The sequence below is a fragment of the Segatella maculosa OT 289 genome, assembly GCF_000243015.1.
GTDB classification, from domain to species: Bacteria; Bacteroidota; Bacteroidia; order Bacteroidales; family Bacteroidaceae; genus Prevotella; species Prevotella maculosa.
Genome location: NZ_JH594501.1, coordinates 288,358 through 346,028 on the forward strand (window position 1 = coordinate 288,358; position 57,671 = coordinate 346,028).

Consider the following 57,671-nt stretch of genomic DNA (forward strand, 5'->3'; position numbering starts at 1 on the left):
CGGGCCGTGGCAGCCAAAACCACCTTTTCACAAATCTTTTTTGCCTCAATCGGGTGCTCTTCCAGATAGTTTGAAAGGGCCTCACCCACGGCTTGTTGAACTGCTCCGGAGACTTCGCTGTTACCTAATTTGGTCTTTGTCTGCCCCTCAAACTGCGGCTCTGCCACCTTAATAGAGATGACTGCGGTGAGTCCTTCGCGGAAGTCTTCGCCCGCAATCTCTATCTTTGCCTTCTCAATCTGCTTGGCAATGGTAGGCTCTGCATCGGCATAAGTCTTCAAAGTACGGGTCAGTGCGGCACGGAAACCCGTGAGATGGGTTCCTCCTTCAATGGTGTTGATGTTGTTCACATAGCTATGTATGTTCTCCGAATAGTCGGTGTTATACATGATAGCCACCTCGATAGGAATGCCTTGCTTCTCGGTTTTCAGGTAAATCACATCGTCGAAGAGATGCGTGCGATGCCGGTCTACGTAGCGAACGAACTCTTTCAGTCCGTCTTTCGCATGGAAAACCTCTTGCCGGGTCTTGCCTTCTTCGTTGGGACGGAGGTCGGTCAGCGTGATACGGATACCCGCATTGAGATACGCCAGCTCGCGCATTCGACTGGCAACGATGTCCCATTTAAAGGTTGTTGTGGTGAAAATGGCGGGGTCGGGCCAGAATTGTTGCCGCGTACCTCGCTTGTCTGTCTCGCCAATCACCTTGACCGGATAGAGCGGTTTGCCCTTTTCATACTCCTGTTGGTAAATCTTTCCGTCGCGGAACACTTGGGAAAGCATGTGCGAAGAGAGTGCGTTCACGCAGCTCACACCTACACCATGCAAGCCACCGCTCACCTTATAAGAACCCTTATCGAACTTTCCTCCGGCATGAAGTACGGTCATCACGACCTCAAGAGCCGACTTATGGAGCTTCTTATGCTCGTCCACAGGGATACCACGGCCGTTATCTTCGACCGTAACCGAGCCGTCTTCGTTGAGCGTAACCGCCACATCTGTGCAGTAACCTGCCATGGCTTCGTCGATAGAGTTATCCACTGTCTCGTTGATAAGATGGTGAAGTCCCTTCTCACTGATGTCACCTATGTACATAGCCGGACGCTTACGCACAGCTTCAAGCCCCTCAAGAACCTGAATATTCGAGGCAGAATAATTTGCCTCGGTGTTTAGATTTTCTGCCATTTCTTTCAATAGTGTGATTGAATTGCAAAGATACTAAAAAATAAACAGACTGCGAAACTTTTCTACGCTAAATTACATTAACGTGCATGGGCACAGCGGTTGAAATCTAAGATGCGTCGCCCTGCAAAATCATTTCAGCCATTTTACCGCGCAATATCAGCCTTATTGCACGCTAATGTCAGCCTTATTGCACGGTAAAATGGCTGAGATTGAAACGCAAGGCCCAAGTCGTTGATTATCAACGGGCCTGACACTATGAGCCGCTCGACTCTATGTAGGGACGCACGACCTGTGCGTCCGCTCCAACAATCGTGTATTTGCGTTTCTTTCGCCTTGAGTGGACGCACGAGCCGTGCGTCCCTACATTCTCCGCCCTGTCACATTGCGCGCTGATATTCCCCTCTCAATGTGCTGAGAGCGGGCTGTTTGTGGAGTGACTGCCTTATTCGGCTCCGAAATAAGCCTTGAGTTCGGTCATTGCACTGCCCTCTTCATTGGGCAAATCTTTGATGAGTAGGCCCCTTTCGAGCAGCAAAATGCGTGATGAAATGTCTGAAACAAAGTTCAGATTGTGGCTCGACAAGACGACAGTCGTGCCCATTTCCTTGTTCACTTGATGGATGGTTTTGGCGATTTGTATCTGTGACGACGGGTCAAGATAGTTGAAAGGCTCGTCTAAGATGAGCACTTCGGGGTTGATAATCATGGCACCGAGAATGCCAATCTTCTGTCGGTTGCCTTCCGAAAAGTCGCGGATATACTTCTTGGTGCCGAGGATTTCGTCGTGCATCAAGGGCGCATAGCTGGCCAATCGCTCGTCGATGGTCTCCTTCGATAGGCCGTACACGTTGCCGATAAAGGTGAAATATTCCTCCGGGGTGTAGAAATCTATCAGGAAACGGCCGTCGATAAACGAGCCTGTATAGTGCTTCCAAGCCTCGTTTTCGTTCACTTTCATGCCGTTGCTTAGCACATATCCGTCGTCAGCTTTAATCAAATCGAGCATCAATCGCATGAGGGTCGTCTTGCCGGCCCCGTTGTTTCCCACGAGACCGATGAGCTCTCCGGCGTGTATGGTCAGCTCCGGAATGTCGATAACCGTCTTGTCTCCGTAGACTTTCTTGAGGTTCTTAATGTTTAATTCGCAGTTCATCATTCACAATTCTTCATTTATAATTCACGATAATGATTGGTTCTCTATCTCAGTCTCCCCTCCATTGGAGGGGTAGGGGGAGGCTTTTGTGACTTTATTTCATAAAATCCTCCATTCGTTTGTACCTTTTCGCCATGAACTTATGGGCAACCAAGCGCAGCACTCCCTTAGACGTGCCCAGCAAAAGCAGGCCGAGCACGGCCGTGATGGCGTAAACCACCAAGGCATTGTCTATGAAAATGGCCAACAACGCGTAGGCCGCCACCGGGATAAGGACAACAAATCCATAGACATTCACGCCCATGTTAGCCCCTTGGTAATTGAAGAATGCCGACGAAAACAGGTCGATGCGCTTGGAGAAAAGGCAGGTGGGCAACAGCAATACGTTGGAACCTGCACCCAAAAGAAGGGTGGAAAGCCACGCCATCGTCGTCCAATAACCAAGGAAAATGCCCGGAATAAGCAACACAGCTGTAATGGAATCGAGCAGCAAAAAGAATAGGAATTTGCGCTCAAGCATGCCATATACCGACACAGGTTTGGTCATCAAGCCATGGAAGAAGTTGCCTTCAATGCCGAAGATCCATTGACCCAGCATCATCGAAGAGAACATAACGGCCAGCAAAAGGAATATTCCCGCCATGGCACTCTCGCCGATTTCGTCGCTCATCGTGCGATTTTGGAGATAGGCTTGCAGCGTCATAACGACGACAAGTGTCAGGTATCCCGTGCGCAAACGCTTGGAACGGAGCAGCGAAATGTACTCCATACTGAAGAGCGATGAGCCACCTATGCGCCCAGCCTTGGCTTGTTGGCCGCGCTGTTCATTGTAATGTTTGACGTAACAAAGGTAGGCATAGACGGTTGCCCCAAAGCCCAAGGTGGCAAGGAACCATGCCACAACGCTGCCAAAGGGCCCGAACCAGCTCATAAAGAAAATCATGAAAGGTATCGCCAGACAGTAGTAGAAGAGCAACATCAGCCACAACGGCAGTTTATATTCCCAGCCTTGGGCCTTCCGTAGCCCTGTGATTAGCAGGCCATCTGCAATGTTTAGCGTCAGCGAAAGACCGAAAGCGAGCAGTGCATAGCCTGCAGACATGAGCAAACATGACAGTCCGAAGACCATGATAGGAATGAACCAATTGAGGTAATCCAGCAAGTTGAGCACCAAAAGAAAGCGATTCCACGTGGCTTGCGGGACGGGTTTAGACCGCAAGTAATCGTCCATTCCGGCGGCATCTGTCTTCAAAAGGAACTTCATCAACAGTTCCATGGGAGAGAACATGACCACAAGTGGGACGATAATGAGCTCTAAATTGTCGCTTCGAATGGCCTCGAAAGGATTGCTTCCTCCCTGCCAATGGCCGACAACAAGGCCGACAACCACGCACAGCACCATATAGATGAAGATGCCCATGCGCTTCCAATCAAACGTTCTTCGCTTCTGTGTCCACCACAGTTGCAGCAATATTTTCAGCATAAAAAGATGATTTTATCGTTCATAATCTACCATGTGCGACGCTTCATTCAGCGTTCTTCTACATTCCCCTTGCCTTCATTAATGCCGAAACATCAGGCGTTTTCAGGCCAGTGAAGTCGGTAAAGGTTTGCATAAGGTCCTTTGTATTGCCACGACTGAGCACTTTTTTGCGGAAATCCTGGCCTACTTCGGGGTTCAATGCGCCGCGTTTGGCGAAGCAAGAAGCGATGTTGTCGGCCAAAACCTCAGTCCACAGGTAGCTATAATAGCCCGCTGCGTAGCCTCCACCCCATACATGATTGAAGTAAGATGTGGCATATCGGGGCGGAACCTGCACGTCCAAGAGACCGATTTCACGAAGCGCTTCACGGTCGAATGCCGCTGCTTGGCCGGCTGTCGGCACGTTCTTGGCCGGCAACATGGCCCATGCCATGTCCAAACATGTGGCAGCCAAGTTCTCTCCCAAGGCGTAAGCGGGTTGGAAATTGATGGCTTTGAGCATCTTTTCCTTGAGGTCTTCGGGCATTGGTTGGCCCGTTTTCGTATGCCTTGCATAGTGATTAAAGACCTCAGGAACAGTGGCAAAGAACTCGTTAAACTGTGAGGGCATCTCCACAAAGTCGCGTGCTACGGCCGTTCCGCTAAGCATATTGTACTTACAATCGGACAATATTCCGTGCAAGGCGTGGCCGAATTCATGGAACATCGTAGTCACTTCGTCCCACGTCAGCAGCGTGGGTTGCCCCTCAGGTGCCTTGGCATAGTTGCATACATTATAGATAATGGGCTGTTGTTTGCGCCATTTACTCTGCTTGGAAAAGCTGCTCATCCATGCTCCCCCACGCTTTGTTGGCCGGCGAAAGTAGTCACAATACCACAAAGCAAGGGGGCGTTTGTCTTTGTCGAAGACCTCGAACACACGCATATCTTTGTGATATGTCGGGATATCTTTGCGTTCCTTGAAGGTCAATCCGTAAGCTCTTTGGGCGGCATAGAACACACCATTGACGAGCACACTGTCGATATTGAAGTAGGGTTTCACGTCGTCTTCGGCGAAACGATACTGTGCTTGCTTCATCTTGGCCGAGTAATAGAAGCGGTCGTAGGGCTGAAGTCGGAAGTCTTGTCCCTCACTTCGGCGGGCAAAGTCCTCGATAGCGCGTGTCTCGGCCTCGGCTTTCGGCCTGTAGGCCGCAATGAGTTGCTTCAAGAAAGCATAGACATTGTCGGGCGTTTTGGCCATGGTACGCTCCAAGGAGTAGGCCGCATAGTTCTTATGGCCCATGAGTTCGGCCTTCTCGGCCCGCAGTTTTGCTATCTCCACCACGATAGGATAGGTGTTGAACGCGCCCGTTCCGTCGGCCCGATGCAGCGAGGCTTCGAACACGCGGCGGCGCAAATCGCGGTTTTCGAGGTGAGTCAAGATGGCTTGTTGGGTGGTGTTGACAATCACAATGCAATAAGGTGCCTTTCCACCGCGGCGCTCTGCGTCTTTTCGGCACTGGGCAATGTCGGCCTCGCTCAGCCCTTTCAGCTCGTCTTTGTTGTCAACCCACACCGCTGCATGGTTGGTAGCGTCGGGCAACATGGTGCCCCATTGCTGCTGAAGCTCGGCAATCCGCTTGTTGATTTGCTCCATGCGGGCCTTCTTGTCGGCTGAAAGCAGGGCACCGGAACGTACAAACTGCTTGTAGATTTCATCTAACAGCTTGCGGTCTTCGCCTTTCAATGTGGCGCGTTCGCGGTCATATACGTATTTGATGCGGCTGAACAGTTTGGCGTTGAACGTGATTTCGTTCTCCAAATCGGTCAGTTGCGGAATGATTTCTTTCTCGGTTTTGGCAATGACATCGGTCTTGTCGGCACCCGTCAGACAGAAGAATACGCTCGAAACATGATCGAGTAGTCGCCCACTTTCCTCATATGCCACGATGGTATTGGCGAAAGTGGGTCGCTGTTTGTTGTCCACAATGCGTTTGATAGCCTTGCGTTGCGCTTGAATAGCCGCTTTCAGTGCCGGCAGATAGTCGGTTTCATGGATACAACTGAAGTCGGGTGCTGCGAAAAGCAAGGCACTATGGGTCAGCAATGGATTGTTTTTGACCCCTTCTTTGGGCTGTTCTACTGCGTTTAATAGTGCGACAGACGATGCCAAACCGGCCGTAACCAGCGTTCGTTTGATGCGGGTGTTGATTTTATTCATGCTTTGTTTGTTTTGTGTTTGCGCTTTTTAGCGGTACAAATATAAGCATTTTTCGCCGAAAAAACCATGGTTTTGTCGATAAAAGCATGCAGATGGGCCGTAGACCCAAACCAAATGAAAAAGCAACGGAGTTCGGAATAATATCCAAAATCACCCATTTCATCGTGCAATCTCACCCATTTCACCCATCAATCAGCCATGATGGAAATGTAGGGACGCACGGCTCGTGCGTCCGCTCAAGTGGAACTGAAAAGCAAATACATACGGTTGTTGAAACGGACGCACGGACCGTGCGTCCCTACATGCCTTTTGCCTGCAAATCACCTTCATAATAAAACTAATCCTAAAGGTTAAAGTTCAATGTTCAAAGTTCAAAATCAAAGTCCCGACATGCGCTCAAACCATTCTCGGTTTCAACCTTATTGACAATCAATAACTTATACCTTACGTTCCAATCTCAGCCATTTTAGCGTGCAAAATGGCCCATTTCATCGTGTAAAATGGGTGAGATTGCGCGGTAAAATGGCTGAGATTGAAACGCAATAGAATCGGGATTAGAAACCGGCTTTATTTATTTGGTGCCGGCTTTGAGGTAACGATAGTATTCACAGGCGGCAAGAAGGAAACCGCCGACACCGAAGTTCGTCTCGGAATTGCGGTCGACGATTTGGTCGGGAATAGCCTTTTCGCCAATGGGTTGCACGTAGCCTACGCGCCCATCGGGCTGGAGTGCTGTGTTTTGTAGGTAGTTCCATGCGCGTTCGACCGTCTTTTTGTACGATTTCATCGGCAGAATTCCGTTGTTAATTCCCCAAAGTAAGCCGTAAGTCAACAGTTCCGTTCCGCTGGTTTCGGGTCCGGGAGCCTGACGAGGATCCATCATTGAGCGCGTCCAATAGCCTCCGCGCTGTTGCAATTTGGCTGCGGCTGCGGCCAAGCGACGGTATTTTTCGACGAAGAAATCGTAGTGTTGATAGTCTTTGGGCAGGTCTTGCAGCACCTTTGCCAGCCCTGCAAGCACCCAACCGTCGGCTCTTGCCCAGAAATCTTTCTTGCCGAAATTGGTCTTATGCTTGGGATAAACATATTTGGCATCGCGGAAATAGAGGCCGGTTTCATGGTCGTACATGAGGCTATCGGTGAAAAGTATGCAGGAATACATCTTGTTCAGATACTTTTGTTCGCCGGTTAGCTTGTACATCTTGGTCATTACGGGCATTGACATAAAGAGTGCATCGGCCCACCACCAATAATCTGACTCGGGTGCATCGGCCATATAGCTCATCACTTCCTTGGTCCGTGTAATCTTATCCTTTGTCGGTGAGATTTTATAAAGGTCGATATAGGTCTGAAAACAGGTCTGCCAATCGCCGAACAAGACGTGGAATTGATATTCGCCATAGTGTTGATACTTCCATTTCTTTGGGTCTTTCTCGGTTGCTCCCTGCCATCGATTGTGGATAGCCCATCGCATTGAATAGCCAGTAAAGTCGGATTTGGGGAAAAGTTGCACCACTTCCATGTTTCCGATGTGGTAAACTGCGTCGTCCCAAAAGGCGCGAGTCTTGTAAGTGTGGTTACTTTGCCAGTTGTTGTTGACGCGTTGGATGATTTCTGCAACGCTTTCGGGTGTCTGTTGCTTGGCCCACAGCGGCAGAACGCCCAGCCATAAGGCCCAAAGAATGATTGATTTTTTCATTGTTTTTCAATAGTTATTATAAATGAATGTTTGAGATTATCGAGAAACTGCGTGCTTTCCAGTGTCCAATGTGCAAAGGTTGGCACGTCATAACAGCTCCAAGCCGCTCCGAAGTAATAGGTGAAAGGCTCGCCACGGTAGCCGTTTTTGATGCCCAAAGCATGGTTGAGATGTTCAAAACGTGCGATTTCATCGATTCCATCGGGGTAAAGAACGCCTGTGAAAATCAGTGCCCCCCACGTCTCAGGTCTATCGGTTGGGTCGGCATAACAGATGAAACGGTCGCCCAAAGTGAGGTCGCTCTCACCGTGAAGTACTATGCCCGAAGCCAGTTGTATGGGCGATTTGATGCCGTCATACCACACGGTCATGCGGTTGAAATGTGAGCCTTTGTCGAGCGAAATCAGCCGATGTTCGGTGATACCTTCGGCATTTGGGGCGAAATCAAGGCGCAAAGTGAACCGCAACGGACCGTTATCCAAGATGCGAAAATCACTGTAACAATAAGGGAAAATCAGCCCTTTTGGCCCCATCAAAGCAGGCGCTCCGCAACCCAAAGTGGGCCCAACACCGTAGGCATCCATGCCATTTCCGTGGTCAAGATGAAAGGAAGTGGCGCGGTTGATGGAGTCGGCTTGGGCGTTAAGTCCGGCTTTTCGCAGCGAATCTTCCTGCATATTGCCTCGCCAATCGTCCAAATATCGTTTGGAAAACACGGGGGTTGGCGTGTTTTTCGTCCATACATCGATGCCGAATGAGCGTTCGCCTGTCTGCTGAAGTGCAGGCCCATAGACGCGGAAACCGATGCGGTCGTTCTCCCAAGCAATGTCATCTTTGCGAATAGGATACTGCATTCCGAAGACCCATAACGGCTGTTTTGCGGGTGCTTTTGGCTGAATAAGGTAAGTCATCTTGCCCTTTGGAGGCACGCAGACCTCAAAAATCAGTTTGCCATCATGGGTGAGTTGGCTGGGTTGTTCCAGCCCGATTTGATTGAGAACACGCAACGGTGTGGTCTCACTTACGGCCAGTTTGGCTCTTAACGGTGCGGCATCAAGGCTCGCCAACTCATGGCGGGCGTGCGCTAAAGTGTTGGTAACACTGACGCGAATGTCTTTTGCTTGCGACGGAAGAAAGCCGGCGAGAAAGGCCAAAAACAAAGTGATATAGTTCTTTTTATTCATCTTTCGAGCGTGTTTACCATTTGTCACGTGTCTGAATGTCGTCAGCCCAGCGGTGATCCTTGGGGAAAGGTTGTCCGTTCCAAGCCTTTACCTGCGTCCATGGCTGTGGTGCTTCTGTCCAAAACGGGTGATCAGCTGGCAGTCCGAGGGGCATAAAGACCAATGAAGTCATGTAGAGTGAGCCGTTATTCGTGTACCAATCGGCCGTTTCGGGCTGAGAACCGCAGAAGCCAATGGTGAGGAATCCCTGCCGATTGTAGTTCTGTTGCTGATCAAACATGCGGTGCATCACCTGCGTTAAGGCCGCTCTTACCTGTCCGTTTGTCAGCTCTTTCGGCATCTGTTGATACCAAGCTAATAGCGCCAAAGGCTGCATTGCGGCCATTCGATAGGGTATCGAGCGACCGAAAACGGGGAAGGTTCCCTCCGGAGATATAAGCCGTTCGAGGATAATGGCATATCTTTGGGCACGCTTTAAAGCCCGTGCATGGTATTTGAAATAGTCGATCCGACTGTTCACTTTGGCGTCGGTCATCGCCTGAAGTGTCTCTAAATAAATCGGATGAAAGACGTAACTGCTGTAGTAATCAAAGGCAAATACGGGGCCATCGGCATACCAACCATCACCCACATACCACTCTTCTACCTTGCGACATGCCGTGTTTACGCGAAAGATATCACACATATTGCCAGCCTTAGCAAGGAAACTTTCGATGACAGAAGAGAAGAGAATCCAATTCGTATAGGGTGGATCAACACGGCGAAGTCTCTTGAATTCGTTGAAGTATCTCGCCTTGGTTGTCTCGTCAAGTGGCTGCCATAAGACATCATAAGCACGCAAAAAGCTTTCTGCAATGTAGGCGGCATCAACGAGATTTTGGTCGGAAACGCCCCAACAAAGATAGTCGGGAGAGGCGGGGTCGACCGCATTTCGATAGCTTGCCAAGGCCCATTGACGCAACTGTTTGCGTTGTATTCCCTCTGAAGTTTCATCATCTGGCAGGGCCAACCACGGGGCAATGCCGGCCATCAGCCGGCCGAAGGTCTCCATGTAGACCACCTTTCGGTTGCGATTGTCGAAACTTGGGCTGAACTCTGTCAGCATATTCTGTTGCAGTTTTCCTTGTGCCATGTTCTCCAATACGGGCCGAGCCATCTGATAGGCTTGTGCTGCCCAATAAGCACGGTCGTTCTGTTTGGCTTTCTTGGCCACGGTTCCCATGCATACCAGCAGCAAACACAAGGTCGATATCATCTTCTTCATTGTAGGCAGTATATGATTTTGTTTCTTGTTTTCTTGTTGTTCACGGTCATCACAATACGATAGAGATGCGGTCCCCACACACTTTTGAGCAAAGAATCCATACGCTCGCTGACATCTTCAATCGTGATGACGACTTGTTGCGATGGATAAAGTAACCGATGTTTGCCAAGTTGCAGGACACCACTTCTGGAAATGGTTGGCAGGATAGGTGTCATAAGCATGATGCGCTGTGGTTCTTTCCATTCAGAGAGCCGGTAGTCTTCGGTTACCACGACTGTTTCACCGGCTTTCAGTTCGACTTTACGTTGCCATGACGTAACTTGTGCCGAGGCCGGATAGGCCGGAGCGATGTCCATGGCGAGTGATTTCGGGTGGTATTCCACACGGGTGGCACGATAAATCTCGCCTCCGTGCTGGTCGATTCCGTTGATTTTCGGCAGGTTATGATAGGCCGATTGCATGGTCCACAGCTTGTAACGGTCGGCCGAAAAGGTAGCCGAAGTGTATTCGCCCACACCGACATCAATGAGTAAAGGTTGTGCGTCGGCATAGACAATGAACGACCCCACGTCGTTGTGATTGTGGCTTTCGGCATTTGTTCCACCTTTCATAGCAACGTAAAAACCATGCTTTTTATTGTTGTTACGTGCCGTCATAATCTGTAAATCGGGCAACCACACGTTCTCAAGTAGCGGTTCTGCGGGCCTTTCGGCCTGTAATTGATGGAGATTTGAAAGCAAAAAAAGTTCGCGTCCCAGTGTGGGAAAATTGCCACTGGCGGCAAAAAGCGTTGAAGGTCGGTGGAAGAAGTCTTTCTCTTTTGCAATCCAAGCCGCGTAACGGCGCATCGTTTTGTCGCCGGCCCACAATGCGAAAGGATAAAGAACATTGAGTTGGACGACAGAACGGTTGTCGTGGGCGTCGGCGAAATTGACACAATATCCATTACCGATATACATTTTATATATATAAGCTGCCATGGCTTTTATTTTCTCCTTGGGGAGCGAGGCCGGAACGGTCAGATTGGCTGCTTGCATCAGTTGCAGACAATCGAAAAGCGAGGCCGCGGCACGGTCCCAATAGAATGTTCCCTCGTCACAACCGCCATCTGATGGGTATTCATCGGCGAAATACTGCAAAGCTGCCGTGATTTGTCGCAGGGCTTCGGCCTTTCTTGCCGCATCGTTTTCACTGATCAGCACGGCCGTCAGCCAGTTGGAACAGATCCAAGGTGTCCAGTTCATGCGGCTGTGTTTCCACCAATAATCGGTCTTCAAGGCTGGTATCAGGAGTCGACGCCGCACTTCCTTGTCGATGGTTTGCCTTAAACCGCTTCCCAAGGCTTCTCCCAACATATAGTTTATCCATGCAGCTAAGCCTGCAGTTTCGGCATTGAAGAGGTCTACATTTTGGTCGGTTGACAGCGGGCGGTCGTGTCCGTAGTGGGCCGGAATGCCCCACCATGGTTCGCTAAATAGGTTCTCCAGACCGCATTTCAAGTCGGGAATGAAACGCCCTTTACCCTCGATTATCTCGGCAAGTGCCAGAGCGGCCAACCGAGTTCGCTTTTGAAAGCACAGCCGTTCATAGTGGGTTCGGTTGCCCGTATGCTTGAATTCGCCGAAGACGGAGTCGGGAATTGTTGGCCAAGGTTGACCGGCATATTGTGCGCCATAGGTGATATAGCTTTGCCGCATGGCTTGAGGAACGGAGTCTCTCCAATAAGTTGATGATGCACGGGGCATAGAAAGCTGTGCAGAAACGGCCGTGCATGCCATGCACAGCAAAAGCAGTAGGAGTGTTCTCGGCCTTGTCTTCATTGGTTCTTGTTATTGGATAAAAGGAACGTTCAGGGCTTGATGCTCCATTGGTCAGTCCATTGAATGACGGGCTTTCCATCTTCAAACGTTATCGGCAACCATATATAGCGGGCATCACTCGGTTGTTTCGGTCGCCAAATATCGGCCATGAAGACGAAATGCGGGTCTTTCGGCGTACCAATTTGCAGGATATAGGTGCCCTGACCGCCGAAGGTAAGATCGGACTTCGGCCCGCGACAAGGGTTGTCTACCTGCGTCCAAGGGCCTTGAATGCGTTTGGCAAAGAACATACGGGCCTTGTTGGGCGCCCAACCTGTACAGCCGCTGGTAATCATCCAATATACACCTTTATATTTAAAGAGCGTCGGTGCCTCGTTTTGTCCACTCGGAGCCATTCGCCAATAGCGTCCCGTGTGGTGCAGATAGTCATCGGTAAGCTCGGCAATATGTAGGGTCAGGTTGTCTTCGGAAGAGAAGATATGGTAAGCTTTCCCGTCATCATCGACGTAAACCGTCTGGTCTCTGGCCATCTGCCCCTGTGCATAATCGCGTTGAACAAAAAGACCTTTGCGAATCAGTTCGCGCCATTCGGGCGTCCACCATTTTATCTGTCGGCCTGCATTATAGGTCGTGCTGTCGAGTGAACCAGCCCAATCTTGAGGCCAGATGCCGGGACATGAGCGCGAAGAATAAAGGTATTGATAGGGGCCTTCGGGCTTATTGGCGACGGCAACGCCATAGCGTGCGGCAGCATATCCGCGTCCTTTCAGTTCCAAATGAAACCACATTACATACCGACGAGTCTTGGCATTATAGACCACCTTCGGCCTTTCGATGATGCAACCACGTTCTATGTCATTGTCTTTCTCATTGGAAACAGAGAGAGCAACGCTGCGGTAAGTCCAGTTGGCAAGGTCAGTTGAACTGTAACAAGTGACACCCACCATAGCCGCACTCGTCGTGTCGGCCTTGTGTTCGCCAAACCAATAGAAGGTCTTGCCCCGTTTCAGGATACCTCCTCCATGCGCATTGATGTGAATGCCGCGGTTATCGGGCCACAAAGCGCCGGGGCGAATGTTGTTTCCGGCCTTGATGTTGCCCGAAAGACACGTCAGAAGTGTCGCTAATGTCAAGATGGTTCTCATTCTGCTTTGTTTTGATAGACCCTTACATAGTCGATATAATAGTTGATGGGGAAGGCCGATTCGTCGATATGCCCGCCATTGTCACCGCCTAAAGCAAGGTTCAGCCAAATTAAATTGCCGAAGCCGGGAATGGAATTGGCGAAGGGATTCTGCCCACTGCCATCGGAGAAATCGCAAACTTCATTGTAGGTATCGCGTGTGCTGACCTCGTTGAGCAACTCATCGTCTACGTATATCTTCAGACTTTCGGGCGTCCAATCGAGTTTCCACACGTGGTATTTGTCGGTCCACTGTGCATCTTTGGCCTGAAAGTGCTCCAACGGAATGACTTTCGACTTCCAACGGCCTTGCCAACGCGTCTTCGTACCCCAGCAATAGTTGGCATGCAGGGCCGGCTTACCGTTCGAGGGATAAGACTCCATCAGGTCTATTTCACCGCCAAGTGGCCATTCGAAGCGGTTGCCCACCTGCCAAATGGCCGGCCACGAGCCGCTTACCGTGGGGATTTTCGCCCGCACTTCGACCGTTCCATAGCGGTAAGTAAAACGGCTCTGCATCGAGGCACTGGTGTATTTTGCGCTGGCGCGATTCTTCTTCCAGTCGCTGCTGCCGGCCTGATAGTTGGGATTGCTCACGTTTTGCCTGCGGGCCGTGATGACAAGGTGCCCCGAACCGTCGAGCGCGGCATTGCCTTCTTTCATGTAGTATTGGTCTTCGTGGTTGCGCTGAAAGCCCTCCTCGAACTTCCACTTGGCAGGGTCGGGCTGGCCGGTGCCCTCGAATTCGTCGCTCCAAACGAGCATCTTCTTGCTTTGTTCGGTCGTTTCGGCCTCCGGGTCGTCAACAACCACGTCGACATCATAGAACGAGAACTCCGACATATGGAAGTAATTGCGGTTGCCACTGGTTGAAGTGACGAGGAAACGGAGGTACTTGAACTTCTTTCCCGGACGGAAGAACGTCGAGTTATAGTCGGTCTTTCGGCTCGCAGGAAGGCCCGAAAGCGTGGTCACCGTCGTCCAGTTCGTGCCGTCGTCGCTGACGAGCAGGTCGGCCGATGTGGGGAAACCGTCGGCGTTTCCCGTGTCGCGCGTGGTGTATTTGATGGCGAAATTCTCGTGTTCTTCATTGAAATTGATTTGGATGTATTGCGGTAACGGCTTTTGTGGCGACGACCAACGCGTGTGGAAGAAGGTCGACGTGTTGCCGTCGATAAGGTTTCTGATGGGGCCTTCCGACGGTTCCTGATTGTCGGTGCTCAGCTGCGAGGCCGTCAGCGTGACGCGCGTGCGGCTCCGTTCGGCGTAACTTGCAGGCGCCTTGCCCGAGCGCGCCTTCACTTCCACGGGCGAGGCGGCCGTTCCGTCGGCGTTGTAAGCTTGGAACGTGAACGTATAATCGCCGTATTTCTGCAGCGTGTTGCTGATGAGCAGCTCCGAAGTGTGCCGGGAAACCACCTGCGTCAGCCTCCGACCGTCAGCCGGGTTCACGTATGAAACCTTCATGTATTCATAGGTGGCCGCCACGGGTGCGCTCCAGTAGAGCTTGATTTGTCCCGGTAGCGCCTCGGAACGAATCTCCGACGCCGTTAACGTCTTGGGCTCACCGAGGTAGCCCGTACGCTCCATGTTCGTGATGTTGTCGGTGCACGACGCGAGGAGCATCATCACCGGCAGGGCAAATAGAAATGTCATATATCGTTTCATGTCGTTAAGTTTTAAGTGATACATCTGTATAAAATCGTGTTGTCTGCTTTATAAACTCGTATTGTCTGCACGAAGGAGCCGCATCTTTCGAGGTCCGCTACAGTGTTCCAAGAAAGTTCCATGCTTTGGAACACACAGTTCCTCCTATTGGAACGCACAGTTCCATATACTGGAACTCACAGTTCCATGTACTGGAACACACAGTACCAAGGCATGGAACTTTTGTGGAACTGCATATCCGTGTCGATAGATACGCCCGGCCCTGCCGTTCACCACGGTTTGGCAACGGCGCAGGCAAGGCTGAAAGTGCGGCTTCTGCATGATGTTGGCGGGTCAATAGCCCGGGTTTTGCGTGAAACCTGAGCCTGTGTGCTTCATCATCTCGCTGTTGGAGATGGGCCAGAAGTAGAGTTTGTCGTCCCAGATGCGGCTGACCGTGTGGCGTGTATAGGCGAGTGTTCCGTCGGCTTTCTTCGTGATTTTCATCTCGACGATATCCTTGTGGCTCGCGCCTTCGCGCCAACGGCGGATATCGTTGTAGCGATGTCCCTCGAAAGCGAGTTCCACCATACGTTCGTTCTGATACTTCTTCCAGAAGTCATCTGCGCTTAATCCCGTTGGGAGGGCAGGCATGTTGACGTCCGCCCGGCTGCGGATGACGTTAACCGCCTCGCGTGCCGACATGGGAAGGTCTGGTGTGACGGCGTCGGCGCTTCTGCTGTATTTGAACATGGCTTCGGCATAGTTGAGGTAGAACTCGCCCAAGCGGTAGGCCACCCATGAGTGGCGCTTGGAGTTGCCGTTTACCGAAGAGATGTTGACCGTGCCATCGAGCAGCTTCTTCAAGTAGTAGCCCGTGGGCGTAGCACCCACCTTGGGTTCGCCGTTGCTTCCGCCGTAATATGTCTCAAGTGCAGCTGCATTGTAAGACGGCCAATTCTTTTCACCGTTCACGGCAATGGTCATGGCAAAGCGCGGGTCGCGCCCTTCGTAAGGCTTTTCGGGGTCATAGCCACTGCCGGCCTCGTTCCACAACTTGCCCGTTGCCCGCATTTCGTAGGCATCGACGAGCGTCTGTGTGGGGCAGTTGCCGGAGTTTCCGTTCTCAACGCCCATCGGATAGTTGCGTCTTTCCAAGTCGTTCAGGTCTCCGATGCGACGGGCCATAATGACTTCTTTGGCTTTCCAGTTGTCCGTCCCCCACAGTTCGGCGTATTTGCCAAGGCTCACGCCGTAGGCTGCGCACGAGTCGATGACGGCCTTGGCGGCCAGTGCGGCCTGATGATAACGCTCGGCAGTCTCTGCGCCGAAGAGCGGACTGGCGGCGTAGAGTAGCGTACGTGCCTTCAGCGCCAGTACGGCCAGTTTCGTCACACGCCCCGTTTCGCCTGCTGCGGCATCGTCGGTCAGTCCGGCATAGCTGGCAGGCAGGTGGTTCAATATCTCGTCGCACTCCTTCACGACAAAGGTCATCACGTCTTGCGCCGGCGTTCGGCCGAGGGCGTTGGCTTGTGCTTCGGTGAGCACTTCGGTAGTGAAGGGAACGGCTCCGTAATACTTCACCAGCAACGCATAGTAGTAGGCTCGCAGGAACCGAACCTCATAAGGCAGGCGGTTGAAGCGTACCATTTGATTCTTATAATCCTTGTTGAACTTGTAATCGGAGAAGTCGCATTCCGGATAATGGGCAAGGAAATAGTTGGCTTCGCGAATGGGAGCGTAGTAGCCGAAGAGCGAGGGCGTATTCTTGGAACTTAGCGATCCGTTCGTGAAATAGTTCACTTGGCTCGACTTCCACGCATATTCGGCCTCGTCGCAAGCCGAAGCCTGCATGCCGCCGTCAATCATTCCGTAGTCGTAGTCGAGATAGCTATAGATGTTGGTCACGAAGCCCACGGTGTTGTCGAAGTTCTTGAACACATAGTCTTTATTGTAGTTGGAGAACTCGCGATAGTCCAATTCATCGCCGCACGATGCGAACAGCGCCAGGCAAAGGGCTCCTCCTAATATATTCTTGATATTCATTGTCGTTTAATTTTAGTTGTTATTGATCAGAAACCTAATACCACGCCCAACGAAACGGAACGCATGACGGGGTAATCGGCGCCATAGCATTCGGGATCGGCACGTTTGATGTGGTCGAGACACAGCAGGTCAATACCACGAACGTAGAACTTTGCATTCTTAATGAAACGCGAATTGTTGAACAGCGTTGCTGGAAGATGGTAGTAAACCTCTACGTTGCGCAGCTTCAAGAACGAGCGGTCGGCCAGCCAAACGGAGTTGACCGTGTAGTTGTTCTGATTATCTTCGGAGGAAAGGCGAGGGTAAAGTGCCGTGTTAGCGGTCTCGGGTGTCCAGCGATTCTCGAAATAATACTGTCCGATATTCGTATTGTTGACCAGCGGACGATAGACGGACTTCGTGTTCAGTATGGCAGTATAGTTGGCCACACCTTGGAACTGTGCGAAGAAGCCGAGCCCCTTGTACTCCATTCCGAGATTGAAAGCGTAATAGATTTCGGGGCAAACGGTGTTGTAACCCATCTTCACATAGTCGTCACCATCAATGACATTGTCTCCGTTCTGGTCCTTAAATTTGATGTCGCCCGGCTTGGGATTGGTTCCCAAACGCTGCACGGGACTGTGGTCGATATCTGCCTGATCGGTGAAGAAGCCAATGGCCTGCAAGCCGAAAATCTGATTGACAGGGTTCCCGGTGCGCTTCTCATAGTCGTAAGCCCGCGGTTCTTCGTATTCCTCCTTAATCTTATTCTTGGCCAAGGTGTAGTTCATTCCAGCTCGAAGTTGCAGGTCTTTGGCAATCTCCTTATGATATTGTGCGCCCCATTCGAAGCCATAACTATCAACGATACCACCGTTCACGTAGGGATGACTGATGCCAACGACGTCTGAGTTCTTGCCCGATGAGGCCACCCAAATGTCACTTCTACGCTGGTAATAGCCGTCAATGGTTAGGTCGAGTGTGCCGAAGAGCGTGGCATCCAAGCCTACATTATATTTATAGGCCTTCTCATGTGTGGAGTTCATTGCAGCCAAACGGCCCTCTTTCCAACCGCTATAGGCATCGTAATTCGACCCAAGGTTGTAGCCTCCGCCACCCGTGAATACTTGCTCCCAGTAGCCTTGTTCGGGGATATGGTCCAAGTTGATGATGCCCCATGAGCCCCGAACTTTCAAGAAGTCCACGAAGCGCATACCTTGCATGAAGTCTTCCTTAGAGAGCAACCACGCCGCCGAGAGTGTGGGAGAGAAGGCCGTCCGGTGTCCGGGAGCCAGTCTGTTAGAAGCCGCCAAGCCCAAGGATAGGTCGGCAAAGTACTTCCCTTTGTAACCATAGTGGTTGTAGAGCGACGCCGACGTACGGTAGATGGTGTTGTTCTGTCCGTTGGCATTGCGGAATTCATAGTTCCACATGAGTACCGATTGCAGCTTGTGTTCACCGAAACTACGGTCATAATTGGCCCCGACCCCAAAGTTGAAGTTACGGTTCTGCCAGTCCAGTTTGCTGTCGGCACTCATGTTGCTGTCCGAACCGGCTTTGTATTGTGTGATACCGGTGGGCTCGCCGTTGTTCCAACTGCCTGCCGAAGCCATACCGTATTGATAGCTTCGCGTGTGGTTTTCCCAATAGGCGGCGATATTGTCATAGGCAAAGCGCGTCCAGGCACTCAATCCTTGTGTGACGGACGACAGGTCTTGCCTGAGTGTTGCGTCTGCAAAGAGGGCGCGTGTGTGCGCTTTACTGTAAGCACGTCCTTGAGTCAGCGCCACAGGATTATAGTAACCGGTCCACGTTGTGTTGCCACCCCAGAGTCCGCTTTCGGTCTTTATCGGGAAAGCTGCGGCCGGAACAGTGTATATCTTGTCCCAAAGTGCATCGCTCGATAGGCCGGGACGCGATGCCTCCAACAGTACTCCGTCTAAGTTAACAGCCAGTTTCGTGGTCGTAGTCAGATCAATGTCGAGGTTGGTTCTCAGGTTGGCCTTGTTGTATTTGTTCTGTGTTGAGTAGCCTTCGTTCTCGTTCGGGTGGGCAATAAAGCCTGCATTGTTGACCAAGTTCACCTGAGTATAGTAGCGAAGACGGCTGCCTCCGCCTCGGAAACTCAGGTTGAAGATGTCGCTTGCTCCATGGTTTCGGAATGTTTCGGCTATCCAATCAACATTCGGATATAGGTAAGGATACTTCCCAGTTTGGAAAGCATTGAGTTCGTTGGCGGTGTAACGTGGTGCCCTGCCATCGTTGACATAGGCTTCGTTCAGGGCTGTGGCATAGTCGTAACCGTTGACGAATTGCGGCCGACGTGCCTCCCATGTGAAGCCGTGGTCATACGTGAACTTGATTTCACTGAAGTTATATCGGCCCCGCTTCGTGATGATATTGATGGCCCCGTTGGCTCCTTTATAGCCGTAGAGTGCTGTTGCCGGCGCATCTTTCAAGACGATAACGCGCTCCACTTCTTCTGGACTGATGTTCGTGATGTTGCGTTCGATGCCGTCAACCATGATCAATGGCGACGAACCATTGAGCGATTGGAGACCACGAACAAAGAATGTTGGCTCGAAAGAAGCGTAGTCTCCTGTTCCTTGCAGGGTTGTTAAGCCGAGCACCTGACCGTAAAGTGAGTTGCCTATATTCTTCGAAGAGCGTCGGTTTATGTCGTTACTCAATGCTACGGACATGGTACTTTCGCCCAAAGTCTGTTCTATTCCGAAGCCTAAGTTGACCGGTTGCGAAGCATGGCTACCGGCAGTTTGCACGTTACAAGTGTAAGAGAAAAGGGTGCCTTCTCTGTGTTGTGAAGCATGACTGCCGGTTTTCAGCGTGTCGGTCTGTGCCTGCGCTGCCATACCGACTGCCAATGCCAAGACAAATGTTATATGTCGTTTCATTTTATTCAAGATTATGTTTTCTGTTTTTGATGTTTCAACTTACCAACCCGGGTTCTGTGTCAGGCCATAGCCTTTATTTACCTCTGCAGTCGGGAATGCAGAGAGATACCATTTCGGGTCGAACGAGGTCCACCATGCACGGCTCTTGTTCTTCAACGGCACGCGTTCATAGCGGAAATGTGTCGGGAAAGGCTTGCTGTTTTCATTGCCAAGGTAGGGCGTGTTGTTGTCTGTGCCGTCCGGGTTCAGCCGATAGATGCGCAACGCATGCAAGGTTTTGCCGAAGAGGTCGGCGCGACGGTAGCGTATCATGTCATAGAAACGCGACTCTTCGAAGCCGAATTCGCAGGTCCGTTCGCGCAGAATGGCTTCTATCAGGTTGTCTTTCTTCGTGTAATCCGTCGCAGGATCGGAAGCTACCAGCCCTTTCAGACCCACGCGGGCACGCACCTTGTCAACCTGTTCGATGGCTTTAGCAGTCTGTCCCGTCTGTGCCAATGCCTCTGCATAAATCAGATGCATCTCTGCCATGCGCAGGTAAGGCCAGCTGAGTACGTGGTTCTTTGAGTCGGCCTTGTTCATATAGAACTTATTGTTGGCCATACCTGTGGCATATTGTCCGCTCTCCGTGCTGATGCCTGAGCCTTCGTTACCGTTCACCCAAGCCTCCACTTGCCGGCCACTCATATTCCCATTGGCGTCCATACGGTTCAGAGTGCCGTTCACGATGATGGTTTCATAGAGGCGAGGGTCGCGGGTCAGCTCTTTAGGTTTGCCCGGAACAATGAACATTCTGTCCAAGTTACCGTGTCGTTCCAGTTCGTCATAATCGAACGGACTGCCGTCCTTCCACCCGAACATCTCCTGATATTCCTCGGTAGGCGTGTAACCTCCGAGACCATTCCATTCAGAAAAGAGGTATTGCCAGTCTTGAGAATCCTGATATTTCACACGGGTTGAAATCAGCACTTCGGTTGTTCCGCGGTCAGAATAGGCCTTACGGAAGGCAGCCCGATAGCCGCCCGGCGTGTTGTTGTCAGCCTGTACGAGGGCATACCAGCCCAGACTATTAACCTTATCGAAGAAAGCTTTGCAGGCATCGACCACAGCTTGCCAGCGAGCCTCTTGATAGTCGCCATACCATGCCTGCCGTTTCTCATTGGCCTCTTGGTTGCCTGTCGTGCAATAAGGCGTAGCATTGTTGAACAATGGAGACGCTGCAAAGTCGAGAACCTTGGCTTTTAGCCCCATCACACCGGCTTGCGTGAAGCGTCCTTCCCAGTTGGATAGGTCGGAACCCAATGCCCATGGCAGTTTAGGAACAGCCTCGTCCAAGAGACCGACAATGAATTTCACGGTCTCATCTACCGTGGCACGCGGGATTTCATAAACGGCATCCGTCCCGTCATAGGACTTTCTGACAAGTGGAAGTCCGCCATAATTGCGGAAAAGGTCAAAGTAACGCGAGGCGATGATGCTCTTTGCTTCGGCCTTCAAGCGTTCTTTTTCGCTCGCTTCCATGTTCGGTGTGTGGTCTACATTCTCCAAGAAGATGTAGCAGGCGCGCACGGTTTCCCACACATTATAGTTCATATAGGGGAAGCGTCCGTGGTCGTCTCCACCCTTGGATGGGGCCGTATATGCCCCGGCATAGTATTGTCTGTTCACTTCGTCCCAGTCGCAATGACTGTGTATGCAGTCAGACAGCGCGTCGATGACGCCCGTATTCATGCCTTGGGCCTCACCTCCTGTCCAGCAATAGGGCAGACCGTAGTGTAGCTTTCCATAGCACGCCCATAGAAAATTGCGTGTGTATTCGGGATTATTGAACACGGTATCTTTGGTAACATCATTGCCCGGTGCCTTGTCAAGGAATGCATCTCCGAATTTAATTTGGTCGGTACAGCTCGCAACGGAAGCACCTAACAGCAGCACTGCACCGAGAAGAATATGATAATGTTTCATGTTTTATCGTTTTTAATGATGTAGTCGACTTATTGATTCACCTTATTAAAAGCTTGCTTTCAGGCTGATGGCAAACGAACGGGTCAGCGGATAGTTGGGTCGATCGCTGGTTCTTGACTCCGGATCGCCCCATTTGAACTTGGAGAATGTCAGCAGGTTGTAGCCGCTGAGTGCTAAAGTGAGGTCGCGCAGCTTGATGGTATTCATCCAAGGGAAGTGGAAATGATAGGCCACCTGCATGGTCTTCAGGCGCAGATAGGCGGAGTTGACCTCATAAAGCGTCGAAGAGGCGTAGTTATTTGAGGCATGCAACTTCGTAGCACGCGGATAACGGGCGTTCGGATTGGGGTTATCTGGTGTCCACACGTTGTCGAATTGATATTGCAACAAGGCCTTTTCTTGCTGGTCGCCCAAGGGCTGACGGAAGCAATCTGCCAGCATTCGGGTCACGTTCCAAGCCGCTGTCCACTGCGTATTGAACTCAAAATCCTTGTATTGGAAGCCAAGATTGAAACCGGCTGTATATTCCGGGTCGTCCGTATGGCCCAAGGAATAGGAGTAATCATTGTTGTCTATGATGCCATCGCCATTGAGATCGGCGTACACTGCGTCGCCGTTTTCAAGTGCAACCGGGTGAGTTGGCAGGTGTTTTCCATGCTCGGCCATGTACCGTGCGTCGGCATCTGCGCTGTAAAGTCCCCAGAATTGGCGGATTGAACGCGAGCCGATGCGGTGCCCTTTCTGGTAAAGCCAGTCATAATTCTGTGGAGCTTCCATCATCTCCTTGATTTCGTTTTGGTTATAAGAGAGGTTGGCTCCCACCCAATAGCGGAGATTCTTGCCGATAAAGTCCTGCCATTTCAGCGAAACTTCATAGCCCCAGCTGTTCACTTCGCCGAGGTTTGCGGCCGGAAGTGTAAAGCCCAAGATGCCCGGAGCAATGTAACTGTTGAGCAAAATATCCTTGCGGTGCTCGTAATAGTAGTCGAAAGTGGCTTTCAATCTACTGTTGAGGAAGTTGGCATCTACGCCATAATCCTGCTTGAACGACTTCTCCCAAGTCACCTCGGGATTGTGTTTTGCCCCCTCGATGGCGCCATTCAGGTAGTTTCCTGTGTTCGTTCCGAAGTTATAAGTGTTGTTTTTATTGCCATAAGCTGACCAACCACTCTTCAAAACATAGGGGTCGTCGGTGTACATGAAGCGTGAACCATTGAGCTGATCGTTACCGACAAGTCCCCAAGAAGCACGCAGTTTCAAATAGTCGACCACCTTTTTTAAGGGCTTGAAGAACTGCTCTTCACTGATGGTCCAGCCCACCGAACCGGCCGGAAACAGCCCATATCGCTTGCCGGGAGCAAAGTTTTCCGAACCGTTATAGCCCACATTGAACTCTGCCATGTAGCGGTTTGCATAGTCATAAGTAACGCGGCTGACCAGTCCTACATAGCCATGAGGAATGTCGGAATACTGACTTGGGTAGTAGGTTTTTGACTGGTTGTAAAGCAAAAGTGCCCCCACATGATGCTGTCCAAAGCCACGTGTGTAGTCCAAACTGGCTTCCATGTACCAGTTGCGTCCCTTTCCGAACTCCTCCGAATAGCCCAATTGAGAGTCTTGTCCGTTCTTTCGGTATTCAATGGCATTGCCGCCTACTTTCACGGGATTGTAGGTTGCTACGCCACCCGGCCGTTTCTTGGTGATATAATAGGTGCTGTTGTAAGACCCTTTCACCTTGAATGAGAGGCCTTTCGTAATCATATTGAGCTTCTGTCTCAGCATCACGTCGGCATTGAGTACGTTGGTATTGCGCGAAGTATAGCCCATTCCGTAGTAGGAAGAAAGCCCACTGATGCCGGTGAATGGCAGATGATTGCCGTCTTCATCGGGGTCTGTAGTTGTCAAAACATAGCGTCCGCCAATCACACCCGGGCTTGAGAACGGTGTAGTATTATAGAGTTTGCGGAAGAGTTGCTGCCCATCTTCGGTGGAAATCGGCGTGTTCTTAGTGTCAGCACGGCCTCCGATGTTCACCGAAATCGTGGTGGTCTTTGTCACGTCGAAGTCGAGATTGGCGCGGTAGTTGAAGCGTTTGTAGTTGAAATTGAAGTCATAGTCGAGGGCTTGCTGCTTGAAAAGGCCACCTTGGGTGAATGCACCAAGCGACACAAAGTAGCGCACGTTGTTGGTTCCTCCCGAGATACTCACGTTGTGTTGCGACTGGAATGCCGCCTTTTTCAGGCAATAATCCATCCAATCCGTGTCGGGATAGCGAATAGGGTCACTGTGATCGCGCAGCTTCTGCACCACAGCATCCGAGAAAAGTGGCGTCGCTCCGTCGTTCTTCATCATCTGATTGTGATACAAGGCATACGAATATGAGTCGGCAAGTTTCAGCAGATTGGTCGGCAAAACCACGCTCGCACTAGTGTTGACCGACATGTTTGCCTTGCCTTCCTTACCGCGTTTGGTCGTCACAAGAATGACACCATTGGCGCCACGTACACCGAATACGGCCGTAGCCGAGGCGTCTTTGAGCACCGTTACGCTCTCTATTTCGTTCGGATCTATCTCACTGAAGTCGCGTTCCACACCGTCTACCTGAACCAAAGGAGCCGAGTTGGCCCACGTGGCTTTGCCGCGAACGAAGAGAGAAGCACCATCGGCACCCGGCTCTCCCGAGTATTGTACGGACGAAATGCCTGGAACCGAGCCCGCCAACATATTCGTAATAGAAGCTGTTGGCACCTTGGTCAGCAACTCACCATTGATGCCTGAGATGGCTCCCGTGACCGTTACTTTCTTCTGAGCACCGTAAGCTACGACCTGAACTTCTTGCACTGTCAGTGCATCGTCAGCCATAACGATGTGCATTTCGCGCCCCGGAGTGGCCTTTACTTTCTTGGTTGAGTAGCCCACAGAGGTAATCGTGATAAGTTCGTTAGCGAGGGTTTGCACGACAAACTTACCATCGATGTCGGTAATCTTCACGGCCTTGCCGCCGATACTGATGGTTGCTCCAATCACGGGTTCACCGTTATTGTCAACCACGACGCCCTTTACAGTCTGCATTTGCTGCTGGACGGAAAGGAAATGTGGGTCTTGTGCGGCACTTGTCGAGCACAAAGGCAACACCAATCCCGTTGACAGCAGGGCTGCCATACACATTTTTACGGAAAGAGATATCCAATAAGGATGTTTCATAATTTAAGTATTTAGTTATTTGGTTGCGCAGTTTAGGTTTCTTTTCACGGCAAATGGCGGCCTTGTTTCCTTGAAGCAGGAGTTTAACTTCCATTAGCGATTTGTTTGCAAAGATTGCATTTTTTAAGAATATCGGCCCTCACGATATGCGATTTCATTCGCACTATTCGTTAATTTTATGAGGAATAAAGTGAAAAATAGCGATGAAATGGAGGAAAAAGAGCCTTCGTTGCTTCCTCAAAAGCCCACCCCAGTTCCTCTAAATACCTACCCCTGCCCTCCCAAAGGGAGGGAGAGCGAGCAGAGGGAGCCTCCCTCAGCTCCTCCAAAGGAGCGGAGAATGAGATTGGAGAGCCTCCCCCGGCCCCTCCAAAGGAGGGGAGAGTGAGATTGGGGCAATACTATTAAGAAAGGGTTTCTAAGCAATTGGTTTCCAATCACATAGGAACCGCGTTGCAATATAGGTCATATTGGCGTGCAATATGGGTGATATTGGGCGGTAAAATGGGTGATATTAGCGCGCAAGATAGGCCATATTGGAAGACGAAACGGGCCATATTGGACGAAAAGGTGTAATATGTTGATTATCAATCGCCACGAAATCTAACTCATAACGTACGGAATTGAATCCATCATTCACGATGTATCATTCATCATCAAAGCCCCGCAATCTCGTACTCCCCTCCTTTGGAGGGGTTGGGGGAGGCTCCCTCTGCTCGCATTCCCTCCCTTTGGGAGGTCCGAGGTGGGTACCTTTCCTACACAATCGGCAGGGCCGCACCGTTTATTTTTTGGTAGATATCGAGCGCATATACGTCGGTCATGCCACTGATATAGTCGATAACGGCCATGATACGCGTCTCCATATTGTCGCTGTGAATGTCATATTGGCTGCTGACACGGCGTATCAACTGTTGCGAATAGAAGCGGTTTGGCTCCATGGCTGCCCCAATAAACACGTCCATCAAGGTTTCCATGATCTTGTAACCCGATAGTTCAATGTCGAGAACCGGCTTACTATGATAGATTTTCTGATACGAAATGGCCTCGCATTTGCGGTAGGCTTCGCGCTGCAAAGGGGAGATATGGTCGATGATACTGCCCTCAAAGGTACCGCTTAATAGCTCATCTTCGTGGTCAACAAAAGCCTTGACGCACTCGTTTTCGAGCTTTCCAATGACGCTGGCCCGCATATATACCACCTGTTCATTGGCGTCGGTGACGCCTTCTTCCTTGATTCTTTCAAGGATATATTCGCGCATTTGCTCGTCGAAAAAGCCCAGAAGTAGGTCTTTGGTCTCCTCAAACGAGAGGATTTTCAGCTTATGTGAGTCCTCAATGTCCATGATTTCGTAACATATATCATCGGCAGCTTCGACGAGATAAACCAGTGGATGGCGGGCATATCTCAATGCTTCTGCATCTCCAGACTTGCAAATTATGCCCAATTCATCGGCGATTTTGCGATAGTCTTCGGCCTCGGTTTGGAAGAAACCAAACTTACCATGGCTACCAGCTAAGCTGCTTGAGAAGGGGTATTTCACAATACTTGCCAACATAGAATAGGTCATAACGAAGCCTCCGATGCGCCTTCCAAAGAAGCGATGTGTCAGTAATCGGAACGCATTTGCATTGCCTTCGAAGTGCGAAATGTCGTTCCAAAACGGTGCTGAAACAGCCATTTTGAGTTGCTTCCCCTTCCCTTCTGTGAAGAAAGTCCGTATAGCTTTCTCCCCAGAATGGCCGAAAGGAGGGTTCCCCATGTCGTGAGCTAAGCACGCAGCACTGACGATTGTGCCGATTTCTTCGAACAAAGTATTGGCCAATTCTGGGTGCTTTTGCTTCAGACGTGTGCAGACATCGTTGCCCAACGACTGCCCCAAACTCGACACTTCAAGGCTATGTGTCAACCGATTATGCACGAAAATACTGCCCGGAAGCGGGAAAACTTGCGTCTTGTTCTGCAATCTTCTGAACGGAGCAGAGTAGATCAAGCGATCGTAATCACGCTTGAATTCCGATCGATCGTCGTGACGTTCGGCATGACGGTGCTCTTGTCCGAGTCGCTTGTTGGATATAAGTTGTTGCCAATTCATGTGGCAAATATAGTGGAAATTAGTGGATTTTCTGTCTTTTTAAGCCGAAAAATGAAGTTATCTGCATGGAATTGCGTATTTTTGCACCTAATTATATAACGCAATGAAGATTAAAGTAGTAAACAAAGGCCATCAGCCACTGCCTGAATATGCCACACCTCAGAGCGCAGGTATGGACCTTCGGGCCAACATCGAGGAGGCAATCGTATTGAAACCCATGGAGCGCAGGCTCGTTCCTACGGGACTTCATATCGCTTTACCGGCCGGGTTTGAGGCACAAATCCGCCCACGAAGCGGTCTTGCTTTGAAGCATGGCATCACCGTTCTCAATACGCCCGGTACCGTAGATGCCGACTATCGCGGTGAGATCATGGTGCTATTGGTCAACTTTTCCGACCGTGATTTTATCGTTAATGACGGTGAACGGATTGCTCAAATGGTGATTGCAAGTCACGAACATGGGACTTTCGAGCTTGTAGAAGCACTTGATGAGACCACACGGGGCACGGGCGGATATGGTCATACGGGGTTGAAATAATCAAGAAATCACGATTTTGAGATACGCATTCAAATATATTTTAATCGCTTCGGCCGCCGGTTTGGTGGTCTCAACGACCGCTATTCCCTCCTTTGCAGAGCGTGATAAACAACGAAAAACGGCGGTTTCATCGACCGAAATGCCGGTTTTGAGCTATGAAGACAGCGTGAAATACAACACGCTTTTCCTGGATGCCATTCTCGCAGAGGCTGCCGACAAGACCGATTCTGCCTACACGCTGCTGAAACAATGCATCGAACTCAATCCCAATGCGGCCGAAGCTTACTACTTTCTTGCCCCGTTCGAGTCGGACAAAAAGAACGATTCGCTGGCCATTGCCTATCTGACAAAGGCCGTGGAGCTGTCACCTGACAATGAAGATTATCAGGAACGGTTGGCCGAATACTACATCAATGCTCAACAATATAGCAAGGCCATCAATGTGTATGAGGCCCTTGTGGCTCGCCACGGCGACCGTACGGACGTGCTTCAACTGCTGCTTCAGCTCTATAATCAGCAGAAAGACTACGACAATATGCTGCGTGTGCTCGCCCGATTAGAGCAGAATGACGGCAATAGTGAGGGGCTAACGCTCTCCAAAGTGCATGTTTTTGAGTTGAAAGGTGATAAGAAATCGGCCTGCAAAGCCCTTCAAGATCTCTGCCAATCTTACCCGAATGACCTTGGTTATCAGGTCATGTTAGGCAACTGGTTTATGCAGAACAACGAGCCAAAAGCAGCCTTTGAGCGGTATCAAAACGTGTTGAATGAGGAGCCAGAAAACGCGATGGCACTCGCTTCTATGTATGATTATTACACGGCAAACGGTGACACTTTGAAGGCAAAAGACATCATGATGCGAAGTCTTTTGAGCAAGAATACTGACTCGGAAGCTAAACAAAGCATGCTGAAACAACTCATTCAGACCAACGAAAAGGCTGGGGGAGACAGTACAATCGTGCTGAACATGTTTGACAAAGTGCTTGAGATTTCGCCCAAAGATGCGGCTGTTGCCGAGCTGAAAGTGGCCTATATGTCGTTGAAAAAGATGCCAACAGCGGCCATAGATAGCGCAATTATCGACCTGCTTAACGTGACTCCTGACCGCAAAGGAGCCCGAATTCAACTGCTACAAGATATGTGGTCGGCCAAGAATTGGGCCCAAATTGTGGAGCAATGTCACACGGGATTGGCTTTCAATCCCGATGAGTTGGCGTTCTATTATTTTATGAGTCTGGCTTACATTCAGCTGGAAAAGCCCGACTTGGTCGTAGAGACTATACGCAAAGGAATGGCACATTGCGACAAAGCCAACAAGGACATGGTGGCCGAGCTCTATGCCATCATGGGCGATTATCTGCAAAAACAGCATCAAACAAAGGAGTCGTATGCGGCTTACGACAGCTGTTTGGCCTACAAGAGTGACAATATTTACGCCCTCAATAACTATGCTTATTACCTCTGTGAAAACGGAGGTAACCTGCAAAAAGCAGCCCAAATGAGTTACAAAACCGTGGAGGCTGAACCCCGAAATGCCTCATATCTCGATACTTATGCATGGATTCTTTTCATGCAAGGTCACTACACTGAGGCCCGCATTTACGCTGACCAAGCACTGCAAAACGACACGGATTCGGTGGCAAGTTCAGTCATTTTAGAACACGCCGGCGACATTTATGCACAGCTTAAAGACATGAAAAAGGCTGTCGATTACTGGCAGAAAGCCTTGAAAGCCGGCAGCGGAAACGAGGCTATCCTAATGAAAAAGATACGATTAAAGAAATATATTAAAAGCCGATGAAGACGAAACTGCTGTATAGCCGGCTCATATTGCCGGCCCTCCTCGTGCTCTTTGCAGCCTGCGGAGCAAAGAAAAACCTCGTAAAGACCACCACTTCGACGACGGTCGCCACGAAAACAACGACGGGGAATGCCCCTAATCCCGAACTACAGAAACTTGGTTTCTTGCAAAAAGTGGCCGACAATGCCGTCTATGCCAACAACATTGTGGGCGATATGAAGTTCAATCTCAAGGTCGATGGCAGGGATATCACCGCGCCGGGTTCGCTCCATATGCGCAAGAACCAAGTGATCCGCATTCAACTTTTCATTCCTTTATTAGGCTCAGAAGTGGGCCGTTTGGAGTTTACTCCCGATTATGTGCTCGTCATCGACCGCTTTCATAAGGAGTATATCAAGGCAGATTACAATCAACTTGACTTCTTGAAAGACAACGGACTGACCTTTTACAGCTTGCAATCTCTGTTCTGGAACCAGCTATTCATGCCCGGAACCGACCGCTTGAACGAGACTTCGCTGCGCAAGTTCGAGGCAAATCTGCAGCCAACCACGGCCACAACGCCCATCAGTCTGAAGCAGGGTAACTTGAATTTCGTATGGAATGCCGACACGAAAAGCGGACTGATTGGCCAGACAACAGTTGGTTATCACAGTGCACAGCACGGAAATTCCACGCTTACTTGGCTTTACGAGAACTTCATGAACGTTGGCGTGAAACGCTTCCCAGCCAAGCAAACCTTTACTTTCTCAACCACTGCGACCCGCCAAAAGCGGACGGTTCAAGTGACAATCGACATGGATGAGGTGACCACCAAGGACGGATGGGAGACCAATTCAACCGTTTCAAGCAAATACAAGAAGATAGAAACCAAAGATATTTTGGCCAAAATCATGAGCTTCTAAATGAAAAGAACAGCACTTATCCTTTTAACCTTGTTGCTGACCTTGGGCGCTTCGGCACAGAAGAAAACCACCGTCAGACCGCAACGCACGCCACAAAAGAAGACGACAGCACCGCAAAAGAAGCCTGCCGGCAAGAAGAAAGCCGACCGAAAGACGGCTGTCTACACCAATGCTTCCATCAAAGGACTGCAAGGACAACGTGCGCAAATCCGGAAAAAGATTAAGGAACAAGAGCAAGCCTTGCGAAGAAACCAAGCCGATGTGAAGCAAAGACTCGACAATCTGCTTACATTAAACGCTCAAATAGACCAACGACAGAAGCATATCGAGGGCATAGAAAGCGACATCAACCATATCAATGGCAACATCAACATACTGGAAGCGCAACTCAAAACGCTTGAACAACAACTGTCAGACCGCAAGTCTAAGTATGTGAAATCCATGCGCTACATGGCCCGTCACCGCACCGTTCAAGACCGATTGATGTTTATTTTCTCGGCAAAGAGCTTTGCCCAGATGTACCGCCGCATGCGTTTCGTGCGCGAATATGCCGACTATCAGAAGGCACAAGGCGAGATGGTGAAGGTCAAGCAGATGCAGGTAGACGGCAAACATCTGCAACTTCAGCAGGTGAAAGGTCGGAAAAACAATCTCCTCTACAAGGGAAAGAAAGAGAAAGAAGCCCTCGAAGGGCAGCAAGACGAGCAGAAGAAAGTGGTCGCTTCCTTGCAAAATCAACAGAAAACCATACAGAAAATCATCGCTGAACAGCAGCAGAAAGATGCTGCTCTCAATGCCCAAATCGACCGATTGGTGGCAGAAGAGGTGGCAAAAGCACGTGCCCGGGCGGCCGCAGAAGCCAAAAGAAAGGCCGAAGCACAGGCAGCTGCGCAGCGTCGCGCAGCCGAATTGGCTAAGAAAAAGGCTGAAGCTGAGGCCGCACAACGCGAGAATGAGCGGCGCATTGCAGAGGCTAAAGCACGCGAAGCCAAGCTGAAAGCCGAGGCAGAAGCGGCCACACGCGCGGCCGAAGAGGCTCGGAAAGCACAGCAATCTGCGGCAGAAGCCAAGAAGAAAGCGGCTGCCGAAGCGGTGGCAAGGGCTGCTGCAGAGAAGCGGGAACAGGCCGAACAGGCCGCAAAAGAGGCCGAAGCCCAACGCATGGCTGCTGAAAGAAAGGCCAAAACCGAGGCTGCCCGCCAGCGACAAGAGCTTGCCGAGGCCAAGAAAGAGGCCGACGAAGTGCAGCAGCTCTCCACGGTTGACCGCATGATCAGCGGCGGATTTGAGGCCAACCGCGGCCGCTTACCGATGCCAATCTCCGGAAGTTATAAGGTTGTGAGCCACTTCGGACAATACAATGTGTCGGGTTTGAAGGGCGTAACGCTCGACAATAAGGGCATCAACATCAAGGGGAACCCCGGCTGTGTGGCCCGTTCTATCTACGATGGTGAGGTGAGTGCGGTCTTTGGATACGCGGGAAGCATGGTCGTTATGGTGCGCCATGGTGCCTATATCTCCGTATATTGCAACCTACATTCGGTGAGTGTGAGTCGCGGACAAAAGGTAAGTCCGCGCCAATCCTTGGGCGTTGTCGGTGCAGATAATATCCTTCAGTTCCAGTTGCGCAAGGAAACTACAAAGCTGAACCCTGAAGTTTGGTTGGGAAGATAGAGGCGCGGGACGACTCGAAGGACCCACCCTAACCCTCCCAGACACCTACCCCAGCCCTCCCAAAGGGAGGGAGTACGAGCAGAGGGAGCCTCCCCCGGCCCCTCCGAAGGAGGGGAGAGCGAGCTTGCGGAGCCTTGATGATGAATGATATATTGTGAATGATGAATTCAATTCCGTATGTTATGAGTTAGATTCCTCAGCGATTGATAATCAATATATTACACCTTGTCGTCTAATATGGGCCATTTCGCCTTTCAATATGGCCTATCTTGCGCGCTAATATCACCCATTTTACCGCCCAATATCACCCATATTGCACGCCAATATAGCCTATATTGTAACGCGGTTTCTATGTAATTGGAAACCAATTGTTTAGAAACTCTTTCTCAAAAGTATTGCCCCAATCTCACTCTCCCCTCCTTCGGAGGGGCTGGGGGAGGCTCTCCAACCTCTCATTCCCCTCCATTGAAAAAGTTGGGGGAGGCTCCCTCTGCTCACTCTCCCTCCCTTTGGGAGGGCTGGGGTGGGTGTTTAGGAGGGCCGGAATGGGTGTTATTGTCTCCCAATCCACTCCTTCAGCACCATTCCATACTCCTTTTTGAAGCAGCGAGTGAAGTAGTTTGGCGAGTTAAAACCCACCATTGCGGCAAGTTCGCTAACGGGAATATCGGGCTGTTTCAGGGCAATTTGGCAGGCTTCTTTCATGCGCACGGCATTGATAAAGCCCGTGATACTCTGCCCAGTCAAGGCTCGCAGCTTGTTGTAAAGGGTCGATTCGCTGACACACATGGCCCGTGCAAGGGCCGAACGGTCGTAATCCGAGTCGGCAAGATGCGTCTTTACGCAATCCACAGCGGCCTGCAAGAACCGACTGTCTGGGCTGCTGTAGTGTTCATTTTCTATCTTGAAGTCTGCCTGTGCACTGAATTTCTCCTTGATACGCTTGCGGTTTTCGATGATACTGTCAATGCGCAATTGCAGGTCTTCCAGCTTAAACGGCTTCGTGACATAGGCATCTACGCCGATGCGATAGGCCTCCATGCGTTCCTTTTCCTGTATTTTTGCCGTCAGCATCACAAAGGGAAGCATTGCTAAATCCTTGTCGTTCTTCACCGTTTCCACGAGTTCATAGCCGTCCATCACGGGCATCATCACGTCTGTAACGACCAAATCAAGTTCCTCTTTCCGTATGATATTCAAGGCTTGCAGGCCGTTTTTGGCCGTCAATACCGTGTATTTTCGACTTAACAAACGCTGCATCAAGCGCAGTAGTTCGGTGTTGTCTTCGACCAACAGCAGTCGGTATTCTTTGTCATCCACGTCATCTGACGGTTCAATGGGAGGCGTTTTGCCGGCCACGTCCACCGTAGATGGCTCCCGATGTGCCTTTGCCGGACTTGCTTCTACCTCGTTTTCGGCATAGAACCGACGCGCTATTGGCAGCTTGATCGTGAAACTTGTGCCCTCACCAAGCCTGCTTTTACAAGCTATTTCTCCATGATGTAGCTTCACAAGGTCACGCGTTAAGGAGAGTCCGATGCCCGTTCCATGCGTGTGCATCTTGCGATAATCGCCGTCAAAGAAGCGAGTATAGAGTTGCTTCTGCCCCTCTTTCGAGATGCCGATGCCGTCGTCTTGTACCGTTATCACAGCCTTTTCCCGCTCCAAAACCACCGTGACGCGCACGTGTCCGCCAGCATTCGTGTACTTCAAAGCATTGGAAACAAGGTTTGAAAGCATCTTTTCAACCTTGTCAGTATCAAACCAACCGGGAATCAATTTGGGGAAGGTTGCCACCTGTAATGCGATGTTTCGGCTGACAGCAAGGGCGTTCATGTTGTGGCAAACGGCTGAAACAAATTCGCCCAAGTCGCCTTCTGACACGCGGAGATGCAGTTGTCCGGCTTGCGATTTCCTTACTTCAAGCGTCTGACGTATCAGCTGAACCAATCTGTTTACATTGTTTTGAATCAGCGAATAAGCTTGTTCAAACTGCGGAGCCTGCCTGCGAAGCTCGTCCACAGCGGCTGAAACAACGGCCAAAGGTGTCTGTAATTCGTGTGCAATATTCGTGAAAACGACAGCCATCTGCATGCGGTTTCGGTCCTTTAAATGGCGTTTATAACGTCGTATTCCATATGAAACAAGACCCACAAATAGCAGCAAATACAACCCAAAAGCCCACCATGTTGCCCACCAATGTGGCTGAACTTCGATTGCAATTCCATAGGGAAGGGCATGCCATTTTCCCTGCCCATCGGCCGCTTTAAGATAGAGTTTGTAATGTCCCGACGGCAGGTTTTGAAAGGTAGCCCTGCGGAAATCGGCGCTACGATAGTGCCAATTGTCATCATATCCCTCTAATTTATAGGCGTATCTCACCATGTCTTGATGGCTATAACAGAGCAGTGCGAACTCAAAGGCAAACTTACTGACGGTGGAAGGAATGACAATCCGATGCGCAAAGGCAGGCGAATAGGCCGACAACTTGCTGCGCTTTGCGGCCTCAAGTTGGGCAAACGGCGTGTCGTCGACATAGAAATCGGTCACCAACAGTCGTCCCGTTTCCTGCCGAACCACGTTGGCTGCGACATCAGGATTGAAAGAAAAGAAGCCACCTTTCGTTGTAAAGAAGAGCTGACCCGCATAGCTGCACGTGGCATTCGGGTAGCCTTGCAGATTGCCGAGGCCGTCCTCGCGCGTGAAAATCCTGATGTCAGGTCGGTCTTTCACGTGACCTTGTGCATCAAGCAACACGGCATTCGGTCGGAAAGTCAGGCACAAGAGCGACTGTCCCATGGTAAGCCAGAGCCTGCCCCGCTTATCTTCGTTCAGTGAAAAGGCTTGTCCGCGACCCAACTGATACTCCCTATTGACGGGAACAAAGCGGTCGTGCCGCGCATCATAGATGAAAAGACCACCCGTATAAGACACAGCCCACAGCCGATGAGCCCTGTCTTCGAAGCAAGTTGAGGCGTCATGGAGTGAGAAACGCCCGTTTTCAGGAGTGTAATGTCGGTAAACAAACTGATTGGGATGCGCTGAATTGCCCGTTATTCTGATGATACCTTCGTTGTCGGTAGCTATCCATAGGCGTCCTTTATGGTCTTGAATGATGCCCCGGACATCGCAGTTTGCAAAACTTCCTCGGCCGTCTTTCATCTCCAAACGGCGGCCCTTGCCGTCCGGAGTGACGATGCTCAGCCCGCTTCTTTGCCCGACCCACATTACATTGTCACGACTTTCGAAGAGCATGTTGACGTAATCATCGGCAATGGTTGTGCCATCTGCGGCCGAAAGCATGCGTGCCTTGCCACGCTGTCCGGGTGGAACAACGATGATACCCGACCCATTCGTGGCAATCCAAAGCTCGCCGTTGAAGCGTAATTTCACCGAAGGTATGCTCGAATATAATATATAAGGTGAGATGTTTTCAATGCCCCTGATTTGATTTCCATAGCGTATTTGGCCCGTTTCTGAGCTGTAATAGGCCAGCTGCGAGGGGTACATTCCTATCCAAAAGCCCTTTCCGTCGGTCGTATAAACAGACTTCGGGGTACTGTTCTGTGCCAAAGTCGGAAGGCGATACAGGTTGAACGGCGCCGGATTTGTGTTGACATGCAAGATGCCGTTGGCTGCCGTTTCTATCCAAAGGCAGCCCTTTCGGTCGGTCGTTATCCGCTTCGGGCCACCCAAGGCCACCGTTTGTGCCTCGTCACCGATGGCGGTATAGTTCGCACAATGACCCATATTGTCGTCCATATCAATGGCCGTAAGGCCGCCACGGGAGCAGGCCCAGACTTTCTTTCCGGCCGATTCTTCGGTCAGATTGTAGCAGATATCGAAGCCTATTTGGGCACTGTTGTAACTATGTAGGCCCGGATTTGCACGGTCATAGGGCCTGTCCATGCGCACGATGCCATAGCCCCAAGTGCCTATCCACAGCCGTCCTCGACTGTCAAAAAGCAGCGAATAGGCCGAATTTCGGGCGTTCAAACGGTCGTAACTCACGAACTTTCGCTGCGAAGGAGCAAAGAAAAGCAACCCGTTTCCCCATGTTCCAAGGTAGAGATTTCCATGCTTATCCTCGGTAATAGCCTTGACACTGTAGTCGCCTAAACGGCTTTTTTGCCCGCGAACGTCCATGACAATGGCATTCCGATCGCCGTAGGTTACGAAGCAATCTCGCCCGGGTTCATAGCGAGAAAGGCCGCCGTCGGTCCCTATCCACACGTGACCATCGCGTGCAGTGAACAGCGTATAGACAACCCGTTGCCTGCTTCCGGGCAGGTGATAGGTCTTGAATTGTCCCGTTCTTCGGTCCATTCTGACCAGCCCGTTGCGTGTTCCAATCCACAAACGGTCGTGCTTGTCTTCGGTAATCGCAAGGATATTGTTGCTCGGAAAGAGGCATTTCGTGTAGCCATCACTCTGATAGGACCGGAAATCATAGCCGTCGTAGGACCTCAAACCGGCCGAGGAACCCACCCACATCATGCCTTGTCGGTCGAAGAAAAGGCATTGTGTCTCACCTAAATCGGGTGCATTGATTGTCGAAAGCACACGACAGTTCAACGTCTGCGCACCGACATTCAAGGCGCAAAGCCACAAGATAGGCAGCAAAAGTTTCTTAGACATGACGAAAGGTTTAGATAGGTTGTTTACAAATTTAACTGTTTTTTTTGATTAATAAGCGATTTCATCGTTGTTTTTTCCGCTTTCTCGCGTTTTTATAAAAGCAAAATATGCGTTGGGAGTACATGCAAGTAATATGTAGGGACTTTGGCTTTGAAGTTTAAACATTGAAGTCTGAACTTTAAGATGAGCTGGCTTTGAGCCTTGAAGTTTGAACATTGAACTTTAGGCTTTGTCCTATTATAAAATCATTTGTAGGCAGGGGGCATGTAGGGACGCACGGCTCGTGCGTCCGCTCAAATGATATTGCCTTGCTTATCTCCCGTCGTTTGCGCATGATATAGCTTCTTGAGCGGACGCACGAGCCGTGCGGCCCTACATGACGGTAGCGTTTTTGCACGAAACGAACAGAGGTTCATGGGGTAGAATGGTGTCTTTCGGTTTGCTAAACAGGGAGAATGATGTATGAATTAAACGACCATGATAATTCTTTACAAAGTGCTTCGCAGGATTTCAATATTCAAAACGAAAGACCATTTCAGCAGAAATACGACAGTTTTGAGCCTTGTTTGTAAATTATTCTCTATCAACTTGTTGCATAATCTGCAGGAAATCGAGGCATAAAATGGGAAGGAATGGCACTTCAAATTGGTGGGATAAACGTGCAAAATAAGCTGTTTTACACGATGAAATGGGCAATATTGTGTGGTAATAGCACTCCTATTGTACGCTCATATCATTCATATTGTGACACAATATGGCCCATACTGCATCTTCATTCGGGCCGAATAACGGCATGGCTTCTATTTTGTGGTGAAAAAACTTAGGGAAAAATAGTTTCCCGTTTCTAAATGGTGATATCCGAACGTCTTGGTTTTCAGTCATAAAAATCAACAAAACGGAGGTTTGAATGCAGGGTTGCACGCCCTACTTGATGAATCGAGGAATAGAATATGCTTCATATCATGAATGGACCCCACCGGGGTTCTGTTGTTTAGAGGGCAGTGTTGGCATGTAATGCCAACGCTGTCGCCAGGTGAAGTGCACGAAACCAACGCCAAAGGTGTTGCGTTTTCTTCCGATTAATGTTTGGTATTGGCATTTGATATACACAAAAAGATGAAGTTCACATACTAATATGCCACGTTTAGAAAAAGAAAACGCAACACTTACAGCGTTACTTTTATGTGCTTTCTTAGACCGGGTTTCCTTACAGCGTTCGGCAATCCGCCCCTCTAAATCACGAATCCGCAATGTGGATTGTCCATAGTGTACAACCTTACTTTTGAATACTTAAATTTCAAGAAAACTCAAGTTTCTCATTATAACGAGAAACTTAAAGGACTTTCAGCATGTGGATATACAGGTGATGACCCCTATAATATTTCTTGAAACCTATTTGACTTGATGGCTATTTCATGGTTTTTCAAGGCTGATATTGCCTCTACGGTTTGTCTTTATAGATGACCTTGTTGGCCCCGCTCGTGATGTATAGGGCCTCGGGGTGCTCTTTCACGAAGCTGTCGATGTGGCGTACACGTTTGTCTTCAAGGATTTCGTCGACGGCAATGAGTATTCCTGTCTCCTCAACTTCGCCGAAACCGCAGTTGATGGCCGTGCCGAAGAGTTTCATGGTGGGGCTGAGACTCATGTAAGCGTTGACCAATGGGGGAATGTTATAGCCCAAATGGCGTATCTCACGATTAAGAATTCGATAGTCTTTCTTAAAGTCGTTCTCACAGAAAATGGCTGATAATTCGTCCTCAGATGTGTCGATTTTCAATGGCTTTATGGGCACTATTAGGTTGTCTTTATCGTCAAAATGCTTTTTAAGGAAGTAGAGAATCATGTCTCTTCCCTTGCGGATATACGACGGATACATCGTCATTTTGCCGAAGAAATACTTGCACTTAGGGTTGATGATGGTGAGTGCACCGAGTCCATCCCACAGGTTGTCAAGGGCAAAGATGCTCTTGGAATTGGTCCGAACGTTCTGATATTCGAGCGAAACAAAGCTACGTCCCAATTCAACGGTGTAGGGAGCGTATTCCTTCATGAACTGATCGGAGAAGTGAAACATGTGGCTTGTAGCGAGAACGGGCTGGCCCTTGGTATCGATTTTCCAGTCGGAACCGAAGAGATAGCGGTAACCTCCGATGATTTCTTCGGCTTCCGGGTTCCACACGATGAGCTGTTTGCACCCGTTTTCCATCGTGTCGAAGTTGTCTATATCCATGGCTTTTCCCGTGCCTCCGCCTGCAGAACGAAACGCAATTTCACGCAGTCTGCCAATCTCTTTCATCACATTCGGGGCCTCATGAGCCGTTACGATGTAGATTTCATTGTGGCTCTTGTTGGTCATACGAAGCTGACGTTCGGCGGAAAGTTCACGCTTCAGCAGTGCCTTGTCAATCGGCTGGATAATCTCTTCTTCCATTCTCTTTTTCTCTTTTCAGTATATGAAAGTCTGATTGCATTCATTGTAGTTCATAGACGCGGTCTTCTACGAATTCAGCCCATTCCATCGGAGTTCGGCTCTTGTTGAAAGTTTGCCATGGAATTGGCTTCCCTATGGTCACGCGAAAGGTCTTTCCCACGTTCTTATACATCTCATCAACAAGGAAAAGCATGGCTAAATTGAAGGGTAACCAGCGGTCGCTGAACCTCGCAATGCGGTAGAATCGTTCAGAGTTCCGGCCACCGAAGTGGATAGGGACAACGTCTCTGTGGGTCTCAACACTCTTGGTTATGAACGTTTTCTTCCACGGAAGGTCGTGAATTTTGCCGTTAATCTTACGGCTGTTAAGCCCAGCCGGGAACATCAAAAGGTGGTTTTCGCCCTTGAATCCGGCCTCGACCATGCGTGGAAAGTCGCGACTTTGCTTACCGGTTTTATTGATTCCGATGCTCACGGGCTTTAATCCCGGGAGGTTAAGCAGCAGGTCGTTGACCAGATAACGGAACTTTCCGTCATACTGTTTACCGATGATTGAACCGAGTGCAACGCCATCTTGACCGCCCAAAGGGTGATTGGAAACGAACGTATATAGCTTGCCATCGTTCTTATCGGGCAGGTTTTCGATGCCTACAATGTCGAGTTTCATGTCGAGATAACGCACACATTCCGTTAGAAAATCAGTGCCTTCAAGGTGCCGACTCGCCCAAAGAAAGCGGTTCACCTCGTCTTCATGGATGATATGTTTGAGCCAAACGACGAGAAAACGGGGCACATAACGGGCCTTGCTGCCCATTTTCCCTTTCAAGATTCGGTCGATGTCTATCGTTTTCTCTATTTGTTCATCCATGTTTATCATACTAACAAGATGCAAAAATAGCATAAGTTTTTCTAAAAAGTCACTTTTCAAGCCAAAAATATTCATTTTTTACGTTTAGCAAACGATTTCATATTCATTTGAGAAACAAATCGGATTGATTTTGAAATAAATGGAAACGGCATCGCTTTCTCAATTCGGAAAGAAAACAAAAAATAGTGGAGAAAAGTGGGGAAGTGTGGAGTTTTTTATGTAACTTTGGCCCCGAAACATATTATAATGTACGTGTGCGCTTTTTAGGAAACATAGAAGCGAAAGCCGATACGAAGGGAAGGGCCTTTCTGCCGGCCGTGTTTCGCAAGGCACTTCAGGTGTCGGGCGAGGACCGTTTGGTGTTGCGCAAAGACGTATATGAGCAATGTTTGGTGCTTTATCCTGAGCAGGTGTGGAACGAACAGCTTGATATTCTGCGCCAACGGCTCAACAGATGGGACAAGAAACAATGGCAGATTTTCCGCCAGTATGTGTCGGATGCCGAGGTCGTTACGCTAGATGGGAATGGTCGTTTCCTTATTCCGAAGCGGTATTTGAAGCTGGCCGGCATCGAACAAGAGCTGAAGTTCATCGGCGTGGACGACACGATTGAGATATGGAGCAAGGAACGTTGCGATACACCTTTTGTCGAACCGGCCGATTTCGGTAGTGCCTTGCAGGAATTGATGGGGCAGAACGGGGAGGAAACAGAATGAAGCAAGACGGCATGCAAAGGGGAAACGTCCCGAAGATAATACGGACCGTGGAGACATATCATGTGCCGGTACTCTTGAAACAGAGTGTAGACGGGCTGAACATTCAGCCGAATGGTATTTATGTAGACGTTACTTTCGGTGGCGGAGGACATAGTAGTGAGATTTTGTCTCGGCTTGATGGCAAGGCGCATCTGTATGGTTTTGATCAGGATACTGATGCAGAACAGAACATCAATCACAGGGGTGGCACAGGAAAAAGGTTCGTTGACGATATACGCTTCACCTTTGTGAGGAGTAATTTTCGTTATCTGAGAAACTGGATGCACTATTATGGTGTGGTACAGATTGATGGATTACTGGCTGATTTAGGCGTTTCGAGCCATCATTTCGATGATGAAAGCCGTGGCTTTTCCTTTCGTTTTGATGCGCCATTGGACATGCGTATGAACAAAAGAGCAGGCAAAACGGCAGCCGATATCGTGAATGATTATGACGCAGAAGCATTGGCCAACGTGTTCTATCTCTATGGGGAACTGAAGCAATCGCGCCGTATAGCCGCTGCATTATGTACCATGCGGGCACGGAAGCGCATTGCAACAACACAGGAATTCCTGCAGGCTGTGGAACCTATTTTCAGGCGCGAACGTGAGAAAAAAGACATGGCCAAGCTCTTTCAAGCATTGAGAATAGAAGTCAATCACGAGATGGATGCCTTGAAAGAAATGTTGCAATCGGCCACGACATTACTGAAACCGGGAGGTAGGTTGAGTATCATCACCTATCATTCGTTGGAAGACCGTATCGTAAAGAACGTGATGAAGACCGGTAATGCAGAGGGGGAAAGGGTGCAAGACTTCTACGGAAGGGTCGAGACACCGTTCAATATTGTGAACAACAAAGTGATTGTTCCTTCAGAAGATGAACAGCGGGAGAACCCAAGGAGCCGAAGTGCTAAACTAAGAATTGCAGAGAAACGATGAATAACGATATAAATAGCAAAGGAGATAACCGAATCGGACAGCCGAAAACTGCCGGAGGAGTCGGAACGGATGAGGCTGTGAAGACATTACAGGAGTCTGTAAAGGTGAGAAGTGAGGTCAGAACGGCGGTTGATGACAGTGCTCCCACGCTGAAAGAGGTCATTCAAACGCAGGCAACGGAAGAAGAATCGCCACAGGCTTTCAACTTTACTTTGAAGAAAATCCTTGGTGGTGATATCCTGACGACGCAAACTATACGCCATCAGATAGGCGTGTTTCTGCTCATTACGGCCTTCCTTATGGTGTATATTGCCAATCGTTACAGTGTTCAGCACGACTTGATAGAAATCGATAAACTGCAAAATGAATTGCAGGATGCAAAATATAAAGCCCTCTCAAGTAGCAGTCAACTGACGGAAAAGAGCCGTGAGAGCCATGTGTTGGAGCTGTTGAAGCACAACAAGGACAGTGTGTTGAAAATTGCAAGTCAGCCTCCTTATATCATTAATGTGCCGAAAGAATGAGCAAATTTGACAGTAATAAGGTTATGCCGAGGTACAGTGCCATCGCCATTTTAATGACGATGATAGCTGTATTGGTGATAGGCAAGACGCTATATCTTATGACTGCCAAGCGCGATTACTGGTTGAAAGTGGCCGATAGAGTGAAGAAAGACAGTGTAAGCGTAAAGCCGATACGTGGCAATATCCTAAGTTGTGACGGACAATTGATGGCAAGTTCGTTGCCGGAATTCAAGCTCTTTATGGACTTCAAGGCGTTGCATGATGCCAAGAACGATTCTCTTTGGCATACCAAAGTGGACTCCGTTTGCATGGGATTGAACCGTATCTTCCCAGGAAAGTCAGTCGTTGCGTTTAAGAAGGATCTTGCCATGGGGCTCAAAAAGCAAAGTCGTCATTGGCCGATTTGGAGCAAGCGTGTGGACTATAACACGTATATAGAGGTGAAAGCACTACCGATATTTTGTCTTTCTCAAAACAAAAGCGGCTTCCATGTCGAGGAATATAACGCTCGAAAGCGTAGCTATGGTTCGTTAGCAGGACGTACAATTGGGGCCATGTTTGGCGCAAAAGACACTGCCCGCTTTGGTTTGGAGCTTTCTTATGATTCTATTCTTAGAGGTTCAAATGGTATCATTCACCGCAGAAAAGTGCTCAATCGGTTTCTCAATATCATGGATACGCCACCGATAGATGGTGCAGACATCGTGACGACAATCGATGTAGGTATGCAGGATTTAGCCGAACGTTCGGTCATAGAAGAGCTGAAATTAATCAATGGAAACGTGGGGGTTGCCATCGTTATGGAAGTGGAAACGGGCGACATAAAGGCCATTGTTAATATGGAAAAGTGCGTAGATGGCAAGTATAGAGAGATACATAACCATGCCGTTAGCGACCTTCTTGAACCGGGATCTGTGTTCAAAACGGCATCTATCATGACTGCCCTTGACGACGGAGTGGTCGATACAAGCTACCGAGTCAACACGGGAACGGGCATATGGACGATGTATGGACGTGAGATGAAAGACCATAATTGGCGACGAGGTGGCTATGGTGTACTGACATTACCACAGACGTTGATGGTCAGTTCCAATATAGGTGTGAGTCGAATCATCGATGATTATTATCGTAATAACCCTGAAAAGTTCGTTCAAGGCATCTATCGTACGGGACTTGCAGATAATCTTCAAATTCCTTTAGTGGGTGCTTCTCCGGCGCGAATTCGTATGCCTAAGAAGAACGAAAGAGGTGAGTGGGTGAACTGGAGCCACACGGCTTTGCCTTGGATGAGCATTGGATATGAAACACAGGTGCCGCCAATTTCGACGCTAACTTTCTATAATGCGATTGCCAACAACGGTCGCATGATGCGACCACGCTTTGTTAAACAGGTGGTCAAGAACGGAGAAGTGATTATGGATTTTCCACCCGAAGTGATGCGGGCAAGCATTTGTAAGGAGAAGACATTGCGCGAAATACAAACCATTCTCGACCATGTGGTCAGCCAAGGACTTGGAAAGAAGGCCGGTTCTCCCTCATTTCGAGTGGCTGGAAAGACGGGAACGGCACAGATGTCAAAGGGAGCTCAGGGTTATAAAAGCGGCGGAACTAATTATCTTTTGAGTTTTGCCGGTTATTTTCCTGCTGATGCTCCGCGCTATAGTTGCATCGTTTGTATTCAGAAATCGGGGCTTCCGGCCAGCGGAGGTGGCATGAGTGGTGTCGTATTCCACAATATCGCAGAAGGCATTATGGCCCAAAGTCTGAAGTTAGATGTGGTAGATGCCCGCGATGCTTCATCGATATTGGTTCCCGATGTGAAAGCCGGTAACATTCTTGCTGCCGACTATGTGCTCAGTCATTTGGGCATTTCCACCAACAAGAACTGGAGTGGTAGCTATGCAGATGGTAATCCTGTTTGGGGAAAGGCAGAGAGTAAGAACCACAATAACACGGTTTTTTTGGTGCGAGAACGCATACATCGCTCTAAATATGTCCCTGACGTAACCGGCATGGGGGCCCGCGATGCCGTCTATCTTTTGGAAAGTCGTGGCGTAAAGACAACCGTTTTAGGACGTGGAAAGGTGATTCAACAAAGTTTGGAACCTGGCCATTTCATCAAGAAGGGGGAAAAAATAACCCTCGTTTTGGATTAAAAAGAAACAGCAATACATGAGAATATGAAACTAAACGAAGTCCTCAAGAACATCCATCCGATAAAGATTGTCGGTGATGCCGAAGTAGAAATCACGGGTGTGAACATTGATTCGCGCAGGATTAAAGCCGGTCATCTGTTCATAGCCATGAAAGGTACGCAAGTAGACGGCCATCAATTCATTGCCAAAGCCATAGAACTCGGGGGCAAATCCATTCTTTGCGAAGACCTTCCCGAGCCGGTTGGGGGCGTAACCTATGTGCAGGTAGCCTCTACGGAAGATGCTGCCGGCAAGGTTGCAACGCTTTTTTACGGCGATCCTTCAAGAAAATTGAAGCTCGTCGGCGTGACGGGAACGAACGGAAAGACCACGATTGCCACCTTATTATATAATATGTTCCGTAAGTTTGGCCATAAGGTCGGCTTGCTTTCTACGGTATGTAATTATGTAGATGACCAGCCTATACCGGCCGATCACACAACTCCTGACCCCATAGAACTCAACGAATTGTTGGCCAAGATGGTCGAGGCCGGCTGCGAATATGCCTTTATGGAGTGCTCCAGTCATGCTATCCACCAGAAGCGTATCGGCGGACTGAAGTTCGCAGGTGGCTTGTTTACCAATCTCACCCGCGACCATTTGGACTATCATAAGACGTTCGAAAACTACCGTAATGCCAAGAAAGCCTTCTTCGATGGCTTGCCTAAAGACGCTTTTGCCATTACCAATGCCGACGATAAGAACGGAATGGTGATGGTACAGAACACCAAAGCAACCGTCAAGACCTATTCAACTCGCACACTGGCCGACTTCCGCGCCCGCATATTGGAGTGTCATTTCGAAGGTATGTACCTTGAGATTGACGGCCGGGAAGTCGGTGTTCAGTTCATTGGCAAGTTCAATGTGAGCAATATTCTGGCCGTTTATGGCGCAGCAGTCATGCTGGGCAAGAAGCCCGAAGATATATTGTTGGTGCTCAGTACGCTGCATAGTGTCAGCGGACGTCTTGAACCTATCCGGTCACCCGAGGGCTTTACGGCCATCGTTGACTATGCCCATACGCCCGATGCACTGGCAAATGTGCTCAATGCCATACACGAAGTGCTCGACGGAAAGGGTCATGTCATCACCGTATGTGGCGCAGGTGGCAACCGTGATAAGGGCAAACGACCTCTTATGGCACAAGAAGCTGTGAGGCAAAGTGACAGGGTTATCATCACCAGTGACAATCCCCGTTTCGAGGAACCGCAGGCGATTATCAACGATATGCTGGCCGGATTGAATGACCAACAGCTGCGGAAAGTCATCTCCATCGTCGACCGTAAGGAGGCCATTCGAACGGCTTGTATGATGGCAAAGCGTGGAGATGTGGTGCTTGTTGCAGGAAAAGGCCACGAAGACTATCAGGAAATCAAGGGCGTGAAGCATCATTTCGACGACAAGGAAGTGCTCCACGACATCTTCAAAGCATAAATCGGTTTCTAAAATCAATAACATGTTGTACTATCTTTTCAGGTTTCTTGAGCAATACGGCATCAGTGGTTCCCACATGTGGGGCTATATTTCGTTCCGTGCGCTGCTCGCTTTGATTCTTTCGCTGGCCATTTCAGCATGGTTTGGTGAGAAGTTTATCAAGTATTTGAAGGCGAAACAGATTACCGAAACCCAGCGCGATGCGTCCATAGATCCCTTTGGTGTGAAGAAAATCGGCGTGCCTTCGATGGGCGGAGTCATTATTATTATGTCCATACTTGTGCCGGTTTTGCTCTTAGGACGACTGCGTAACATCTATTTGATACTGATGATCATCACCACTGTTTGGCTGGGGTTCCTCGGTGGAATGGACGATTATATCAAGATATTCCGCCGCGATAAGGAGGGATTGAAAGGCAAATACAAAATCATCGGACAGGTTGGTATCGGCCTTATCGTGGGACTTGTGCTGTGGATGTCGCCCGATGTGAAGATGAACGAGAATATCGCCATCGAGCGACAGGGCCGGGAAATGGTCGTCAAGCACCGGGCCGAAGCCCACAAATCATTGAAGACAACCATTCCGTTTGTGAAAGGTCATAACCTCAGCTACAGCAATCTGATGAGTTTCTGCGGTCGTCATAAGGTGGCGGCAGGCTGGATTCTCTTCGTCATCATGACCATCTTGGTAGTGACGGCCGTCAGCAACGGGGCCAATCTCAACGATGGTATGGACGGAATGTGTGCCGGAAACTCGGCCATCATTGGCGTTGCGCTCGGTATTTTGGCCTATGTGAGCAGTCATATTCAGCTTGCTGCCTACCTCAATATCATGTATATACCCCAGAGCGAAGAGCTGGTTGTCTTCCTAAGTGCCTTTATTGGGGCGCTAATAGGCTTCCTTTGGTACAACGCTTACCCTGCACAAGTGTTCATGGGTGACACGGGATCGCTGACCATTGGCGGCGTTATTGCAGTGAGTGCCATTATCATTCACAAGGAATTATTGCTGCCCATACTTTGCGGAATCTTCTTTGTTGAAAGCCTAAGTGTCATCATTCAGGTTTACTATTACAAAATAGGTAAGCATCGAGGCATCAAACAACGCGTGTTCAAACGGACACCCATACACGACAATTTCCGCGTCACCGACGACCAACTCGACCCGGATTGCAAGTATCTTTTGACGCGTCCACACAGCGCAAAGCATGAATCAAAGATCACCATTCGCTTTTGGATCATCACGATTATCCTTGCTGCACTCACCATCATCACCCTAAAAGTCAGATAATATGAGTAGAATCGTTATATTAGGTGCCGGTGAAAGCGGTGCCGGAGCAGCCGTTTTGGCTCGCAAAAAAGGTTTCGATGTGTTCGTTTCCGACATGTCGGAGATTAAGGATAAATATAAGAAACTCCTCGACGACCACGGCATTGCGTGGGAAGAAGGGCAGCACACGGAAGCCAAAATCCTCAAAGCCGACGAAGTAATCAAGAGTCCCGGTATTCCGAAAGAGGCGCCGATGGTGCGCAAACTCATGGCTCAAGGCACGCATATCATCAGCGAAATAGAGTTCGCGGGACGCTATACGCGGTCCAAAATGGTGTGTATCACGGGCAGTAATGGCAAAACCACAACCACTTCTCTCATCTTTCATATCTTCAAATCTGCGGGATATGACGTTGGATTGGCAGGCAATATCGGTCGGAGTTTGGCCCTTCAAGTGGCCGAAGATCCGCATGATTACTACGTCATAGAGCTGAGTAGTTTCCAATTGGATAACATGTATGACTTCCATGCCAACATCGCTATACTCCTCAATATCACTCCCGATCATCTCGATCGTTACGAAAACAAGTTCGAGAACTACGCCGATGCGAAGATGCGTATCCTCCAAAATCAAACCCCGAATGATAGCTTTATCTATTGGAACGACGACCCTGTGATTCGCAAAGAGCTTGAAAAGTTCGAGATAAAAGCCGTGGCTTGTCCGTTTTCAGAGCTGAAAGAGAAAGGCTCCATCGGCTATATCGAGAGTGGAGAATACCGACTTGAGTATCCCACTCCATTCAATATGGAGCAGGAAGAGCTGTCACTTACGGGCAAACATAACATCTATAACAGTCTTGCAGCAGGCCTTGCAGGAAACATTGCCGGCATAAAAAAGGAGATAATCCGCAAGAGTCTGGGCGACTTTCCGGGCGTGGAACACCGCTTGGAAAAGGTATGCAAGGTCGGAGGCGTGCAGTATATCAACGACTCGAAGGCCACGAATGTCGATGCATGTTGGTATGCTTTGGAGAGCATGACAACGCCGACAGTCCTCATTCTGGGTGGAAAAGACAAGGGAAACGACTATACTCCCATCAAAGAACTCGTGAAAAAGAAGTGTCGGGGCCTTGTTTATCTCGGTGCCGACAACCAAAAACTGCACGATAACTTCGACAGTTTGGGGCTCCCGGTCCGTGACACGCACAGTATGGAAGACTGCGTTCGGGCCTGTAACGAAATGGCGCAGCCGGGCGACACTGTGCTCCTGAGTCCCTGTTGTGCCAGCTTCGACCTGTTCCACAACATGGAAGAGCGAGGCAATATGTTTAAGGAAATGGTGAGAGGGCTGTAGAAAAGGAATATAAAGCCTCCTCCCAACACCCTCTCTAATACCCACCCTAACCCTCCTAAAGGGAGGGAGAACGAGTAGAGGGAGCCTCCCCCAACCCCTCCAAAGGAGGGGAGAGTGAGGTTGGGGCAATACTTTTGAGAAAGGGTTCCTAAGCAATTGGTTTGCAGTTATATAGAAACAACGTTGCAATATAGGCCATATTGGCGTGCAATATGGGTGATATTGGGCAGTAAAATGGCTGATATCATCGCACAAAATGGGGCATATTGGAAGACGAAATGGCCCATATTAGACGACAAGGTGTAATATATTGATTATCAATCACCGCGGAATTTAATTCATAACTCACCGTATTTAATTTACAAGATATAATGTTTAATTCATAACTCACAATGCATCATTCATAATCAAAGCCCTGCAAGCTCGCTCTCCCCTCCTTTGGAGGGGGCGGGGGAGGCTTCCTCTGTTCGCATTCCCTCCCTTTGGGAGGGTCGGGGTGGGTGTTTGGAGGGCCGGAGTGGGTATTATTTTTTATAACTGATGAACAATAAAACGCTAAGTAATATCTTCAAGGGAGACAAGGTCGTCTGGATGATCTTCTTCTTTCTGTGCATTATCAGCGTCGTAGAGGTGTTTTCGGCCTCTTCAGAGCTTACGTATAAGGGAGGAAGTTACTTCTCTCCGCTCATCAAACACATAGGAATTCTGTTCTTAGGTATATGCTGTATGATCGTAACATTGAACATTCAGTGCAAGTATTTCAAGGCAGTTACCCCCTTTATGTTACCCATTTCGTTCATCAGTTTGATTTGGGTTCTCTTCGCAGGTCAGGCAACCAACGGCGCACAACGATGGGTTAGCTTCGTCGGAATCCAGTTCCAACCCTCGGAAATAGCCAAAGGTACGCTCGTATTGGCAACGGCTCAGATCCTCAGTGCCATGCAAACTGACCACGGAGCCGACCAAAGAGCCTTCAAATTCATACTCATTGTGTGTGGCTTTATCATTCCTCTTATCGGCATGGAAAACCTTTCCACGGCCGCATTGTTGTGCGTTGTCATCTTCTTGTTGATGGTTATCGGACGCGTACCCATGCGACAATTGGGCAAACTCGTGGGCATTACGGCGAGCTTCATGCTGGTTGTTTTCGCCGGAATCATGCTGATTGGCAAGGACAATACGCAGGAAAATACCGACAAGAAACTGACAGAACAGGTGAAAGACGACCGTGAAGAGGGCGCATTGGGCAAGATATTCCACCGCGCCGACACGTGGAAATCGCGCATAGACAAGTTTGCTTCGCCCAAGGAACCCACGCCCGAAGAGGTCGATTTGGACAAGGATGCGCAGGTGGCCCATGCAAATATCGCCATTGCTTCGGCCAATGTGGTGGGCAAAGGTCCGGGAAACAGTGTCGAACGCGACTTCCTTTCGCAGGCGTTCTCCGACTTCATCTATGCCATCATCATTGAGGAATTGGGCATAGAAGGGGCCGTTGCCGTGGCTGTTCTCTACATTATGCTCCTCTTTCGCACGGGTCGTATCGCCAGCCGATGCGAGAATAATTTTCCAGCCTTGCTGGCCATGGGACTCGCTTTGCTGCTCGTGTCGCAGGCTTTATTCAACATGTGCGTGGCCGTTGGGCTTGTTCCGGTCACCGGGCAGCCTCTTCCGCTCATCAGCAAGGGTGGAACATCGTCGATGATCAACTGCATCTACGTGGGAGTTATCCTGAGTGTGAGCCGCTCGGCCAAGAAGAAAGGCGAGTCTCCGAAGCCAAAACCGCAGCCGGTTGCAGCACAGGCGTGATGCGCGTCGGGCCGTCTTTAACAATAAATAGAATGCAAAATGAATATAAACTAAAAAAAATCATTACTTTTGCACTATCATATTAAATCGTGAGAAATGGATAATGAGTTGAGAATCATCATTAGTGGAGGCGGAACGGGAGGCCATATCTTCCCGGCAATCTCCATTGCCAATGCCATCAAGGCTAAGCGACCGGATGCCAATATACTCTTTGTGGGAGCCTTGGGACGTATGGAAATGCAGCGTGTTCCGGCTGCCGGATACGAGATAAAGGGGCTTCCTATCTGCGGTTTCGACCGCAAACACCTGCTTAAGAACTTCATTGTGCTCTTCAAAATCTTGAGGAGCGAGTGCATGGCCCGCGGAATTGTACGTCGTTTCAAGCCGATGGCGGCCGTCGGAGTGGGCGGATATGCCAGCGGTCCCATGTTGAATGTGTGCGCAAAGTGGGGTATTCCGTGCCTGATTCAGGAGCAAAACTCCTACGCCGGCGTCACAAATAAACTCTTATCCAAGAAAGCCGAGAAGATATGTGTGGCCTATGAGGGAATGGAACGCTTCTTTCCTGCCGACAAAATCATATTGACCGGCAATCCTGTTCGGCAGAACGTGCTCGACTCAAAATACTCCGTTGCAGAGGCACGGCAGCTGTTCGGGCTCGCTCCCGACATGAAAACGATTCTCATCGTGGGTGGAAGTCTGGGCGCACGTACCATCAATGAGAGCATATTGCAGCATCTTGACCTCGTCGGACAGAGCGATGTTCAGTTCATTTGGCAGACAGGTAAGGTGTATTATGAAGCCATTAAGGAACGGTTAGAGGGTGAGGAACTGCCCAATCTTCGGGCAATCGACTTCATCAGCGACATGGGAGCAGCCTACAAAGCAGCCGACCTTGTCATCAGTCGTGCAGGGGCGAGCAGCATCAGTGAGTTCTGTTTGATAGGCAAACCCGTTGTCCTTGTGCCCTCGCCCAACGTGGCCGAAGACCATCAAACCAAGAATGCCATGGCCTTGGTCAATAAGAATGCGGCCCTATATGTAAAAGACAGCGAGGCCGCCGACGTGCTTTTGCGGACGGCAATCCAGGCCGTCGGCGACGAAGCCAAGCTGAAAGCACTGGAAGAAAACATATTGAAACTCGGATTAAAGGACTCCGCCGACATCATTGCCGACGAAGTCATCAAGTTAGCAACAAGATAAAGACAGCAAAAAGAAATATATGGAACTGAAAGATATAAAGGCCTTGTACTTCATCGGGGCCGGAGGAATTGGCATGAGTGCCCTTGCAAGATACTTCATCAAGCGGGGATTGGTGGTCGCGGGCTATGACAAGACACCGTCGGCCCTCACACATCAGCTTGAAAAAGAGGGCATGTTGCTTCACTATGAAGAGAATATCGACGAGATACCGCACGCCTGCAAGAACCCACAAACGACGTTGGTGGTCTATACTCCCGCCATTCCTGCGGAGCATCAAGAGCTGAAGTTCTTCCAAGAAAGAGGATTTGTAATCCAGAAACGCGCACAGGTTTTGGGCACATTGACCCGCAGTCACAAGGGATTATGCTTTGCCGGGACGCACGGAAAGACTACAACTTCGACGATGTGTGCGCATATCATGCACCAGAGTCACATCGGTTGCAACGCTTTCCTTGGTGGAATATCGAAGAACTACGGTACGAATTACATTCTTTCAGACAGCGATTACGTCGTCATAGAGGCCGATGAGTTCGACAGAAGCTTTCATTGGCTGCGCCCATGGATGAGTGTTATCACCGCAACCGACCCCGATCACCTAGACATCTACGGTACAAAAGCGGCCTATCTTGAAAGCTTTCGCCACTATACGGAGCTTATTCAGCCCGGCGGAGCACTTGTTATTCACAAGGATTTGGAGATGAAACCGAACGTACAAGCAGGCGTTAAAGTGTATGAATACAGCCGTGAAGCGGGCGATTTCCATGCAGAAAACATCACAATAGAGAACGGAGAAATCAGCTTCGACTTTGTTTCTCCGATTGAAAACGTTGGGAATATCGTCCTTGGACAACCCATTCCGATTAACATCGAGAATGGGATTGCGGCCATGGCTATGGCACAATTGAATGGATGTACAGCCGAAGAGCTACGCTATGGCATGCGGACTTACAATGGTGTTGAGCGTAGGTTCGACTTCAAAATCAAGAATAATAGGCACGTGTTCCTGTCAGATTACGGGCATCACCCCAAGGAAGTGTTGCAGAGTGCCAAGAGTTTGAGGGAGCTTTTCAAGGGCCGTAAGCTCACAGCCATCTTCCAACCGCATCTCTATACGCGTACGCGTGACTTCTATCATGAGTTTGCCGACGCGCTGAGTTTGTTCGATGAGGTGGTCTTAACGGAGATTTATCCGGCGCGAGAAGAGCCAATCGAGGGCGTGACAAGCAGGCTTATCTATGACAATCTCAAGCCCGGTGTGGAGAAATCTCTGATAAAAAAGGACGAAGTTCTCGACTATGTGAAGGGTCACGACTTTGATGTGCTCGTGGTTCTTGGCGCAGGTAACCTCGAAAACTACGTGCCGCAGATTGCCAAAATCATTGAAAGTAAAACATAAAAACGGCCTGACGAATGCGCATAAACTGGAAAAAGACTTTCATCGTTGCGTCAGATATGCTCATTGGAACATATCTGATACTGGCCTTTACGGCCTTTAATAAGCCCGATGAGACAGTCCGTTTGTGCACAAAAGTAAACATCAACATTCAGGATGAGGCCACCAATGGCTTCATCAACACCCGGGAAATCAAGGAAAGATTGGAGAAAACGCATCTCTATCCGCTTGAAAAACCGATGAAGTATGTGGACCTTCGCAAGATGGAAGAGACGCTAACGGCCAGTCCTTTCGTGAAAACGGCCCAGTGTTATAAGACACAAAGCGGCGAAGTGAACATTGCGTTGACCCAGCGAATGCCTGTCGTCAGAATCAAAGCCGCCAATGGCGACGACTATTATCTGGACGACAACGACTGCATCATGCCCAATTCGCATTACACTTCCGACCTGATCATTGCCACAGGAAACATCAATAAGCGGTTTGCCACCGAATATATATCGCCTTTAAGCAAGGAGTTGATGTCTCAAGAACTGTGGCGTAACCAGATTGAACAAATCAATGTGCTACCCGATTTAGGCGTCGAACTGGTGCCAAGAGTGGGAGATCACATTGTTTATTTGGGCCGGCTTCCGTCCCTAAAGAGCAGAGCCAAGCGCATGGAAGCTGTGACTTCGTTTGTCGATAAGAAGATGAATCGCCTTGAAAAGTTCTATAAATACGGGCTTTCGCAAGCCGGTTGGAACCGCTATAGCTACATCAATCTCGAGTTCGATAACCAGATTATCTGCAAACGAAAAGACGGAAAGCGCGACGAAACGGAGAGTGTTGCTGAGGCAGTTGCAGAGAGTGACGCTGTAGGAGGGGTGATCGATGCCCATGATCTCGAACAAGAAGAGGCTCCAGTTGCGGCTCCCGGGACCGCAAAAACAAAGACCGAGCCGAAGAAAAAGGCTGCAGAGGACAAGCGAGATGAGGCTAAAACGTCTGCGAAAAAAGCCGAACCGAAGAAGAACAAAGCCTCGGAAAAGTCAGAAAATGGGCCAAAGAAGCCCGAAGAAAAGAAGAAACAGAAGTTGAATAGATAAAGAAAAGAGCATGGCAGAATTTATTGTTGCTATCGAACTGGGGTCAACCAAGATCACCGGTATAGCCGGAAAGAAGAACCTCGACGGCAGTATTACGGTGTTGGCTGTAGTCAGAGAAGACTCCACACAGTGCATTCGCAAGGGCGTTGTGTATAACATTGACAAGACCGTGCAGTGTCTTTCCAATATCATCACGAAACTCAAGACTGCTCTGAGGACCGATATTGCCCATGTGTATGTGGGCGTTGGCGGGCAATCCATACGCAGTGTGCGCAACGTTATCGTGAAGGAAGTTCCCGAAGATACGGTAGTTTCGCAGGAAATGGTCAATCAATTGATGGATGCCAATCGCATGATGAGCTATCCGGACCGCGAGATTTTAGAGGCAGCCACACAGGAATACAAACTCGATCAACAGTATCAACTCGACCCGGTCGGCATACAATGCAACCGTTTGGAAGGCAATTTCCTCAACATTCTGTGGCATAAAACCTTCTATCGCAACCTCAACAAGTGTTTCGATCAGGCCGGTATAGCTATCGCCGAGATGTATCTTGCCCCGATGGTGCTGGCAGATAGCGTGCTGAGCGAGGCCGAAAAGCGGTCCGGTTGCGTGCTGGTTGACCTCGGAGCAGAGAGCACTACGGTCTCCGTTTACTACAAAAATATTCTCCGTCACCTGGCCGTTATCCCGTTGGGTGGCAACAACATCACCAAAGACATCGCCTCTTTGCAGATGGAAGAGGCTGATGCCGAAAAGATGAAGCTCAAATATGCCAGTGCATATACAGACAACAACGACATCGATAACAGCCTGATGCTCTCCATAGATGCCGAACGTCAGGTTGAAAGTCGCAAGTTTATAGAGGTCGTTGAGGCCCGTGTTGAGGAGATAATCGAGAATGTTTGGTTCCAAGTTCCAGCCGAATATGCCGACAATCTCTTGGGGGGTATCATTCTTACCGGAGGCGGATCGAACCTCAAAAACATTGAGATTGCGTTCCGAAATCACACACATATCGACAAAATTCGCATAGCTAAGTTTGTCACATTGACCATAAATTCAACGAATGATGCCATCAATGCGCATGACGGAACGATGAATACTGTGCTCGGAATTCTGGCAAAAGGCGACATGAATTGCGCCGGACCGGAAATCAACAGCGACCTTTTCACCGGCGCACCCGAGGCGAAAACCACCGCAACCACAGACGAACTGCACCAGAAAGCACGCACGTTGAACGAGACAACCGGCAGCGGAGTGGTGCGCACGGAGGCCGAAAAGCAAAAGGCCGAGGCCGAGGAACGCCGCAGGAAAGACGAAGAATTGGAGGCTGAACGCGAGGCTTTGCGTGCAGAAGAGGCCCGCTTGGCTAAGGAAAGAAGGGAAAACAGCACCTCTCATAAAATCTTCAGAGAGCTCAAGAACTTCTTTGGTAAGATGATTTCTGAAGATGAATAAGCAGTAAAATAGTTTCGGATATATAATCATTTGACGTTATGATTGACACAAATAACAAGCCGACGGAATTGGATTTCGTGGAACCTGAAAAGGAAAGCAGCATCATCAAGGTGATAGGAGTAGGCGGTGGAGGCGGCAATGCCGTTAATCATATGTACCGAGAAGGCATACATGAGGTGTCATTCGTGCTCTGTAATACCGACCGACAAGCCCTTAACAACTCGCCAGTTCCCGTGCACTTGCAACTTGGAAAAGAAGGTCTTGGCGCGGGAAACAGGCCCGAGAAAGCCCGTCAGGCAGCCGAAGAGACCATCGATGACATCAAGTATATGCTCGGAGACGGCACACGAATGGCCTTCATCACGGCCGGAATGGGGGGCGGAACGGGCACCGGTGCGGCGCCGGTTATTGCTCGTGTGTCCAAAGAATTAGACATCTTGACGGTCGGTATCGTTACGATTCCGTTCCGTTTCGAGGGCGATCGCAAGATTGATCAGGCACTCGACGGGGTCGAAGAGATGGCAAAACACGTCGATGCCCTGCTGGTTGTCAACAATGAACGGCTGCGAGAGATTTATCCCGACCTTACGCTTCTCGACGCATTCGGCAAAGCCGACGACACATTAAGCGTGGCTGCGAAGAGCATTGCAGAGATTATTACCTACGACGGTTATATGAATCTCGACTTCAACGATGTGAAAACGGTCCTTAAAGACGGTGGCGTGGCTATCATGAGCACGGGATACGGCGAGGGAGAAAACCGTGTGAAGCATGCCATAGAAGATGCCCTTAACTCGCCGTTGCTCAACGACAACGACATCTTCAACGCCAAAAAGATACTCCTGAGCATTGGATTCAGCAACGAAAAGAACGAGAAGTCGGGCCTGATGATGGAAGAAATGAACGATGTCAACGACTTCATGGCGAAGTTCGGCAGCGACTTTGAAATCAAATGGGGGCTGGCTATCGACCCCGAATTGGGCCAGAAAGTGAAGGTGACCCTCCTTGCCACCGGCTTCGGAATAGAAGATGTGGACGGCATGGACAGTCATCTGAAGAAGCATACGCAGGAAGAAGCCGACCGAATGGCACAGGAAGAGGAACGCCGGGCAGAGCGCGATGAGCGTCGAGGTCACTACTATGGCAACATCGGAAAGAACAACCAATACAAGCGTCGCCCTCGTATATTCCTCTTCAGGCCCGAAGATCTCGACAATGAAGACGTCATTCTCGCCGTCGAAAGCACTCCCACTTACAAGCGCACCAGCCAGATGTTGGAGGAAATACGTAATCAGGCAGCCGGCAATCAGGTGACTAAGAGCGACGAAAAAAGCGGGGGTGAGCCGACACAAACCGTTATCAGTTTCACATAAACGGCTATCCGGATTTACATGAACAGTAATCCTGCTTTCCAATCTCACCCATATTGCACGATAAAATGGGTGAGATTGCGCAGTAATATGGGCCATATTGTGCGGCAATATGGGTGAGATTGGAAAGCAAGATATAAGTTGTTGATTTTCAATAGCCTTTGAATAGATTTCAAAGGTTGCCTGTTAACGGCCGATTCTACTGCCGCATATTTTTGGAAGAACCTGTCCCGGTTTTAAAAACGGCCTGTTTACGGTCGATTACTGACCACTCGTCACCCCGTAAATAGGTCTACTTATCAACTATATTGAGGGGACGCACGAACCGTGCGTCCCTACATTCCCCTCACATACTGCCTGTTTTCGTATGTAAATGCTATAAACATGTAGGGACGCACGGCTCGTGCGTCCGCTCAAACGGCCTGTTTATGGCCGATGATTGCCTACTCGTCAACCCATAAATTGGTCTACTTATCAACTATATTGGGTGGACGCACGAACCGTGCGTCCCTACATTCCCCTCATATACTGCCTGTTTTTGAGTGTAAAACGCTATAAGTATGTAGGGACGCACGGCTCGTGCGTCCGCTCAAGCAGCCTGTTAACACTCTTTTGTTTTTTGATATTGACAGCACAAAACGCTTCAATGCGGTAGTTAAAACTTTTAATTCGTAACAAAAATGCAGGAAAAAGCAAGTGATTATGTTAAATTCAAGGTCTGAAACTAACTTTTTGCAGAAAAAGTTTGGCTATATTCTAAACATTATTTAATTTTGTGACTGTTTAGCATAACGCGTTTAAGATATTTTTATTAATTGAATAGAGAACAAGCTCATTTCATTTCTGCATTCCAATATGCGTAGATAAAGTTGACTTCCGGCCAAAGTTCGTTCGTAAAACGGCTTCGCTTCCGTGCCGGACAGAAAGATGAAGCCTGCCGGATATAGAGACGGGGCGGCCCAAAAAGTTGAGCAAAGAAAAGACAAACATTATAAT

General features: G+C 49.6%; 35 protein-coding genes (1 of these 35 running past the window's edge). 17 read left to right on the forward strand and 18 right to left on the reverse strand.

Annotation, left to right across the window (positions count from 1 at the left end; genetic code table 11):
- The 15 genes from gyrB to dgt form a co-directional block, all read right to left on the reverse strand.
- On the reverse strand, positions 1 to 1,184 hold the 5' portion of the coding sequence (gene gyrB / locus HMPREF9944_RS03375; RefSeq protein ID WP_008564449.1) for a DNA topoisomerase (ATP-hydrolyzing) subunit B. Its footprint begins 787 nt before the window's first position; the window shows 1,184 of its 1,971 coding nt (coding positions 1-1,184); it begins with the start codon at positions 1,182 to 1,184; the stop codon falls past the left edge of the window.
- A gap of 442 nt (positions 1,185 to 1,626) precedes the next feature.
- On the reverse strand, positions 1,627 to 2,340 hold the full coding sequence (locus tag HMPREF9944_RS03380) for an ABC transporter ATP-binding protein (RefSeq protein WP_008564450.1): 714 nt from the start codon (positions 2,338 to 2,340) through the stop codon (positions 1,627 to 1,629).
- Positions 2,341 to 2,431: 91 nt separating this feature from the next.
- Positions 2,432 to 3,820 carry a DUF5687 family protein gene (locus HMPREF9944_RS03385; protein ID WP_008564451.1) on the reverse strand — a complete coding sequence of 463 codons (1,389 nt, stop codon included), beginning with the start codon at positions 3,818 to 3,820 and terminating at the stop codon, positions 2,432 to 2,434.
- A gap of 58 nt (positions 3,821 to 3,878) precedes the next feature.
- Positions 3,879 to 6,023 carry a M3 family metallopeptidase gene (locus HMPREF9944_RS03390; protein WP_008564452.1) on the reverse strand — a complete coding sequence of 715 codons (2,145 nt, stop codon included), beginning with the start codon at positions 6,021 to 6,023 and terminating at the stop codon, positions 3,879 to 3,881.
- A gap of 571 nt (positions 6,024 to 6,594) precedes the next feature.
- Positions 6,595 to 7,722, reverse strand: a complete 1,128-nt coding sequence (locus HMPREF9944_RS03395) for a glycoside hydrolase family 88/105 protein (RefSeq protein ID WP_008564453.1) — start codon at positions 7,720 to 7,722, stop codon at positions 6,595 to 6,597.
- Complete coding sequence (locus tag HMPREF9944_RS03400) at positions 7,719 to 8,906, reverse strand: DUF4861 family protein (protein WP_008564455.1); 1,188 nt, start codon at positions 8,904 to 8,906, stop codon at positions 7,719 to 7,721. Before HMPREF9944_RS03400 ends, HMPREF9944_RS03395 begins: the two co-directional genes overlap by 4 nt.
- Before the next feature lie 13 nt (positions 8,907 to 8,919).
- Positions 8,920 to 10,170, reverse strand: a complete 1,251-nt coding sequence (locus HMPREF9944_RS03405; protein WP_008564456.1) for a DUF2264 domain-containing protein — start codon at positions 10,168 to 10,170, stop codon at positions 8,920 to 8,922.
- On the reverse strand, positions 10,167 to 11,990 hold the full coding sequence (locus HMPREF9944_RS03410; protein WP_008564457.1) for a heparinase II/III domain-containing protein: 1,824 nt from the start codon (positions 11,988 to 11,990) through the stop codon (positions 10,167 to 10,169). The genes HMPREF9944_RS03405 and HMPREF9944_RS03410 overlap by 4 nt, the downstream gene beginning before the upstream one ends.
- A 29-nt stretch (positions 11,991 to 12,019) precedes the next feature.
- Positions 12,020 to 13,135: a glycoside hydrolase family 43 protein gene (locus HMPREF9944_RS03415; protein ID WP_008564458.1), complete on the reverse strand. Its 1,116-nt coding sequence runs from the start codon at positions 13,133 to 13,135 to the stop codon at positions 12,020 to 12,022.
- On the reverse strand, positions 13,132 to 14,841 hold the full coding sequence (locus tag HMPREF9944_RS03420) for a discoidin domain-containing protein (protein ID WP_008564459.1): 1,710 nt from the start codon (positions 14,839 to 14,841) through the stop codon (positions 13,132 to 13,134). Before HMPREF9944_RS03420 ends, HMPREF9944_RS03415 begins: the two co-directional genes overlap by 4 nt.
- Positions 14,842 to 15,174: 333 nt before the next feature.
- Positions 15,175 to 16,866, reverse strand: coding sequence for a RagB/SusD family nutrient uptake outer membrane protein (locus tag HMPREF9944_RS03425; RefSeq protein WP_008564460.1), 1,692 nt, complete (start codon positions 16,864 to 16,866; stop codon positions 15,175 to 15,177).
- Between the two features lie 26 nt (positions 16,867 to 16,892).
- Complete coding sequence (locus HMPREF9944_RS03430; protein WP_008564461.1) at positions 16,893 to 19,757, reverse strand: SusC/RagA family TonB-linked outer membrane protein; 2,865 nt, start codon at positions 19,755 to 19,757, stop codon at positions 16,893 to 16,895.
- A gap of 39 nt (positions 19,758 to 19,796) precedes the next feature.
- The gene (locus tag HMPREF9944_RS03435) at positions 19,797 to 21,722 is read right to left on the reverse strand and encodes a RagB/SusD family nutrient uptake outer membrane protein (RefSeq protein ID WP_008564462.1); all 1,926 of its coding nucleotides are present in this window, start codon (positions 21,720 to 21,722) and stop codon (positions 19,797 to 19,799) included.
- A 45-nt stretch (positions 21,723 to 21,767) separates the two neighbouring features.
- Complete coding sequence (locus HMPREF9944_RS03440; RefSeq protein ID WP_008564463.1) at positions 21,768 to 24,926, reverse strand: SusC/RagA family TonB-linked outer membrane protein; 3,159 nt, start codon at positions 24,924 to 24,926, stop codon at positions 21,768 to 21,770.
- Between the two features lie 758 nt (positions 24,927 to 25,684).
- Complete coding sequence (gene dgt / locus HMPREF9944_RS03450) at positions 25,685 to 27,022, reverse strand: dGTP triphosphohydrolase (protein ID WP_008564464.1); 1,338 nt, start codon at positions 27,020 to 27,022, stop codon at positions 25,685 to 25,687.
- A gap of 103 nt (positions 27,023 to 27,125) precedes the next feature.
- Here dgt and dut point away from each other — a divergent pair, with 103 nt between their 5' ends.
- Genes dut through HMPREF9944_RS03470 form a run of 4 tightly spaced genes read left to right on the forward strand, consistent with a single transcriptional unit; the run spans position 27,126 to position 31,937 of the window.
- The gene (gene dut, locus HMPREF9944_RS03455; RefSeq protein WP_008564465.1) at positions 27,126 to 27,560 is read left to right on the forward strand and encodes a dUTP diphosphatase; all 435 of its coding nucleotides are present in this window, start codon (positions 27,126 to 27,128) and stop codon (positions 27,558 to 27,560) included.
- A 16-nt stretch (positions 27,561 to 27,576) separates the two neighbouring features.
- Positions 27,577 to 29,361 (forward strand): tetratricopeptide repeat protein, encoded by a 1,785-nt coding sequence (locus tag HMPREF9944_RS03460; RefSeq protein ID WP_008564466.1) that lies wholly within the window; start codon positions 27,577 to 27,579, stop codon positions 29,359 to 29,361.
- Positions 29,358 to 30,263, forward strand: a complete 906-nt coding sequence (locus HMPREF9944_RS03465; RefSeq protein WP_008564468.1) for a DUF4292 domain-containing protein — start codon at positions 29,358 to 29,360, stop codon at positions 30,261 to 30,263. Before HMPREF9944_RS03460 ends, HMPREF9944_RS03465 begins: the two co-directional genes overlap by 4 nt.
- A complete protein-coding gene (locus HMPREF9944_RS03470) occupies positions 30,264 to 31,937 on the forward strand; it encodes a murein hydrolase activator EnvC family protein (RefSeq protein ID WP_008564469.1) in 1,674 nt (557 codons plus the stop codon).
- Positions 31,938 to 32,489: 552 nt separating this feature from the next.
- Here HMPREF9944_RS03470 and HMPREF9944_RS03475 read toward each other — a convergent pair.
- The 3 genes from HMPREF9944_RS03475 to HMPREF9944_RS03485 all read right to left on the reverse strand — a co-directional run bounded on the left by HMPREF9944_RS03475 (position 32,490) and on the right by HMPREF9944_RS03485 (position 39,877).
- Positions 32,490 to 36,575 carry a two-component regulator propeller domain-containing protein gene (locus HMPREF9944_RS03475; protein ID WP_008564470.1) on the reverse strand — a complete coding sequence of 1,362 codons (4,086 nt, stop codon included), beginning with the start codon at positions 36,573 to 36,575 and terminating at the stop codon, positions 32,490 to 32,492.
- A gap of 1,441 nt (positions 36,576 to 38,016) precedes the next feature.
- A complete protein-coding gene (locus tag HMPREF9944_RS03480; RefSeq protein ID WP_008564473.1) occupies positions 38,017 to 39,009 on the reverse strand; it encodes a GNAT family N-acetyltransferase in 993 nt (330 codons plus the stop codon).
- A 40-nt stretch (positions 39,010 to 39,049) separates the two neighbouring features.
- Positions 39,050 to 39,877: a glycerol acyltransferase gene (locus HMPREF9944_RS03485; protein ID WP_044113302.1), complete on the reverse strand. Its 828-nt coding sequence runs from the start codon at positions 39,875 to 39,877 to the stop codon at positions 39,050 to 39,052.
- A 254-nt stretch (positions 39,878 to 40,131) separates the two neighbouring features.
- Between HMPREF9944_RS03485 and mraZ the strand changes: the two genes are divergently transcribed.
- From mraZ to ftsZ, 13 genes are all read left to right on the forward strand, one after another.
- A complete protein-coding gene (gene mraZ / locus HMPREF9944_RS03490) occupies positions 40,132 to 40,593 on the forward strand; it encodes a division/cell wall cluster transcriptional repressor MraZ (protein WP_044113303.1) in 462 nt (153 codons plus the stop codon).
- Complete coding sequence (gene rsmH / locus HMPREF9944_RS03495; protein WP_008564476.1) at positions 40,590 to 41,573, forward strand: 16S rRNA (cytosine(1402)-N(4))-methyltransferase RsmH; 984 nt, start codon at positions 40,590 to 40,592, stop codon at positions 41,571 to 41,573. Before mraZ ends, rsmH begins: the two co-directional genes overlap by 4 nt.
- A complete protein-coding gene (locus HMPREF9944_RS03500) occupies positions 41,570 to 42,097 on the forward strand; it encodes an FtsL-like putative cell division protein (protein WP_008564477.1) in 528 nt (175 codons plus the stop codon). The genes rsmH and HMPREF9944_RS03500 overlap by 4 nt, the downstream gene beginning before the upstream one ends.
- Entirely contained in the window at positions 42,094 to 44,253 is a 2,160-nt protein-coding gene (locus tag HMPREF9944_RS03505; protein WP_044113304.1) for a penicillin-binding transpeptidase domain-containing protein, read from the forward strand. The genes HMPREF9944_RS03500 and HMPREF9944_RS03505 overlap by 4 nt, the downstream gene beginning before the upstream one ends.
- 24 nt (positions 44,254 to 44,277) lie before the next feature.
- Positions 44,278 to 45,726 carry a UDP-N-acetylmuramoyl-L-alanyl-D-glutamate--2,6-diaminopimelate ligase gene (locus HMPREF9944_RS03510; RefSeq protein ID WP_008564479.1) on the forward strand — a complete coding sequence of 483 codons (1,449 nt, stop codon included), beginning with the start codon at positions 44,278 to 44,280 and terminating at the stop codon, positions 45,724 to 45,726.
- Positions 45,727 to 45,748: 22 nt separating this feature from the next.
- Positions 45,749 to 47,017: a phospho-N-acetylmuramoyl-pentapeptide-transferase gene (locus HMPREF9944_RS03515; RefSeq protein WP_008564480.1), complete on the forward strand. Its 1,269-nt coding sequence runs from the start codon at positions 45,749 to 45,751 to the stop codon at positions 47,015 to 47,017.
- A gap of 1 nt (position 47,018) precedes the next feature.
- Positions 47,019 to 48,350, forward strand: a complete 1,332-nt coding sequence (gene murD / locus HMPREF9944_RS03520) for a UDP-N-acetylmuramoyl-L-alanine--D-glutamate ligase (RefSeq protein WP_008564481.1) — start codon at positions 47,019 to 47,021, stop codon at positions 48,348 to 48,350.
- Positions 48,351 to 48,890: 540 nt separating this feature from the next.
- Positions 48,891 to 50,159 (forward strand): FtsW/RodA/SpoVE family cell cycle protein, encoded by a 1,269-nt coding sequence (locus HMPREF9944_RS03525; RefSeq protein ID WP_008564482.1) that lies wholly within the window; start codon positions 48,891 to 48,893, stop codon positions 50,157 to 50,159.
- A 96-nt stretch (positions 50,160 to 50,255) separates the two neighbouring features.
- On the forward strand, positions 50,256 to 51,362 hold the full coding sequence (gene murG, locus HMPREF9944_RS03530) for an undecaprenyldiphospho-muramoylpentapeptide beta-N-acetylglucosaminyltransferase (protein WP_008564484.1): 1,107 nt from the start codon (positions 50,256 to 50,258) through the stop codon (positions 51,360 to 51,362).
- 19 nt (positions 51,363 to 51,381) lie between these two features.
- Complete coding sequence (locus tag HMPREF9944_RS03535; protein WP_008564485.1) at positions 51,382 to 52,758, forward strand: UDP-N-acetylmuramate--L-alanine ligase; 1,377 nt, start codon at positions 51,382 to 51,384, stop codon at positions 52,756 to 52,758.
- Between the two features lie 14 nt (positions 52,759 to 52,772).
- On the forward strand, positions 52,773 to 53,843 hold the full coding sequence (locus HMPREF9944_RS03540; RefSeq protein ID WP_008564487.1) for a cell division protein FtsQ/DivIB: 1,071 nt from the start codon (positions 52,773 to 52,775) through the stop codon (positions 53,841 to 53,843).
- Between the two features lie 10 nt (positions 53,844 to 53,853).
- On the forward strand, positions 53,854 to 55,305 hold the full coding sequence (ftsA, locus tag HMPREF9944_RS03545; RefSeq protein ID WP_008564490.1) for a cell division protein FtsA: 1,452 nt from the start codon (positions 53,854 to 53,856) through the stop codon (positions 55,303 to 55,305).
- A gap of 38 nt (positions 55,306 to 55,343) precedes the next feature.
- The gene (gene ftsZ, locus HMPREF9944_RS03550) at positions 55,344 to 56,678 is read left to right on the forward strand and encodes a cell division protein FtsZ (protein WP_008564491.1); all 1,335 of its coding nucleotides are present in this window, start codon (positions 55,344 to 55,346) and stop codon (positions 56,676 to 56,678) included.
- Positions 56,679 to 57,671 lie beyond the last annotated feature (993 nt).

Bases quoted from the DNA above. Each gene is read 5' to 3' on its own strand.
- dgt (WP_008564464.1), bottom strand. From the start codon at position 27,022: ATGAATTGGCAACAACTTATATCCAACAAGCGACTCGGACAAGAGCAC.
- HMPREF9944_RS03430 (WP_008564461.1), bottom strand. From the start codon at position 19,757: ATGAAACGACATATAACATTTGTCTTGGCATTGGCAGTCGGTATGGCA.
- HMPREF9944_RS03405 (WP_008564456.1), bottom strand. From the start codon at position 10,170: ATGAAGAAGATGATATCGACCTTGTGTTTGCTGCTGGTATGCATGGGA.
- HMPREF9944_RS03505 (WP_044113304.1), top strand. From the start codon at position 42,094: ATGAGCAAATTTGACAGTAATAAGGTTATGCCGAGGTACAGTGCCATC.
- HMPREF9944_RS03525 (WP_008564482.1), top strand. From the start codon at position 48,891: ATGAACAATAAAACGCTAAGTAATATCTTCAAGGGAGACAAGGTCGTC.
- HMPREF9944_RS03510 (WP_008564479.1), top strand. From the start codon at position 44,278: ATGAAACTAAACGAAGTCCTCAAGAACATCCATCCGATAAAGATTGTC.
- HMPREF9944_RS03420 (WP_008564459.1), bottom strand. From the start codon at position 14,841: ATGAAACGATATATGACATTTCTATTTGCCCTGCCGGTGATGATGCTC.
- HMPREF9944_RS03485 (WP_044113302.1), bottom strand. From the start codon at position 39,877: ATGGATGAACAAATAGAGAAAACGATAGACATCGACCGAATCTTGAAA.
- HMPREF9944_RS03395 (WP_008564453.1), bottom strand. From the start codon at position 7,722: ATGAAAAAATCAATCATTCTTTGGGCCTTATGGCTGGGCGTTCTGCCG.
- HMPREF9944_RS03435 (WP_008564462.1), bottom strand. From the start codon at position 21,722: ATGAAACATTATCATATTCTTCTCGGTGCAGTGCTGCTGTTAGGTGCT.
- HMPREF9944_RS03380 (WP_008564450.1), bottom strand. From the start codon at position 2,340: ATGATGAACTGCGAATTAAACATTAAGAACCTCAAGAAAGTCTACGGA.
- HMPREF9944_RS03475 (WP_008564470.1), bottom strand. From the start codon at position 36,575: ATGTCTAAGAAACTTTTGCTGCCTATCTTGTGGCTTTGCGCCTTGAAT.
- HMPREF9944_RS03535 (WP_008564485.1), top strand. From the start codon at position 51,382: ATGGAACTGAAAGATATAAAGGCCTTGTACTTCATCGGGGCCGGAGGA.
- HMPREF9944_RS03410 (WP_008564457.1), bottom strand. From the start codon at position 11,990: ATGAAGACAAGGCCGAGAACACTCCTACTGCTTTTGCTGTGCATGGCA.
- HMPREF9944_RS03400 (WP_008564455.1), bottom strand. From the start codon at position 8,906: ATGAATAAAAAGAACTATATCACTTTGTTTTTGGCCTTTCTCGCCGGC.
- HMPREF9944_RS03515 (WP_008564480.1), top strand. From the start codon at position 45,749: ATGTTGTACTATCTTTTCAGGTTTCTTGAGCAATACGGCATCAGTGGT.
- HMPREF9944_RS03500 (WP_008564477.1), top strand. From the start codon at position 41,570: ATGAATAACGATATAAATAGCAAAGGAGATAACCGAATCGGACAGCCG.
- ftsZ (WP_008564491.1), top strand. From the start codon at position 55,344: ATGATTGACACAAATAACAAGCCGACGGAATTGGATTTCGTGGAACCT.
- rsmH (WP_008564476.1), top strand. From the start codon at position 40,590: ATGAAGCAAGACGGCATGCAAAGGGGAAACGTCCCGAAGATAATACGG.
- HMPREF9944_RS03425 (WP_008564460.1), bottom strand. From the start codon at position 16,866: ATGAATATCAAGAATATATTAGGAGGAGCCCTTTGCCTGGCGCTGTTC.
- HMPREF9944_RS03465 (WP_008564468.1), top strand. From the start codon at position 29,358: ATGAAGACGAAACTGCTGTATAGCCGGCTCATATTGCCGGCCCTCCTC.
- HMPREF9944_RS03470 (WP_008564469.1), top strand. From the start codon at position 30,264: ATGAAAAGAACAGCACTTATCCTTTTAACCTTGTTGCTGACCTTGGGC.
- murD (WP_008564481.1), top strand. From the start codon at position 47,019: ATGAGTAGAATCGTTATATTAGGTGCCGGTGAAAGCGGTGCCGGAGCA.
- murG (WP_008564484.1), top strand. From the start codon at position 50,256: ATGGATAATGAGTTGAGAATCATCATTAGTGGAGGCGGAACGGGAGGC.
- HMPREF9944_RS03480 (WP_008564473.1), bottom strand. From the start codon at position 39,009: ATGGAAGAAGAGATTATCCAGCCGATTGACAAGGCACTGCTGAAGCGT.
- ftsA (WP_008564490.1), top strand. From the start codon at position 53,854: ATGGCAGAATTTATTGTTGCTATCGAACTGGGGTCAACCAAGATCACC.
- HMPREF9944_RS03385 (WP_008564451.1), bottom strand. From the start codon at position 3,820: ATGCTGAAAATATTGCTGCAACTGTGGTGGACACAGAAGCGAAGAACG.
- HMPREF9944_RS03440 (WP_008564463.1), bottom strand. From the start codon at position 24,926: ATGAAACATCCTTATTGGATATCTCTTTCCGTAAAAATGTGTATGGCA.
- HMPREF9944_RS03415 (WP_008564458.1), bottom strand. From the start codon at position 13,135: ATGAGAACCATCTTGACATTAGCGACACTTCTGACGTGTCTTTCGGGC.
- HMPREF9944_RS03540 (WP_008564487.1), top strand. From the start codon at position 52,773: ATGCGCATAAACTGGAAAAAGACTTTCATCGTTGCGTCAGATATGCTC.
- dut (WP_008564465.1), top strand. From the start codon at position 27,126: ATGAAGATTAAAGTAGTAAACAAAGGCCATCAGCCACTGCCTGAATAT.
- HMPREF9944_RS03390 (WP_008564452.1), bottom strand. From the start codon at position 6,023: ATGAATAAAATCAACACCCGCATCAAACGAACGCTGGTTACGGCCGGT.